The 55635-nt window shown below is 41.9% G+C and carries 69 protein-coding genes, 2 tRNA genes, 1 other RNA gene and 1 riboswitch (1 of these 73 only partly in view); of the genes, 41 read left to right on the top strand and 31 right to left on the bottom strand.

Annotated features, from left to right (window positions below; genetic code table 11):
• Both C5469_RS17235 and C5469_RS23705 read right to left on the bottom strand, forming a co-directional pair.
• On the bottom strand, positions 1–313 hold the beginning of the coding sequence (locus C5469_RS17235; RefSeq protein WP_166309334.1) for a phage tail protein. Its footprint begins 986 nt before the window's first position; 313 of the gene's 1299 nt are visible here — the first part of the coding sequence; it begins with the start codon at positions 311–313; the stop codon falls past the left edge of the window.
• Positions 314–615: 302 nt separating this feature from the next.
• Positions 616–687 carry a tail fiber assembly protein gene (locus C5469_RS23705; protein ID WP_278249772.1) on the bottom strand — a complete coding sequence of 24 codons (72 nt, stop codon included), beginning with the start codon at positions 685–687 and terminating at the stop codon, positions 616–618.
• A gap of 798 nt (positions 688–1485) precedes the next feature.
• Here C5469_RS23705 and cydA point away from each other — a divergent pair.
• The 14 genes from cydA to C5469_RS17160 all read left to right on the top strand — a co-directional run bounded on the left by cydA (position 1486) and on the right by C5469_RS17160 (position 10825).
• Positions 1486–3054 carry a cytochrome ubiquinol oxidase subunit I gene (gene cydA, locus C5469_RS17225; protein WP_166309331.1) on the top strand — a complete coding sequence of 523 codons (1569 nt, stop codon included), beginning with the start codon at positions 1486–1488 and terminating at the stop codon, positions 3052–3054.
• A gap of 15 nt (positions 3055–3069) precedes the next feature.
• Complete coding sequence (gene cydB, locus C5469_RS17220) at positions 3070–4209, top strand: cytochrome d ubiquinol oxidase subunit II (RefSeq protein ID WP_166309328.1); 1140 nt, start codon at positions 3070–3072, stop codon at positions 4207–4209.
• A 12-nt stretch (positions 4210–4221) separates the two neighbouring features.
• Complete coding sequence (gene cydX / locus C5469_RS17215; RefSeq protein ID WP_166309325.1) at positions 4222–4338, top strand: cytochrome bd-I oxidase subunit CydX; 117 nt, start codon at positions 4222–4224, stop codon at positions 4336–4338.
• A complete protein-coding gene (gene ybgE, locus C5469_RS17210; protein ID WP_166309322.1) occupies positions 4338–4649 on the top strand; it encodes a cyd operon protein YbgE in 312 nt (103 codons plus the stop codon). The genes cydX and ybgE overlap by 1 nt, the downstream gene beginning before the upstream one ends.
• 194 nt (positions 4650–4843) lie before the next feature.
• Positions 4844–5248, top strand: a complete 405-nt coding sequence (ybgC, locus tag C5469_RS17205; RefSeq protein WP_166309319.1) for a tol-pal system-associated acyl-CoA thioesterase — start codon at positions 4844–4846, stop codon at positions 5246–5248.
• Positions 5245–5940 carry a Tol-Pal system protein TolQ gene (gene tolQ / locus C5469_RS17200; protein WP_054481037.1) on the top strand — a complete coding sequence of 232 codons (696 nt, stop codon included), beginning with the start codon at positions 5245–5247 and terminating at the stop codon, positions 5938–5940. Before ybgC ends, tolQ begins: the two co-directional genes overlap by 4 nt.
• A 14-nt stretch (positions 5941–5954) precedes the next feature.
• Positions 5955–6380, top strand: a complete 426-nt coding sequence (gene tolR, locus C5469_RS17195) for a colicin uptake protein TolR (RefSeq protein WP_015835089.1) — start codon at positions 5955–5957, stop codon at positions 6378–6380.
• A 46-nt stretch (positions 6381–6426) separates the two neighbouring features.
• Positions 6427–7443 (top strand): cell envelope integrity protein TolA, encoded by a 1017-nt coding sequence (gene tolA, locus C5469_RS17190; protein WP_166309316.1) that lies wholly within the window; start codon positions 6427–6429, stop codon positions 7441–7443.
• Positions 7444–7700: 257 nt separating this feature from the next.
• Positions 7701–8993, top strand: a complete 1293-nt coding sequence (gene tolB / locus C5469_RS17185) for a Tol-Pal system beta propeller repeat protein TolB (RefSeq protein WP_166309313.1) — start codon at positions 7701–7703, stop codon at positions 8991–8993.
• Between the two features lie 42 nt (positions 8994–9035).
• Positions 9036–9536 carry a peptidoglycan-associated lipoprotein Pal gene (gene pal / locus C5469_RS17180; RefSeq protein WP_036774414.1) on the top strand — a complete coding sequence of 167 codons (501 nt, stop codon included), beginning with the start codon at positions 9036–9038 and terminating at the stop codon, positions 9534–9536.
• Positions 9537–9545: 9 nt separating this feature from the next.
• Positions 9546–10313, top strand: coding sequence for a cell division protein CpoB (gene cpoB, locus C5469_RS17175; RefSeq protein WP_166309310.1), 768 nt, complete (start codon positions 9546–9548; stop codon positions 10311–10313).
• Between the two features lie 147 nt (positions 10314–10460).
• Positions 10461–10536, top strand: a tRNA-Lys gene (locus tag C5469_RS17170).
• 36 nt (positions 10537–10572) lie between these two features.
• Positions 10573–10648 (top strand) — tRNA-Lys (locus C5469_RS17165).
• Positions 10649–10691: 43 nt separating this feature from the next.
• A non-coding RNA gene (locus C5469_RS17160) (RtT sRNA) lies at positions 10692–10825 on the top strand.
• 153 nt (positions 10826–10978) lie between these two features.
• Here the strand turns inward: C5469_RS17160 and C5469_RS17155 are convergent.
• Positions 10979–11830: an aminoglycoside 6-adenylyltransferase gene (locus C5469_RS17155; RefSeq protein WP_166309306.1), complete on the bottom strand. Its 852-nt coding sequence runs from the start codon at positions 11828–11830 to the stop codon at positions 10979–10981.
• 410 nt (positions 11831–12240) lie between these two features.
• On the opposite strand from C5469_RS17155, the gene C5469_RS17145 reads away from it, so the two are divergent.
• The 6 genes from C5469_RS17145 to aroG all read left to right on the top strand — a co-directional run bounded on the left by C5469_RS17145 (position 12241) and on the right by aroG (position 19163).
• The gene (locus tag C5469_RS17145) at positions 12241–12387 is read left to right on the top strand and encodes a hypothetical protein (RefSeq protein WP_166309303.1); all 147 of its coding nucleotides are present in this window, start codon (positions 12241–12243) and stop codon (positions 12385–12387) included.
• A 248-nt stretch (positions 12388–12635) separates the two neighbouring features.
• Positions 12636–13592, top strand: a complete 957-nt coding sequence (locus tag C5469_RS17140) for a phage tail protein (protein WP_166309300.1) — start codon at positions 12636–12638, stop codon at positions 13590–13592.
• Positions 13593–14205: 613 nt separating this feature from the next.
• Entirely contained in the window at positions 14206–15120 is a 915-nt protein-coding gene (locus C5469_RS17135) for a phage tail protein (RefSeq protein ID WP_166309297.1), read from the top strand.
• Between the two features lie 783 nt (positions 15121–15903).
• Entirely contained in the window at positions 15904–16944 is a 1041-nt protein-coding gene (nadA, locus tag C5469_RS17130; RefSeq protein WP_166309294.1) for a quinolinate synthase NadA, read from the top strand.
• 180 nt (positions 16945–17124) lie between these two features.
• Complete coding sequence (gene pnuC, locus C5469_RS17125) at positions 17125–17850, top strand: nicotinamide riboside transporter PnuC (protein ID WP_166309291.1); 726 nt, start codon at positions 17125–17127, stop codon at positions 17848–17850.
• A gap of 260 nt (positions 17851–18110) precedes the next feature.
• Positions 18111–19163, top strand: coding sequence for a 3-deoxy-7-phosphoheptulonate synthase AroG (gene aroG / locus C5469_RS17120; RefSeq protein WP_166309288.1), 1053 nt, complete (start codon positions 18111–18113; stop codon positions 19161–19163).
• 95 nt (positions 19164–19258) lie between these two features.
• Here the strand turns inward: aroG and gpmA are convergent, their stop codons facing one another.
• The 4 genes from gpmA to modE all read right to left on the bottom strand — a co-directional run bounded on the left by gpmA (position 19259) and on the right by modE (position 23554).
• Positions 19259–20011 (bottom strand): 2,3-diphosphoglycerate-dependent phosphoglycerate mutase, encoded by a 753-nt coding sequence (gpmA, locus tag C5469_RS17115; RefSeq protein WP_166309285.1) that lies wholly within the window; start codon positions 20009–20011, stop codon positions 19259–19261.
• 173 nt (positions 20012–20184) lie between these two features.
• Entirely contained in the window at positions 20185–21012 is an 828-nt protein-coding gene (locus tag C5469_RS17110; RefSeq protein WP_166309282.1) for a CPBP family intramembrane glutamic endopeptidase, read from the bottom strand.
• Positions 21013–21184: 172 nt separating this feature from the next.
• On the bottom strand, positions 21185–22675 hold the full coding sequence (modF, locus tag C5469_RS17105; protein WP_166309279.1) for a molybdate ABC transporter ATP-binding protein ModF: 1491 nt from the start codon (positions 22673–22675) through the stop codon (positions 21185–21187).
• A gap of 87 nt (positions 22676–22762) precedes the next feature.
• The gene (modE, locus tag C5469_RS17100) at positions 22763–23554 is read right to left on the bottom strand and encodes a molybdenum-dependent transcriptional regulator (RefSeq protein ID WP_166309276.1); all 792 of its coding nucleotides are present in this window, start codon (positions 23552–23554) and stop codon (positions 22763–22765) included.
• 183 nt (positions 23555–23737) lie between these two features.
• On the opposite strand from modE, the gene C5469_RS17095 reads away from it, so the two are divergent.
• From C5469_RS17095 to modC, 4 genes are all read left to right on the top strand, one after another.
• A complete protein-coding gene (locus tag C5469_RS17095; protein WP_072161774.1) occupies positions 23738–23872 on the top strand; it encodes an AcrZ family multidrug efflux pump-associated protein in 135 nt (44 codons plus the stop codon).
• A gap of 248 nt (positions 23873–24120) precedes the next feature.
• Entirely contained in the window at positions 24121–24891 is a 771-nt protein-coding gene (gene modA, locus C5469_RS17090; protein WP_166309273.1) for a molybdate ABC transporter substrate-binding protein, read from the top strand.
• Between the two features lie 17 nt (positions 24892–24908).
• Positions 24909–25601: a molybdate ABC transporter permease subunit gene (modB, locus tag C5469_RS17085; protein ID WP_166309270.1), complete on the top strand. Its 693-nt coding sequence runs from the start codon at positions 24909–24911 to the stop codon at positions 25599–25601.
• Positions 25595–26659 (top strand): molybdenum ABC transporter ATP-binding protein ModC, encoded by a 1065-nt coding sequence (gene modC, locus C5469_RS17080; protein WP_166309267.1) that lies wholly within the window; start codon positions 25595–25597, stop codon positions 26657–26659. Before modB ends, modC begins: the two co-directional genes overlap by 7 nt.
• A gap of 158 nt (positions 26660–26817) precedes the next feature.
• Here the strand turns inward: modC and C5469_RS17075 are convergent, their stop codons facing one another.
• The gene (locus C5469_RS17075; protein WP_166309264.1) at positions 26818–27636 is read right to left on the bottom strand and encodes a pyridoxal phosphatase; all 819 of its coding nucleotides are present in this window, start codon (positions 27634–27636) and stop codon (positions 26818–26820) included.
• Between the two features lie 150 nt (positions 27637–27786).
• On the opposite strand from C5469_RS17075, the gene pgl reads away from it, so the two are divergent.
• The gene (gene pgl / locus C5469_RS17070) at positions 27787–28782 is read left to right on the top strand and encodes a 6-phosphogluconolactonase (RefSeq protein ID WP_166309261.1); all 996 of its coding nucleotides are present in this window, start codon (positions 27787–27789) and stop codon (positions 28780–28782) included.
• 114 nt (positions 28783–28896) lie between these two features.
• Here pgl and bioA read toward each other — a convergent pair whose 3' ends face one another.
• Positions 28897–30168 carry an adenosylmethionine--8-amino-7-oxononanoate transaminase gene (bioA, locus tag C5469_RS17065; protein WP_166309258.1) on the bottom strand — a complete coding sequence of 424 codons (1272 nt, stop codon included), beginning with the start codon at positions 30166–30168 and terminating at the stop codon, positions 28897–28899.
• Positions 30169–30263: 95 nt separating this feature from the next.
• Here bioA and bioB point away from each other — a divergent pair, with 95 nt between their 5' ends.
• Genes bioB through bioD form a run of 4 tightly spaced genes read left to right on the top strand, consistent with a single transcriptional unit; the run spans position 30264 to position 33873 of the window.
• Positions 30264–31298 (top strand): biotin synthase BioB, encoded by a 1035-nt coding sequence (bioB, locus tag C5469_RS17060; protein WP_166309255.1) that lies wholly within the window; start codon positions 30264–30266, stop codon positions 31296–31298.
• Positions 31298–32449 (top strand): 8-amino-7-oxononanoate synthase, encoded by a 1152-nt coding sequence (gene bioF / locus C5469_RS17055; protein WP_166309252.1) that lies wholly within the window; start codon positions 31298–31300, stop codon positions 32447–32449. The genes bioB and bioF overlap by 1 nt, the downstream gene beginning before the upstream one ends.
• The gene (gene bioC / locus C5469_RS17050) at positions 32433–33200 is read left to right on the top strand and encodes a malonyl-ACP O-methyltransferase BioC (protein WP_166309249.1); all 768 of its coding nucleotides are present in this window, start codon (positions 32433–32435) and stop codon (positions 33198–33200) included. Before bioF ends, bioC begins: the two co-directional genes overlap by 17 nt.
• Positions 33193–33873 (top strand): dethiobiotin synthase, encoded by a 681-nt coding sequence (bioD, locus tag C5469_RS17045; protein ID WP_166309246.1) that lies wholly within the window; start codon positions 33193–33195, stop codon positions 33871–33873. Before bioC ends, bioD begins: the two co-directional genes overlap by 8 nt.
• A gap of 98 nt (positions 33874–33971) precedes the next feature.
• Here the strand turns inward: bioD and C5469_RS17040 are convergent, their stop codons facing one another.
• Both C5469_RS17040 and C5469_RS17035 read right to left on the bottom strand, forming a co-directional pair.
• A complete protein-coding gene (locus C5469_RS17040) occupies positions 33972–34865 on the bottom strand; it encodes a queuosine precursor transporter (RefSeq protein WP_166309243.1) in 894 nt (297 codons plus the stop codon).
• Positions 34866–35480 (bottom strand): helix-turn-helix domain-containing protein, encoded by a 615-nt coding sequence (locus C5469_RS17035; RefSeq protein WP_166309240.1) that lies wholly within the window; start codon positions 35478–35480, stop codon positions 34866–34868. It abuts the gene before it with no gap.
• Between the two features lie 1758 nt (positions 35481–37238).
• Between C5469_RS17035 and uvrB the strand changes: the two genes are divergently transcribed.
• Positions 37239–39248 (top strand): excinuclease ABC subunit UvrB, encoded by a 2010-nt coding sequence (gene uvrB / locus C5469_RS17030; RefSeq protein ID WP_166309237.1) that lies wholly within the window; start codon positions 37239–37241, stop codon positions 39246–39248.
• 21 nt (positions 39249–39269) lie between these two features.
• On the opposite strand, the gene yvcK is transcribed toward uvrB, so the two are convergent.
• Positions 39270–40178 carry a uridine diphosphate-N-acetylglucosamine-binding protein YvcK gene (yvcK, locus tag C5469_RS17025; protein ID WP_166309234.1) on the bottom strand — a complete coding sequence of 303 codons (909 nt, stop codon included), beginning with the start codon at positions 40176–40178 and terminating at the stop codon, positions 39270–39272.
• Between the two features lie 268 nt (positions 40179–40446).
• Positions 40447–40591: riboswitch (molybdenum cofactor riboswitch) on the top strand.
• Between yvcK and moaA the strand changes: the two genes are divergently transcribed.
• The 3 genes from moaA (at position 40578) to C5469_RS17010 (ending at position 43543) form a co-directional block, all read left to right on the top strand.
• Positions 40578–41561 carry a GTP 3',8-cyclase MoaA gene (moaA, locus tag C5469_RS17020; RefSeq protein ID WP_339414568.1) on the top strand — a complete coding sequence of 328 codons (984 nt, stop codon included), beginning with the start codon at positions 40578–40580 and terminating at the stop codon, positions 41559–41561. (Overlaps the previous riboswitch by 14 nt.)
• A gap of 38 nt (positions 41562–41599) precedes the next feature.
• On the top strand, positions 41600–42076 hold the full coding sequence (gene moaC, locus C5469_RS17015; protein WP_166309228.1) for a cyclic pyranopterin monophosphate synthase MoaC: 477 nt from the start codon (positions 41600–41602) through the stop codon (positions 42074–42076).
• 204 nt (positions 42077–42280) lie between these two features.
• On the top strand, positions 42281–43543 hold the full coding sequence (locus tag C5469_RS17010) for a tyrosine-type recombinase/integrase (protein ID WP_166309225.1): 1263 nt from the start codon (positions 42281–42283) through the stop codon (positions 43541–43543).
• Between the two features lie 135 nt (positions 43544–43678).
• Here the strand turns inward: C5469_RS17010 and C5469_RS17005 are convergent, their stop codons facing one another.
• The 19 genes from C5469_RS17005 to C5469_RS16915 form a co-directional block, all read right to left on the bottom strand.
• Positions 43679–44002, bottom strand: coding sequence for a hypothetical protein (locus C5469_RS17005; RefSeq protein ID WP_166309222.1), 324 nt, complete (start codon positions 44000–44002; stop codon positions 43679–43681).
• Positions 43999–44184: a hypothetical protein gene (locus C5469_RS17000; RefSeq protein WP_166309219.1), complete on the bottom strand. Its 186-nt coding sequence runs from the start codon at positions 44182–44184 to the stop codon at positions 43999–44001. Before C5469_RS17000 ends, C5469_RS17005 begins: the two co-directional genes overlap by 4 nt.
• The gene (locus C5469_RS16995) at positions 44162–44383 is read right to left on the bottom strand and encodes a hypothetical protein (RefSeq protein WP_166309216.1); all 222 of its coding nucleotides are present in this window, start codon (positions 44381–44383) and stop codon (positions 44162–44164) included. The genes C5469_RS17000 and C5469_RS16995 overlap by 23 nt, the downstream gene beginning before the upstream one ends.
• Entirely contained in the window at positions 44380–44769 is a 390-nt protein-coding gene (locus C5469_RS16990) for a hypothetical protein (protein ID WP_166309213.1), read from the bottom strand. The genes C5469_RS16995 and C5469_RS16990 overlap by 4 nt, the downstream gene beginning before the upstream one ends.
• Before the next feature lie 16 nt (positions 44770–44785).
• Positions 44786–45052: a hypothetical protein gene (locus C5469_RS16985; protein WP_166309210.1), complete on the bottom strand. Its 267-nt coding sequence runs from the start codon at positions 45050–45052 to the stop codon at positions 44786–44788.
• Entirely contained in the window at positions 45045–45290 is a 246-nt protein-coding gene (locus C5469_RS16980; RefSeq protein WP_166309207.1) for a hypothetical protein, read from the bottom strand. The genes C5469_RS16985 and C5469_RS16980 overlap by 8 nt, the downstream gene beginning before the upstream one ends.
• Before the next feature lie 2 nt (positions 45291–45292).
• Positions 45293–45508: a hypothetical protein gene (locus C5469_RS16975; RefSeq protein ID WP_166309204.1), complete on the bottom strand. Its 216-nt coding sequence runs from the start codon at positions 45506–45508 to the stop codon at positions 45293–45295.
• A 9-nt stretch (positions 45509–45517) separates the two neighbouring features.
• Positions 45518–46048, bottom strand: coding sequence for a beta clamp domain-containing protein (locus tag C5469_RS16970; protein ID WP_166309201.1), 531 nt, complete (start codon positions 46046–46048; stop codon positions 45518–45520).
• Positions 46045–46785 carry a Rha family transcriptional regulator gene (locus C5469_RS16965; RefSeq protein WP_166309198.1) on the bottom strand — a complete coding sequence of 247 codons (741 nt, stop codon included), beginning with the start codon at positions 46783–46785 and terminating at the stop codon, positions 46045–46047. The genes C5469_RS16970 and C5469_RS16965 overlap by 4 nt, the downstream gene beginning before the upstream one ends.
• A 2-nt stretch (positions 46786–46787) precedes the next feature.
• Positions 46788–47072: a hypothetical protein gene (locus C5469_RS16960; RefSeq protein ID WP_166309195.1), complete on the bottom strand. Its 285-nt coding sequence runs from the start codon at positions 47070–47072 to the stop codon at positions 46788–46790.
• On the bottom strand, positions 47072–47263 hold the full coding sequence (locus tag C5469_RS16955; RefSeq protein ID WP_166309192.1) for a PerC family transcriptional regulator: 192 nt from the start codon (positions 47261–47263) through the stop codon (positions 47072–47074). The genes C5469_RS16960 and C5469_RS16955 overlap by 1 nt, the downstream gene beginning before the upstream one ends.
• Positions 47260–47550, bottom strand: coding sequence for an ANR family transcriptional regulator (locus tag C5469_RS16950; RefSeq protein WP_166309189.1), 291 nt, complete (start codon positions 47548–47550; stop codon positions 47260–47262). Before C5469_RS16950 ends, C5469_RS16955 begins: the two co-directional genes overlap by 4 nt.
• A gap of 13 nt (positions 47551–47563) precedes the next feature.
• Positions 47564–47926 (bottom strand): hypothetical protein, encoded by a 363-nt coding sequence (locus C5469_RS16945; protein ID WP_166309186.1) that lies wholly within the window; start codon positions 47924–47926, stop codon positions 47564–47566.
• A 67-nt stretch (positions 47927–47993) separates the two neighbouring features.
• On the bottom strand, positions 47994–48308 hold the full coding sequence (locus C5469_RS16940; RefSeq protein WP_166309183.1) for a hypothetical protein: 315 nt from the start codon (positions 48306–48308) through the stop codon (positions 47994–47996).
• Positions 48296–48607 (bottom strand): hypothetical protein, encoded by a 312-nt coding sequence (locus tag C5469_RS16935; protein WP_166309180.1) that lies wholly within the window; start codon positions 48605–48607, stop codon positions 48296–48298. Before C5469_RS16935 ends, C5469_RS16940 begins: the two co-directional genes overlap by 13 nt.
• Complete coding sequence (locus C5469_RS16930; RefSeq protein WP_166309177.1) at positions 48600–48800, bottom strand: hypothetical protein; 201 nt, start codon at positions 48798–48800, stop codon at positions 48600–48602. Before C5469_RS16930 ends, C5469_RS16935 begins: the two co-directional genes overlap by 8 nt.
• The gene (locus C5469_RS16925; RefSeq protein WP_166309174.1) at positions 48793–48993 is read right to left on the bottom strand and encodes a hypothetical protein; all 201 of its coding nucleotides are present in this window, start codon (positions 48991–48993) and stop codon (positions 48793–48795) included. The genes C5469_RS16930 and C5469_RS16925 overlap by 8 nt, the downstream gene beginning before the upstream one ends.
• 206 nt (positions 48994–49199) lie before the next feature.
• Positions 49200–49472, bottom strand: a complete 273-nt coding sequence (locus C5469_RS16920; protein ID WP_166309171.1) for a hypothetical protein — start codon at positions 49470–49472, stop codon at positions 49200–49202.
• 178 nt (positions 49473–49650) lie between these two features.
• Positions 49651–50076 (bottom strand): transcriptional regulator, encoded by a 426-nt coding sequence (locus C5469_RS16915; protein WP_166309168.1) that lies wholly within the window; start codon positions 50074–50076, stop codon positions 49651–49653.
• A gap of 116 nt (positions 50077–50192) precedes the next feature.
• Here C5469_RS16915 and C5469_RS16910 point away from each other — a divergent pair, with 116 nt between their 5' ends.
• From C5469_RS16910 to C5469_RS16875, 8 genes are all read left to right on the top strand, one after another.
• The gene (locus C5469_RS16910; RefSeq protein ID WP_166309165.1) at positions 50193–50426 is read left to right on the top strand and encodes a helix-turn-helix domain-containing protein; all 234 of its coding nucleotides are present in this window, start codon (positions 50193–50195) and stop codon (positions 50424–50426) included.
• Between the two features lie 34 nt (positions 50427–50460).
• The gene (locus tag C5469_RS16905; RefSeq protein ID WP_339414567.1) at positions 50461–50754 is read left to right on the top strand and encodes a hypothetical protein; all 294 of its coding nucleotides are present in this window, start codon (positions 50461–50463) and stop codon (positions 50752–50754) included.
• Between the two features lie 257 nt (positions 50755–51011).
• Complete coding sequence (locus tag C5469_RS16900; protein WP_166309160.1) at positions 51012–51323, top strand: hypothetical protein; 312 nt, start codon at positions 51012–51014, stop codon at positions 51321–51323.
• Entirely contained in the window at positions 51317–52864 is a 1548-nt protein-coding gene (locus C5469_RS16895; protein WP_166309157.1) for a DEAD/DEAH box helicase, read from the top strand. The genes C5469_RS16900 and C5469_RS16895 overlap by 7 nt, the downstream gene beginning before the upstream one ends.
• Positions 52861–53835: a DUF7146 domain-containing protein gene (locus C5469_RS16890; protein WP_166309154.1), complete on the top strand. Its 975-nt coding sequence runs from the start codon at positions 52861–52863 to the stop codon at positions 53833–53835. The genes C5469_RS16895 and C5469_RS16890 overlap by 4 nt, the downstream gene beginning before the upstream one ends.
• A complete protein-coding gene (locus tag C5469_RS16885; RefSeq protein WP_166309151.1) occupies positions 53835–54599 on the top strand; it encodes an antitermination protein Q in 765 nt (254 codons plus the stop codon). Before C5469_RS16890 ends, C5469_RS16885 begins: the two co-directional genes overlap by 1 nt.
• Positions 54600–54835: 236 nt before the next feature.
• Complete coding sequence (locus tag C5469_RS16880; RefSeq protein WP_166309148.1) at positions 54836–55012, top strand: type II toxin-antitoxin system HicA family toxin; 177 nt, start codon at positions 54836–54838, stop codon at positions 55010–55012.
• 52 nt (positions 55013–55064) lie between these two features.
• Positions 55065–55472 (top strand): type II toxin-antitoxin system HicB family antitoxin, encoded by a 408-nt coding sequence (locus C5469_RS16875; RefSeq protein ID WP_166309145.1) that lies wholly within the window; start codon positions 55065–55067, stop codon positions 55470–55472.
• The last annotated feature ends 163 nt before the right edge of the window (positions 55473–55635 follow it).

Below are 55635 nucleotides of genomic sequence, written 5' to 3'. Positions count from 1 at the left end.
TTTGTGTTAATGAGGCATTGGGAATTTTTGCTGTGGTGACTTTTTCTAACGCTTTATTTAACTGCACGGTGAGTTTATCTCTATCGCCATCATCCAGAACATCTTCACTAGATTGTGTCGCAATAAAATCAGCTACCACAGATGATATGGTTGACGACTGACGTAATACCTTATTTAACAAGTGAATGTGAGGGATAATGTCACCTTGTGGAATCCCATCTTGTAAATTTTCATTAATTTCATAATTTACTTGGCTCAACGCATTAGCATTCTTGCCGAAAGAAAAAGCTTTAAAATCATTTTTTTGATTCATAAATAATCCTTAAGTAAAATAACATTCTTTTATAATCAACATATTGAATTATTGAAAAAATACTTCAATAATTCACATCAATTACAGTCTAGTTCAGTTGATTAATAATTAAATGTTCTTATAACTTAAAGGATTAACTATTTTTAGTTAATTGGTAAAACTGAAAAATTCAATATTATAAAACTATTGTTTTCTCTCTCAACTTCTTATTGTAAGCCATCCTCAATAATATCCGTGTTATCTAATAATTAATTTACAGTGAAAAATTTGATTTTGTATTACATGACCAGAAAAATAATTACTCATTTAATGTTTGATGCCAAAGAAACATCAGCCCGACTTAGTAATACCAAATACCTTTTCCAGTCCAGCAACGTTTTTTCAGCTTCCTACTGCATCTCAGTTATGGTGGTGACTAGCGTGAGCCTGGAAAAGCCAGTCTGCGGGAGCCGGAAGAAAGGCATTTTGGTCATTACCTGCTGGTACGCGCAGTTTTTCTGTTGTGTAAAATATTTTTACACAATTATTGTTGGGCTATGTAACTTAAGATACTAAGTCGTTTCACTCAGTTTGAAGAGATCTATTGTAAGAGGGAAGTTTAGTTCTCGAGCTGCGTGTCATTATGTTATCTGAGTGACAGCCAAACAGTGGCGCTTTCACTGCCAATGTAACGCTAATAATAATATTTTCTTAAGGATGAAAATAGAAAGTTAATTTTAAAAGTCATTTCACAGCAATATAGAAATCAATATTTATCTAAATAAACAAATTATTAACAATATGCCAACCAAAATGAAATAATAGACAAAGTAGTTAACACTAACCAGAAATAAGTGACTAAAATCAGGTTATTACCTATAGCATTATTTTTTAAATTTGCTTAAATTGATCTTGATCAAATTCTTTTCCATTAAGCAATAACCGAAATTGTTGATCCATATTCGGAATTCTAATTTGAATCACGTAAAACCTATTTATTGTATGGGAATATAAGCGTACTATACTATTAGTCTAATTATGTTTTTAATTCACTTGGTAATGAGTTGTTATTTTAGAGGCATTTATTGCTGGTAGTTATAAGGCTTTTGTCTTAGCGCCTTGAAATTAAGGTTCTTATTACAAAGCCTGGTTGCTGCAAGTCGATGCCTTTCTGCTAGGAGCAAGGAGTCAAGATGTTTGATATTGTCGAACTGTCACGATTACAGTTTGCCTTAACTGCAATGTATCACTTCCTGTTCGTTCCACTAACGCTCGGTATGGCGTTTTTGCTGGCGATTATGGAAACGGTATATGTGCTTTCCGGTAAACAAATTTACAAAGATATGACAAAATTCTGGGGCAAGTTATTTGGTATTAACTTTGCTCTGGGTGTTGCAACAGGGTTGACCATGGAGTTTCAGTTTGGAACTAACTGGTCATACTTCTCTCATTACGTCGGTGACATTTTTGGTGCCCCTCTGGCAATCGAAGGTCTGATGGCGTTCTTTCTGGAATCCACATTCGTAGGTTTGTTCTTCTTCGGTTGGGATCGTCTCAGTAAAAAGCAGCACTTGGCAGTAACCTGGTTGGTTGCATTAGGATCTAACTTTTCCGCACTTTGGATTCTGGTGGCTAACGGTTGGATGCAAAACCCGATTGCTTCTGATTTCAACTTTGAAACCATGCGTATGGAAATGGTGAGTTTCTCTGAACTGGTACTGAACCCGGTTGCTCAGGTGAAATTTGTGCATACCGTTGCGGCAGGTTATGTGACGGGAGCTATCTTTGTTCTTGGTGTCAGCTCTTACTACTTGCTTAAAGGCCGTGATATTCCATTCGCTAAACGTTCATTTGCAATTGCCGCAAGTTTTGGTATTGCCGCTGTGCTGTCCGTTATTGTGCTGGGTGACGAATCTGGTTACGAAATGGGGGACGTACAGAAAACTAAGCTGGCGGCAATTGAAGCCGAATGGGAAACTCAGCCCCCGCCAGCTGCCTTTACACTGATAGGTATCCCGGATCAGGACAAAATGGAAAATAAATATGCAATCCAGATCCCTTATCTTATGGGGTTGATTGCTACCCGTTCCGTTGATACCCCGGTAATTGGTTTGCGTGATCTCATGGATCAGCATGAGCTGCGGATTCGTAATGGTATAAAAGCTTATGCATTGTTAGAAGAATTGCGTGAAGGTAATACAGACCCGACGGTTCGTACTGCATTCAATGAAAACAAACAAGACCTTGGGTATGGCATGTTGCTGAAACGCTATACCAGCAAAGTGACTGATGCCAGCGAAGAGCAAATCAAAGCTGCTGCGAAAGATTCCATTCCTCGCGTTGCTCCACTGTATTTTGCATTCCGCATTATGGTTGCAGCCGGTTTCCTGATGTTACTGTTGATTGGTCTGGCATTCTGGAGTGTTATCCGTGGCCGTATTGGTAAGCAAAAATGGTTACTGCGCGTAGCGCTGTACAGTATCCCACTGCCATGGATCGCCATAGAGGCTGGTTGGTTTGTTGCTGAATATGGCCGTCAGCCTTGGGCAATTGGCGAGGTTTTGCCAACTGCTGTAGCGAGTTCTAACCTGGCAGCCAGCGATATCCTATTCTCGATGGCACTGATTTGTGGTCTTTACACCTTGTTCCTGATCGCAGAAATGTTTTTGATGTTCAAATTCGCACGTCGTGGTCCAAGCAGTCTGAATACTGGCCGTTACCACTTTGAACAGAAAACAACTTCAGCATATGATGCTCAGTAAAACGGGAGTCCACTTATGTTTGATTATGAAGTATTACGATTTATATGGTGGCTGCTGATTGGTGTGTTGCTAATCGGTTTTGCAGTAACTGATGGTTTTGACATGGGGGTAGGCATCCTGTTACGGATCATTGGTAAAAATGATACTGAGCGCCGCATCATGATTAACTCAGTGGCACCACACTGGGATGGTAATCAGGTTTGGCTAATTACTGCCGGTGGAGCACTGTTTGCAGCATGGCCAATGGTTTATGCCGCTGCGTTTTCAGGCTTCTATGTTGCCATGATTCTGGTGTTATCCGCATTATTCTTTCGCCCGGTTGGTTTTGATTACCGTTCAAAACTGGAAAGTCGCAAGTGGCGTAACATGTGGGATTGGGCAATATTTGTTGGCAGTTTTGTGCCGCCATTGGTTATCGGTGTCGCATTCGGGAACCTGTTGCAAGGCGTGCCGTTTAACGTTGATTCCCAGTTACGTTTGTTCTATGCCGGCTCCTTTTTTGGATTGCTGAACCCGTATGGCCTATTGGCGGGGGTGATCAGCCTGATGATGATTGTGACTCAGGGCGCAACTTATCTGCAAATGCGTACTACCGGTGAGCTGCGTCTACGCTCTCGTGTGGCAACATATATATGTGCGCTGGTGACTATGGTGGCTTTCCTGTTAGCAGGTGTATGGCTGATTTATGGTATCGATGGTTATGTTGTGACGGGTGGTCTGGATACTATGGCTCAGTCTAATCCGTTACATAAAGAAGTTTCCCATCAGGCTGGTGCCTGGTTGACTAACTTCAATAATTATTCGTGGTTGTGGGCTTTACCAGCCTTGGGTGTTGTCTCTCCTTTGCTGACTATGCTGATGACCCGTATGAATAAAGCGGGATGGGCTTTCCTGTTCTCTTCACTGACAGTTGCTTGCATCATTTTGACCTGCGGCGTGACGATGTTCCCATTTGTGATGCCATCAATCATCGATCCTAATGTCAGCCTGACAATGTGGGACGCGACTTCAAGCTTGATGACACTGCGCGTTATGTTTGTGGTTGCATTGATTTTTGTGCCAATCATTCTGGGGTATACCATTTGGTGTTACTACAAAATGTTCGGGCGGTTGGACAAAAGTTTTATTGAAAATAATAAACACTCACTGTACTAAGGAGCATAGAGCATGTGGTATTTTGCTTGGATTCTCGGAACACTCTTGGCTTGTAGTTTCGCTATAATTGCTGCTTTAGCACTTGAACATAGTGAAGCAGAAAAAACTGCTGAAAATGGCGAAAAGTAATGTTGATGGATAAAGGCTCTGTAAAGGGCCTTATCCTTATTCTGGCATTAGTGCTTGCTTCTTGTGTATTTTGGGGGCCAGCATGTTTTGCAGCCAATACTAGCTCATTGCACATTTGGCAAGGTATTTTGCTGATATGGGCTGTATGCACAGGTGTTACTTTCGGGATAGGTTTTCGTCCAAGAAGTATCGTCTGGCGTATCTTTTTCTGCCCTCTGCCGGCATTTTTAATTTTGATTTGGGGCTTATACCCAATAGATTTCAAGATGCATCGCGACGGCCAGGGAGCGAATCCCCGGGAGCATAGATAACTCTGTGACCGGGGTGAGTGAGTGCCGCCAACAAAGAGGCAACTTGAAAGATAACAGGTATATCAACTCTTCTGTTAGCCAGCTCTGCATATTATGGGTTATTTAGCCCATAAAATTTTTATTGGCACATTATTCCAAAGCCGCATTGTCTTGAGTATAGTGGCAGCGTTAATTCGCCTTATATAGGATTGAAAGTGAGTAATACGTTATTCCGTTGGCCCGTCCGTGTTTATTACGAAGATACAGATGCTGGTGGGGTAGTTTATAACGCCCGTTATGTTGCCTTTTATGAAAGAGCACGTACAGAGATGCTACGCCAGCATGGCATTCATCAACTGCATTTACTTGATGAACAAATTGCATTTGTTGTTCGGCGGATAGTGGTTGATTACCATGCTCCGGCCCGGCTTGATGATCTGTTGGAGGTTCAGAGTGAAATTACGGATATTCGTAGAGCATCTTTGACATTTATTCAACGGATTGTTGATAGTAACGGAAAAGTTCTTAACAGCGCAGAAGTGTTAGTTGCTTGCGTGAATACCTCTCAAATGAAGCCGATTGCGTTTCCAAAGTCTATTGTCTCGGAGTTTAAGCAGTGACTGACATGAATATTCTTGATTTATTCCTGAAGGCGGGCCTTTTGGTACAGCTGATCATGCTTATTTTGATCTGCTTTTCCATTGCTTCATGGGCAATCATTATTCAAAGGACCAAAATTCTCAATGCTGCAACTCGTGAAGCGGAAGCATTTGAGGACAAATTCTGGTCGGGTATTGAATTATCACGCTTGTATAAGGAAAGTCAGTCGCGTCGAGATTCATTAGGTGGAACGGAACAAATCTTTTATTCTGGTTTCAAAGAATTTGCCCGTTTGCACCATGCAAATAATCATGTACCAGAAGCGGTGGTAACAGGGGCTTCACGTGCAATGCGTATTTCTATGAACCGTGAATTAGAAACGTTGGAAAGCCATATTCCATTCTTGGGTACGGTTGGCTCAATAAGCCCATATATCGGTTTGTTTGGTACGGTTTGGGGAATTATGCATGCATTTATCGCGTTAGGTGCGGTAAAACAGGCCACTCTTCAGATGGTAGCACCGGGTATTGCGGAAGCGTTGATTGCAACGGCGATTGGTCTGTTTGCGGCGATTCCGGCAGTTATGGCATACAACCGCCTGAATCAACGTGTTAATAAGCTGGAGCAAAATTACGATAACTTTATGGAAGAGTTTCTGGCTATTTTGCATCGTCAAGCTTTCGCTGTTGAAAATAAAGCTGAGAACAAATAGTAAGGGGAGAGGCTATGGCGCGTACTCGTAGTCGCAAGCGTGAGCTGAAATCCGAAATCAATATCGTTCCCTTACTGGACGTGTTGCTGGTTCTATTGCTTATTTTTATGGCAACAGCACCGATTATCACTCAAAGCGTAGAAGTTGATCTACCCGATGCGGTAGATTCCAAAACGGTTTCCAGTTCGGACAACCCACCGGTAATAGTGGAAGTTTCTGGTGTTGGTCAGTACACCATGGTGGTTAACCATGAACGATTGGAATTATTACCTGAGCCGCAGATTATTGCAGAAGCACAGGCGCGGATAAAAGAGAACCCGAAGACCGTTTTTTTGATTGGTGGTTCAAAAGAGGTGCCTTACGATGAGATTATTAAGGCATTGAATATGTTGCATCGGGCAGGTGTGAAATCCGTTGGCTTAATGACTCAGCCTATCTGAGTTTGGCCGGAATTATTGCTGTCATTTAAAGTTTTGGATATCGAGCGTGGGAAAGACAAGCGAACAAAACAATAAGCTAAATCGCGCCGTTATCGTTTCGGTTGTATTACATATCATTTTGATAGGGTTGCTTATTTGGGGTTCCCTGACGCAAAAAACCGAAATGGGCGGCGGCGGACAGGATGGTTCTGTTATTGATGCTGTTATGGTCGATCCGAATGCGGTAGTACAACAGTACAATCAGCAACAGCAACAACAGGCTGATGCTAAACGTGCAGAAGAGTTACGCAAGAAGAAAGCGGAGCAGCAAGCAACTGAATTAAGAGAAAAACAGGCGGAAGAGCAGGAGCGTCTGAAAGCGGTAGAAGAAGAACGAATTAAAGCGCAACAGGCTGCGGCAGAACAGAAAAAGCAAGCTGAGGAAGCAGCGAAAAAAGCCCGTGAAGAGCAAAAACTGGCAGAAGAAGCGGCGGCCAAAGCTAAAGCTGAAAAAGAAAGGCTGATTAAAGAGCAGTCTGAAATGCAGGAGAAAGCCGAGGCTGAAGCTAAAAAAGAAGCTGAAGCGGCTGTGGCTAAACAAAAAGCGGCAGAAGAAGCAAAAGCTAAGGCGGAAGCAGATGCAAAGGCTAAAGTCAAGGCCGAAGCTGACGCCAAGAAAAAAGCGGCTGCGCAAGCCGCTAAACAGACAAGTGAAGTTGATGACTTACTGGGTGGCTTAACTTCCAATGCACCGAAACAGCAAGGAGGGGCTTCTGCTGCAGGTAAAGGTGGCGGCAAGAAAAGTGGCGCTTCAAATGCCGACATTAATAACTATCTGGGGCAGATCCAGATAGCGATACAGAATAAGTTTTACGATCCAAGCATGTATCGTGGGCGTACCTGTACATTACGGATTAAACTTGCTCCTGATGGCTTGTTAATTGATGTAAAGTCAGAGGGGGGTGATCAGGCGTTGTGTCAAGCGGCGGTAGCGGCGGCTAAACAAGCGAAAATTCCGAAACCGCCAAGCAAAGAGGTTTACGAAGCGTTTAAAAACGCGCCGCTTGATTTCAAACCTCAATAAGGTTGTTATTGAGAGATTATTAATAACAAACAAAACCATTCAATGTGATTAAGCTATACCCTATGGATTTCAAGATGCTTCGCGACGGCAAGGGAGTGAATCCCCGGGAGCATAGCTAACTATGTGGCCGGGGTGAACGAGTGCAGCCAACAAAGAGGCAACTTGAAAGATAACGGGTATATCTAGTTTTGTTTGTTGACGTTTGTTAATATTCTGCGAATTATTGCGACTATTCCATCGTGATAAGGGAGAGATTAATGAGGCAGGCTTTTAAAGTAGTACTAGGCATTTTAATGTTGTGGGCCACGGTTGCTTACGCAGAAGTTCGTATCGAGATCACCCAAGGTGTCGATTCTGCACGTCCTATTGGCGTTGTACCCTTTAAATGGACTGGAGCGGGTAATGCACCGGAAGAGATTGGGGTGATCGTTGGGGCCGATCTTCGCAACAGCGGTAAATTTAACCCTATTGATGCTAGCCGTATGCCACAGCAACCAACGACGGCATCTGAGGTGACACCTGCTGCGTGGTCGGCGTTGGGGATTGATGCTGTTGTTGTTGGGCAGATCCAACCAAGTGCGGATGGTGGTTTTTTAATCTCTTATCAATTGGTTGATACTGCGAGTGCTCCGGGTACGGTGCTTGCTCAGGATCAATTTAAAGTGACCAAACAGTGGTTGCGTTATGCGGCGCATACAGCCAGTGATCAAGTATTTGAAAAACTGACGGGCATCAAAGGCGCATTCCGTACTCGTCTGGCTTACATTGTAAAGACTAATGGCGGTAAATATCCGTATGAACTGCGTGTATCTGATTACGATGGTTACAACCAGTTCACTGTTCACCGTTCGCCAGAACCGTTGATGTCACCGGCATGGTCTCCTGATGGCGCTAAACTGGCTTATGTGACATTTGAAAGTGGACGTTCTGCCTTGGTTATCCAGACCTTGGCGAGTGGTGAGGTACGTCAGATTGCTTCATTCCCGCGTCATAATGGAGCACCTGCATTTTCGCCTGATGGCAGCAAACTGGCCTTTGCTCTGTCTAAATCGGGTAGTTTGAATCTTTACGTGATGGATTTGGGTTCAGCTCAGATCCGTCAGGTTACGGATGGTCGCAGTAACAATACTGAGCCAAGTTGGATGCCGGATAACCAGACATTGGTTTATACCTCTGATCAGGGTGGCCGTCCGCAGTTATATAAAGTCAATATTAATGGCGGTGCTCCGCAGCGCCTCACTTGGGAAGGCACACAAAACCAGGATGCTGATGTTAGTGCAGATGGTAGTTTTGTGTTGATGGTCAGCTCAGAGAGTGGTAAGCAGCACATTGCTAAACAAGATCTGGCAACGGGGTCCGTTCAAATTTTGACGGATACGTTCCTGGATGAAACGCCGAGTATCGCACCTAACGGCACTATGGTGATTTATAGCTCCACCCAAGGGTTGGGGACTGTATTGCAGCTAGTTTCGACTGACGGGCGTTTCAAAGCGCGTCTTCCGGCAACCGATGGACAGGTAAAATTCCCTGCCTGGTCGCCGTATCTGTGATGCATAATAATATGTATGGCAAACTTTAAAAGGATCAAAGAGATGCAACTGAACAAAGTGCTAAAAGGGCTGATGTTAGCTTTACCAGTTATGGCCGTAGCAGCGTGTAGTTCTAACAAGAATGCTGATAACGATCAGACTGGTGTAGGCACTGTTAACGAAACTAATGCGGGTCTGTCAGCAGAGGAATTAGCTCGTCAGCAAATGCAAGAGCTGCAAAACAACAACATCGTATATTTTGGTTTTGACAAATACGACATCAGCTCAGATTTTTCTCAGCTGTTAGACGCTCACGCAGCATTCCTGCGCAGCAACCCATCTTATAAAGTTGTTGTAGAAGGCCATGCTGACGAACGTGGTACTCCAGAGTACAACATCGCATTAGGTGAACGCCGTGCTAATGCAGTAAAAATGTACCTGCAAGGTAAAGGCGTTTCCGGTGAGCAAATCTCTATCGTCTCTTACGGTAAAGAAAAACCTGCTGTACTGGGTCACGACGAAGCAGCTTATGCTAAAAACCGTCGCGCAGTACTGGCATATTAAGAGTAGTTCATGAACAGTAACTTCAGACATCATTTTTTGGGTCTGTCGTTACTGGTTGGCGTAGCGGTTCCTTGGGCCGCTATTGCCCAAGCGCCAATCAGTAATGTCGGCTCAGGTTCTACCGATGAGCGCCTTACCCAATTAGAGCGTATTTCCAACGCTCACAGCCAACTGTTAACTCAGCTTCAGCAACAACTCGCCGATTCTCAGCGTGATATTGACATGCTCCGTGGTCAGATTCAGGAGAACCAGTATCAGCTTAATCAAGTTATAGAGCGGCAGAAAGATATTTATCAGCAACTAGAAGGCGTTACTGGTTCCTCAGACAGTAAACCTACGGCGGCCCCTCCTTCTTCAACTGCAAGTAATAGTAGCAATCGAGCATCTTCATCTGTCAGCACTGGCAGCGAGAAAGGCGATTATGATGCAGCTGTTCACTTGGCAGTGAATACCAAAGAATATGATAAAGCGATTGTTTCTTTTCAGAGCTTTGTAAAGAATTACCCGAAGTCGAGTTATATACCTAATGCTAATTATTGGTTAGGTCAACTTCACTATAACAAGGGTAAGAAAGACGAAGCTGCTTACTACTTTGCTACGGTAGTAAAAGAGCATCCGAAGTCACAGAAGAGTGGTGAATCGCTTTACAAAGTTGGTTTAATCATGCAGGACAAGGGACAGAAGGATAAAGCGAGATCTGTTTACCAGCAGGTTATGAAGCAATATCCTGGTTCGAACGCAGCTAAATTGGCTGAAAAAAAGCTTTCTACGCTGTAATTATTGGCCCCGGAAGGGCGTATTAACACGTTTTCGGGGTTGATTGAGTGTTTAGTAAGCATTTAAACGTAATTTGAAAAAATAATCGTTGCGTTGTTCTGAGAAATCAGTAATATATGCCGCCGTTGCCGAGAGAAGTCACAAGATGGGTCGTTAGCTCAGTCGGTAGAGCAGTTGACTTTTAATCAATTGGTCGCAGGTTCGAATCCTGCACGACCCACCATCTCGAAGCTCCATTCAAAAACAAATTTCCCCAGATGGGTCGTTAGCTCAGTCGGTAGAGCAGTTGACTTTTAATCAATTGGTCGCAGGTTCGAATCCTGCACGACCCACCATCTTAAAGCTTCATTCAAAAACAGATTCCCCTGAATAGATTGTTAGCACAGCTGGTAGAGTAGTTGACTTTTAATCAATGGGTCGCAGGTTCGAGCCGAGCGAAGCGAGACAACAGCGCGTAAAGCGCTGGCCCGAAGGGCGAGGCCATAGGCCGAGTCATCCTGCACGACCCACCATCTTAAAGCTTCGGTCAAAAACAAATTCTCCTAGATGGGTCGTTAGTTCAGTCGGTAGAGCAGTTGATTTTTAATTAATGGTCGCAGGCTCGAGCCGAGCGAAGCGAGACAACAACGCGCTCAGTAGTTTTATACTCCTTACTACCTTAAAGCTTACTTCCCAATAACTTGCATAATATGCTTCCTGACTTTACTGGGTAACTCACTATCGAACTCAAACCCCTTCATTTCTGCCACTTCAGTAGAAATCTCCGTATAAAGCTCTGTGGTTTCCAGCAATGCTCGTATCGCTTCTTCTTTGCCATAACTGCCAAAAATCCCTTGAATACGCTTGCTGAACTTCTCAGGTAACCACTCATGCAAATGATGGCCGTTGTACCAGACATTCGTTTTTCCATCACTTTTTATCGAGACGTACCACTCCATCATTGCCAGCAATGATTCTTTCATCTCATTATCCCTCATTCTTGCAGGCCATAAATCACCACGAGCGATATAAACAGGCACTTGTGTTGCCTCAAACCAGAACTCGCGCAGGTTTTCATTAAATTCTGCTGATGATGGAATATGTGGTTTAGTCAATTGGTGAGTGATTTCAGGAAGCCCGTTTGTAAGGCCAGTCTTATCAAGGAGGACCTTATAGCCGCGTTGATAGAGTTCATCCAAGCCTCTCTGTTTCATATCTTTCAGGCGTTTGACACTTGCCAGGGTGAAATCCACCTTACGACCGCCACTAAAAACGACCAGACAAGTTGGCCAATCTGGTTCACCCTCTTTTTCATTAGCCAGATGCAATGCAACCATAACGTCACCTAACGGTTTAAACCATAAATCGTTGCCTGTTAATTCATCTGTTCCCGAACCAATCAGTTCTATATCTAGATCTGAGAATTTATCTACACGTGTGTTTCTGGCACGGGAACCAGTTTGGATAACTGTATCAATACGGGGATCGTTATGGGCAAAAGTCAGGATTTTTTCCAGAAGGATTATTGGGTCTTCCATTATATGAAGTTCCTATTTCACTTTAGTGATGATTGATGAGTAAGCTTAATCTCATCAATTAGCAGGTAATGTAATAACTTATAACAGGTAAAATACTCCGCGACAAATTGTTATAAATTGGTTATTTTGTTTAGTATATAAAACAAAATTGCGTGGATTTTTTGATAAGCAGCCGGTTCCATGAGGCGTTTTTTGCCTCATCAAACCAAGCCCTTGGTGGTTGTTTTGCATCTGGGTGTTTTTCTCAGAATGTTTTCAATGATGCAATGGATATTATTTTCATCACAGTCACCTTAATCCCGTCATGGGACTGTGGCAAGTATTATATCGCTTAACTGCGGTTGTTTTATGGGTGGAATATATCAACTGTAATATCACAAGCTATAGAGTAGGTATGGAATGAGGTGTGTATGATGGTATCTCAGCACTCTCATTTACCGACACGTTTTCAGAACTGGCAACTTAAGGGTATCGATAATAACAATGCGCGTGTTTTCTACAAAGATAGGGAATCCTATGATATTCCTGAGCATTGCCGCTTAGATGTTTTTGTCTAAATGCCAGAATATTCAGTTTGGAATTTAAAATAGAAAAAGTTACAGGATGAAATATAAAGAGTGAAATAAAAATAATTTCCAGATGTTAAATATAAATTTTTAGGGTATTTTTTTTGATTCAAAAATATTGAAAAAAATTCTTTTTCTGGACTAGACTTTGATTAGTGTGAATTGCAATGAAGACTATTTTTATAATAGTTTAATATATTGATTATAAGATAACATTGTTTAATTTAAGGAGAAAGTGCATGAGTCACAAGAATGATTTTAAAGCTTTTTCTATTAGTGATAATGCGAATATAATTAGTCAAGAAATATATGAAGAAAGTAAGGGTTTACTGACTGGATTTCCACCAAATACTATTTCAATCGATTTATTAAATAAAGTTCTTCGCCAGTCATCAATTATATCATCTGTGGTAGCTGATTTCATCGCTACACAATCTAGCGATAATATTCTAGATGATGGTGATATAATTAAACTCACAGCCCAATTAAACAGAGCGTTAGAACAAAAAATCACAGCAGAAGTTCCAAATGCTTCATTAACACAGAAAGGTATTGTTCAGCTTACAGATGTAGTGGGCAATAGTGATACATTGGTTGTCACTCAAAAGCTAGCCCAGGAAATAATAAATTCATTGCGTGAAAATATTAATGATAGAGTGCCCAATAGCCGAAAGGTGAATGGGAAAACATTGTCAACTGACATTAGTCTAGAGGCTGGGGATATAGATGCATATACCAAGGCAGAAGTTAATAATCTGATCAATGCAGTTAATAATATTCCTGTGGGAGTTCCTATTCCCTGGCCTACAGCTATACCACCAGCTGGGTGGCTGCAATGTAACGGAGCAGAGTTCGATAAAACAGCTTACCCTCAATTAGCGGCAGCGTATCCTACAGGAAAATTACCTGACCTGCGCGGAGAATTTATTCGTGGTTGGGATGATAGCCGAGGTGTTGATAGTGGTCGTATTATTTTAAGCGCACAGACTGACAACACAAAAAGAATACAACTTTCTCAAGGGAATGAGAGAGGAAAATACCTTTCTAATTATCAAGGACCTCTAGATGGATACCAATACCCGCTCGGTAGGGATGTTACAGGCTACGCAACTGTTACATCAATTGCTAACAATACAAGCGGTCATGAAACCCGTCCCCGCAATGTCGCATTTAATTACATAGTGAGGGCTGCGTAATAGCTGAACAGAAATACTCTTTGAAAGCTAGAAATAGAAAAAGCCGCTTTGTTTGAATGGAAAAAAATATCGGGTATTACTGAGCAGAGCAGATATTTTACAAGCTTCCGGTATTGAATGGCTGGATAAACTGAGGCAGTAACAAAGCCGGTTAACCCGGCTTTATCTTTTTAGATTTTGAGGTGTGCTGGCTAGGGAAACTTGTTAGGATTACGATAGGTTAAGACCCACACATAAAGTTATTTACGAGCTTGTTCTTTGAATTGCTTGCGAAATTTTTCTATGAGATAACAGGAATAAGAGAAAAATAATTTACAGATATTAAATATAAATTAAGGATGTATTTTAGATTCTCAAATGTTTAACTATTTATACCCAATAGATTTCAAGTTGCAGTGCGGTGGCAAGTGAACGTAGCCAACAAAGCAGCAGCTTGAAAGATGAAGGGTATATTACTGCCAATGATACAAAAACGGTTAACCTTATAAGTAATAAGAACACTCTATTGTTATTTTTCTGAACTAGACTGTGATTGATATGAATTATTGAAGTGTTTTTTCAATATTTCAATATGTTGATTATAAAAGAGTGTTATTTAATTTAAGGAGTGTATATGAGTTCTAAAAATGATTTTAAGGCTTTTTCTATTAGTGATAATGCGAATGTAGTCAGTCAAGAAAAATATGAAGGAAACCAGAGCTTGCAGACTGGATTTCCTCCAGATAATATTTCCACACACTTGTTAAATAAGGTGTTACGTCAGTCATCAACCATATCCTCTGTTGTCGCTGATTTTATCGCGACACGATCTGGCAATGATGTTATTGATGATGGAAATATAGCCAAGCTGACCGCTCAATTAAATAAAGCATTAGAACAAAAAATTACAACAGATATTCCCAGTGCTTCATTAACCCAAAAAGGTGTTGTTCAGCTGACAAATGTGATGGGTAATAGTGACACATTGGCAGTGACGCAACAGCTCGTTCAGAAAGAAATAAATTCATTACGTGAGTATACTTATCCCCGTGAAGAGATAGATAACCGGATTAAATCTACCAGTGAAATTCCTGCTGGTTCCCCTATTCCGTGGCCGTTGTCCTATCCACCTATTGGTTATTTCATTTGTAATGGTTCACCTTTTAATAAATTACAATATCCGAAGTTGGCGGAGGCTTATCCTAGCGGTAGATTACCTGATTTAAGAGGAGAATTTATCCGCGGATGGGATGATAATCGAGGCGTTGATAGTGGTCGTGGGCTTTTGTCTTGGCAGGGAGATGCAATCAGAAATATTACAGGGACAACTCAAGCTGTACATGCTCAGATGGCTGGCCTTCCCCAGACGCCTATTGTGAATGGGGTCATGGCATCGTTGCGATATGGTACGCGAGAAACACGTTCAGCAAATAGCGGTAGTAGTACTGATCTTACATTTTTTGACATTGATGCATCAAGACAAGTCCCAACTGCTCACGAAAATAGGCCCCGTAATATCGCGTTTAACTACGTTGTAAGGGCGGCATAATTTTAGTGGCCAAAGCAACTTGAAGTAAGAATAAAGCTGGTTAGTCCGGCTTTATTTTTTTATTCTGAAAACAGAGAAAGGGTAATGTGCCATTATATGCCATGTTTAGCTTTGTGAATACTAAGTCGTATTCTATTAAATCATTTGTTTGAAGATCTAATTGTTTTATGAAAAAATTTAAAACGTTATTAGAGCCAGTTATTTTTGAAAATAAATTTTCTGATTAACTTATTTATATTTTTATTTGTTTTTATGTATGGAACATAAGTATTAATAAAATTGATTTTTGTTTGTTATTTTTTTACTGATGGTTTTATAATGGGTATATTTAAAACTATTATGAAAAGTCATTTTTTAACTTCTGAATTTAATTGATATAAATTTTTAACCGTTATTTTTACCACTTTTTTCGTCTGCATTTTATTAAACTTAATCATCATCATGCCATATTAACTGTTTTATCCATTTTTTTATTGTGCTATTTTTTATGGTTTGCTTCGTAAAATAACAGCGAGAAAACTCTAAAATATTGTGCTTTTCAAAGAATATTATTTTTTATATCGATTTGTTTTCAACTCTTTGGCAATGGTTAATGAGTTTCGATTGCGTGTAATTATAAAAAGTGCATTTGTTGAGTTAAATCTGCTACAAATAAAATATTTTGCGATAAATGACTATAAATCGGTCATTTTGTTTAGTATATTAAACAAAATTGAGAGTATTTTCGGACTAAAAACCAAAGTTATCGATTTTGAAACCATATACTAAACAGAGGCTAAAGTAATGAGTGAGTATATTGATTTTAATTCAACCATTTATCCATTCCCACCGAAGCCCGCTTTTCTCAGTACTGAAGAAAAGAAATACTGCCGTGAGAAAATCAAGCAACTTTTAAGACAGCAGGATGCAGTTATGGTTGCGCACTATTACACCGATCCAGAGATTCAGGCTTTGGCTGAAGAAACCGGAGGATGTGTAGCAGATTCGCTGGAAATGGCACGTTTTGGTAATAACCATCCAGCTTCTACGTTATTAGTGGCCGGTGTCCGATTTATGGGAGAAACCGCCAAAATTCTTAATCCTGAAAAGCGTGTTTTAATGCCAACGTTGGAAGCTGAATGTTCGCTGGATCTGGGTTGCCCTGAAAAAGAGTTTTCCGAGTTTTGTGATAACAATCCTGATCGTACCGTGGTGGTTTATGCAAATACATCAGCTGCAGTTAAGGCACGGGCTGATTGGGTTGTGACTTCAAGTATTGCTGTTGAGCTGATAGATCATTTAGACAGTCAGGGCGAAAAAATAATTTGGGCGCCGGATCGACATTTGGGAAATTATGTCCGTAAGCAAACAGGAGCGGATATTCTTTGTTGGCAGGGGGCATGTATTGTTCATGATGAATTTAAAACTCAGGCTTTGATCAGGATGCAAGGTCTGCATCCCGATGCGGCGGTATTGGTTCATCCTGAATCACCGCAAGCTGTTATTGAGCTGGCTGATGCTGTTGGTTCAACCAGCCAGTTAATTAAATCAGCGCAATCTCTGCCGCATCAGAAACTGATTGTGGCAACAGATAAAGGTATTTTCTATAAAATGCAGCAGGCATGCCCTGAGAAGCAATTATTTGCAGCGCCTACCGCTGGAGAAGGGGCAAGTTGCCGTAGTTGTGCTCATTGCCCGTGGATGGCAATGAATGGCTTACAGTCTATTGTTCGGGGATTGGAGCAGGGGAGAAGTCAGCATGAAATATTTGTTGAAGAAGGATTACGCGAAAAGGCGCTTATTCCTTTAAACAGGATGCTTGATTTTGCAACTCAGTTAAAATGAAAAATCAAATAATGGGTATATACCCAATAGATTTCAATTTGCAGCGCGGCGGCAAGTGAACGCATCCCCAGGAGCATAGATAACGATGTGATTGGGGTAAGTGAAAGCAGCCAACAAAGCAGCAACTTGAAGGATGAAGGATATAATACTTTTCTAAAGATAATAATTGGGACATAACAGATGGATTTCTTCAGTATTAACAATATATTAGTCAATATACCAATAGGTAAGAATGGTTATGATTTATCATGGATTGAAGCAATAGGCACGATTGCTGGTTTGTTATGTATTTGGTTTGCTAGTCAGGAAAAGATAATTAACTATCTGTTTGGATTGATTAATGTTACGTTATTTGCCGTGATTTTTTTCCAGATTCAACTATATGCTAGCTTATTGCTGCAATTGTTTTTCTTTTCTGCAAATATTTATGGTTGGTATGCTTGGAGCCGGATTAATGATCAACAGCAGATTGAACTTAAAATACGCTGGTTAAGCCTAAATAAGACGATAATAATTGGTCTTATTTCTGTGCTATTGATTGCCATTATGACTTTTAATATCGATCAGATATTTGGTTATTTGACTCAGGTTACTATTACGATTATGCAAGGGTTTGGCTTTAATGTTCAAATGCCTGTATTAGAACCTGATGCGTTCCCGTTTTGGGATTCGGTAATGACGGTACTGTCTATTGTGGCAATGATTCTGATGACCCGTAAATATGTTGAAAACTGGCTGGTATGGGTTGTGATCAACGTGATAAGTGTTGTTATCTATTTCCATCAGGGAGTTTTGGCGATGTCGTTGCAGTATGTGGTTCTCACCGGTATTGCCCTGAATGGTTCTCGTTTGTGGATTCAGACAGCGAAGAAAAACCATTCGCAGCCATTATCTCGCGTGGAATAAATTTTTTAAATATGCCAGAGAACTGTTTTATCGATCTCTGGCATATTTTTAGATATTTACTTTGATAATCATCATTTCTGAAGATATTTTAACTAATTAAAATAGGTATAACCATATTTGGCTATATTTTTCTATATCCTATGTTGGATACCGATTTATTTATTCTCCACAAAGAATATTTACAGTTTGGCTTCTAACAGTTAGATTGAAATCACAAGATTGTTTTAGATAAATATACAGCGATATTGGATGAGAGGGTTATGAATTATCAGAATGACGATATAAGGATTAGAGAAATAAAAGAATTATTACCTCCTGTGGCACTACTTGAAAAATTTCCAGCAACTGAAAAGGCTGCATCTACAGTACGTAAGGCCCGCAAAACTATTCATCAGATTCTGGTTGGTGAAGATGATCGTCTGTTAGTTGTGATTGGGCCATGCTCTATTCATGATCCTAAAGCGGCAATGGAATATGCTGAACGACTGAATAAATTGCGTGAAGAACTAAAAGATGATTTGGAAATTGTCATGCGGGTTTATTTTGAAAAACCACGTACGACGATTGGTTGGAAAGGGTTAATTAATGACCCTCATATGAATCATAGTTTTGATATTAATGATGGTTTGCGTTTGGCTCGTCAGCTGTTGCGGGATATCAATGACATGGGGCTACCGGCTGCGGGTGAATATCTGGATATGATTTCTCCACAGTATTTGGCAGATCTGATGAGCTGGGGAGCAATCGGCGCGCGTACAACGGAATCTCAGGTTCATCGTGAGCTGGCTTCAGGTCTTTCTTGCCCGGTCGGTTTTAAAAATGGCACTGATGGTGCAATCAAAGTTGCAATTGATGCTATCAATGCAGCGAGTACACCTCACTGTTTCCTCTCTGTAACTAAGTGGGGACATTCTGCGATTGTGAATACCAGTGGAAACTGCGATTGCCATATTATCCTGCGTGGTGGTAGAGAACCGAACTATAGTTCTGAACATGTTGCTGCGGTGAAGCAAGGTTTGGAAAAAGTAGGTTTGCCAGCAAGAATTATGATTGATTTCAGTCATGCTAATAGTTGCAAACAATTTAAAAAGCAGATGGATGTGAGTTCAAATGTCAGTGAGCAGATCGCAGCAGGAGAGAAAGCGATTATTGGTGTCATGGTGGAAAGCCATTTGGAGGAAGGAAATCAGGACCCAGAGAGTGATCAACCATTGGTATACGGTAAAAGCATTACTGATGCTTGCATTGGCTGGGCTGATACGGAAATTTTATTACGTCAATTGTCGTTGGCGGTGAAAGCGCGTCGTGGCTGATAGTGTTTTTCGAATGTAAAAAAACCGGAATCGACAACTCCGGTTTTTACATTTGCAGAACAAAATACGGCGTCAGCAATTTTATAGGAAATGAATTATTTCGCCTTGCCCTGGTTTGCTACAGCGGCTGCTTTCGCTGCAATTTCATCAGCGTTACCCAGATAGTAATGTTTGATTGGTTTCATGTTTTCATCGAATTCATAAACCAAGGGTACGGCTGTTGGGATGTTCAGCTCAAGAATGGCTTCTTCACTCATGTTGTCCAGATATTTAACCAAAGCACGCAAAGAGTTACCGTGAGCAGCGATAATCACTTTCTCACCTTTAGCAACACGAGGTTTGATGACTTCTTCCCAGTAAGGAATGACACGTTCAATAGTGGTTGCCAGGCTTTCAGTCACGGGTAATTCTTCTGGAGTCAGATTTGAGTAACGTGGGTCGTGACCTGGAAAACGTTCATCATCTTTAGTTAAATCTGGAGGAGTGATAGCAAAACCACGACGCCACAATTTAACTTGATCATCGCCATACTTAGCGGCAGTTTCTGATTTGTCCAGACCTTGCAGGGCACCATAATGACGTTCATTTAGTTTCCAGCTTTTTTCAACAGGTAACCATTGTTGATCAACCTGATCCAAAATGTTCCATAAAGTGTGGATAGCCCGTTTCAGAACAGAGGTGTATGCAAAATCAAAAACGAAACCTTCTTCTTTCAACAGTTGGCCAGCTTGCTGAGCTTCAGCCCGACCTTTTTCAGATAAAGCAACGTCAGTCCAGCCAGTAAAACGGTTTTCTTTATTCCACTCGCTTTCGCCATGTCTTACCAGAACCAGTTTAGTTACAGCCATTAGCTTAAACTCCTATCAATACTTTTTAAAAACCGAACTTAAATGATAACTGAGCGCATTATATTGCCCTATACACTACAACAGCAATCAATAGTCTTGTTCGATAACTTTATTTGCCTGAAAACCTTAATTTTTTACAGATTGGTGAATATATATCGGGTAAATTTGATGTGTTACAACGCTGTCACTAGTTTGATTGGGTAAGTGAACAACAACAAATGAACTAAATTAAGTGTGAAATGGAACCCAACAGCTACCCACAAGCGACCACTCCACATCCAGGCCAGCCCGTATATTAATCCTGCGAGTGTAGCGAAAATCATTAACAATGGACCACCAGCGAAGTGAGCGCCCCCGAAAATTAAGGCAGTGATAATCAGTGCAAAATAGGGATGAATCCACTGACTCAGCCTCTGTTGGATATAACCACGGAATAGCGTTTCTTCTGCCAGAGAAACGAAGAAAATATTTGCCAGAATAAATGCTGGTAACCATTGTGGCATATGCAGTTCAACCGCAAGTCCTCCGAGAGCCGTTGCTACGCTTAATAGTACAGGAATAGCAATAGCTAAGATTATCCATGCATAAGGCCGAACTTTTGCCAGAGGTTTTGTTGTGAATAATCCAGGCATGCAACATAACAGCAGGAAAGGAATGAGTGCCTTATCAAAGTTGAAATACATTGAAAATGGCGCACTATGAGGACCTGCCTGAACTTTATCGAGATATTTCAGGTTATTAAAGCCTGGAATCAGATGCAGGAATAATGCGACACCAAAAGCGAGTAATAGCAGCTCAGTGGTTATTTTGATGACGCTATTTTGCTGAAAATAGATACGTAGTGCACCTAACACAAAAATAATGGCAATAGTGGCAATCGCCGGATAAATCACAGTTTGCGTGACAAATCCGGTAATAACAGCGGCGAGTAGAACAATAAATGCAGCCGTGCGGTGTGTAGCTAATAACGCCAGTGATATGGCAAGTAAACCCCAAATCATATGTTTCCCTTTATTTTCAATATGTTAAAAGAAGAGATCGGAAAGGCAGATCAAAAACTGATAATAGATGTTATTAGTGAGCAAAAAATAATAATGTATGACGGTTAAATTGCGATGCTTTTTTCACTGGTCGGATAAGTATTCCCGTTGATAACAACGGGTAATTCAGGAATCAATCAGAGGTTTTCTCGGTTTTGTAGCGGTATATATCACCATCGGGAATAAATATCAGCCGGTGAGTAATACATTGTGGGGCATCTTCCTGATGATGAGAAACAAACAGGAGTTGAGTATCTCCGTCAGCGATCATGATATCGATGAAACGTAATACTAGCTGACGGTTTAGTGGATCAAGCCCTTGAAGAGGTTCGTCAAGGATCAATAAAGCAGGATGTTTAACCAACGCGCGAGCTATCAGAACCAGCCGTTGTTGTCCCCATGAAAGGCTATGAAAGGGACCGTTAGCAATCTGACCCGATAGCCCCAGTAAGGCTAGCCATTCATTAGCAAGTTGTTGCTGACGATCTGATACTGCCTGATAAAGACCAATTGAATCGAAGAAGCCGGACAGGATTACATTACGAACACTAATGCTAATACGGTATTCTAAATGCATGCTGTTACTGATATAGCCAATATGGCGTTTGATATCCCAAATGGTTTCACCACTACCACGTTGACGGCCAAAAATAATCAGTTCATTACTGTAACCTTGAGGGTGATCGCCTGTAATCAGGCTGAGGAGTGTTGATTTTCCGGCTCCGTTTTGACCAATAATTTGCCAGTGTTCGCCCGGATTTACCTGCCAGTTTAGTCCATATAAAATGGGCTGGTCATTATACTGAACTACACCATTACGTAGAATAATCAAAGGTTGATCAGGTGTTAATCGATCATCAATCCGGAGTTCATCCACTTCTGGCAAATGTATCCCATCAAGTTTTTCACTGTGTACGAGTTGAGCAACCAGTGAGTCTGCCATCACTTTTTCTTTTGTGCCAATAGATGTCAGATGGCAATCTGCTAGTACACCAATCTGATTAACAAAATCGGGAATTTCACTGAATCGGTTAAGAATGAGTACTAAAACGATTCCTTTTGATGACAATATTTCCAGTAATTCAGCAAATTGACCACGGGCAAATGCATCAAGACCATCAAAAGGTTCATCAAGGATGAGTAAATCAGGTGAAGCCATCAGCGCCTGGCAAAGCACTGTTTTTCGGGTTTCACCGGTAGAGAGATATTTAAAACGACGGGAAAGTAAATCCATAATGCCGAACTGTTTTGCCAGTTCCAGACAGAGTTCATTATCTTTATGATGAAGCTGAATAATTTCTGCCGCAGTATGACCGGTATCATCTTCATCGTCACTCAACAGATCAGTGTTGTTGCGTTGCCATTCTTCTTTAATCAGTTTTTGTAATTGTTCAGAAGAGACTCGGATACATGTGTGAAATGAGCAGTTTCGTTCATCAGAAAGTCGTTCACCAGAAAGTTGTACTAATTCATTTGAAAGCGCTCGGGCTAATGATGATTTTCCGCTGCCGTTGGCACCAACAAAAGCCCAGCTTTCGCCGGAGGTAATTTTCAGTGATGGCAATTGTAAGGTACGGGTATCACTTAAACGGAAACAGCCTTGCGTTATTTGCAATTCAGACATCTTTTATTCCTTTTTAAGCAACGCAAATATGTTCTCACAAATAAGCGGAATGACGCTGAATGTCAATATTAACTTTTGATTAACATCTTAGCAAAGAGTTGCAATAATCACTTGATCGGCATTAAAAAGCGCCGTGATTTTATCTTTAGGGTGCAGTTTCAAGTTGTCAGCTTCTTGATTGGACAGAATAGAGCAAAGAGTTTCTCCTCCATCAAGAACGATGATGACTTCTGTATTTTCTTCTCCGGTTTCGATTTGGCTGATTTGGCCTGTCAGAGCATTATCAAAATGGCTGGCAGGGGATTGCTCTTTGGTTAACTTCACCCAAGGCGCTTTAATCAGTGCCAGTACTTCCTTACCTTTTACCAGACTAAGGCGATTGGCACTTTGCTCCGTCAGTGCAGCATTCAGTGATGTTTGACCATCTGCTAGTAATATACAGACATGTTGCTGTACCCGATTGTGGGCACGGTCAGTAATTGTGCCAAAAAATTGATTACGGGCACTGGTTTGCAGAGAAAAACGGGAAATCGCAGCTAATAGGCTATCGAGAGGCAGTTTGTCATCTTTCAGTGCATCAAAGGCTTGCTGTTGAATTTGTACCAATAAATCATAGAGTTGTAGCAGTCTCTCACCATAATCAGTCAGGTTTGCCCCGCCGCCGCCTTTGCCACCAGTAGCTCGGTTTACTAGTATTTCATCTGCTAACTGATTCATTTCATTGATGGCATCCCAGGCGCTTTTATAACTGATACCAGCCAGTTTTGCGCCCTGACTGATAGAACCTGTTGTTTTAATCTGTTTTAGTAATAATATTCGCCGCGGATCGGCGAATAACCGTTGTTGTAATTTCAGTGTTAATAGAATTTCTGCTTGCATAGTCGTTTTTTTCAGGAAATAAAATCGTAAATTTTTATTGGCTAACTCGCAAAAGCGCACATTTAGCCGGTTATAGTTGTTTGTCTTTGTTTAGAATGATATCAATTATAGCGGTATTACTTGCTATGGTTAAAAATGTGTTATGTTGTTGGCTCGTTTTATGAGCCATTATGTGAGGCTATTATGTTTGAATTGATTAAAAGTATGGCTTTCGCCCTGGTCATGGTACCGGTAATGACGGCCGGAATTTTAGGTTTAATTTATGGCTTTGGGGAACTGTTTAATATCATTTCCCGCATTGGTCATTCTGAAAAGTAAAACTAATATTTCTTTGTACACCAGATACGGTTTTAACTGCCCGACGGTTCGTCGGGTAATTTGTTTTAGCTCACCATAATAAGTTCATTTCTATTCGCCTGATTTTGTTATTATAGTATTTTGCTTCAAATTAAATCAGATAGTGAAAGTTGCTCACAATCTGCCGATTAATATTGGGATAGCCTTCCATTTAACGCTATATCTTGTTATATACAACGAACAAATTGGTAATAGCAGGTGGAAAACAAATGAAAAAGAGTTTTGGCAAGCTGTTGATAGGAATCGTTTTTTCTTTTGCTTTAGCATGGCAGGCATGGGCTACGGAAAAAGTAACAGTATTCGCTGCTGCCTCGCTGACCAATGCACTTGATGGTGTTTTGATACAATATAAGCAACAGAAAAAGGGTGAAGTGGTGGCTTCTTATGCATCATCTTCTACTTTGGCTCGTCAGATTGTACAAGGCGCTCCGGCAGATATTTTTATTTCCGCAGATCAACAGTGGATGGATTATGTTTCTGGGAAGGAACTGATTATTAATAAAACCCGTTTTACTATTCTGGGAAATCAATTGGTTCTGATTGCACCGAAAGATAGCAAACTCGATCAAGTTGAAATTAATAAAGAGACAAAATGGAAATCCTTACTAAACGGAGGTCGCCTTGCGGTCGGTGATCCGGATCATGTTCCGGTTGGTATCTATGCTAAAGAATCATTGCAATATTTGAGGGCATGGGAGACGGTTAATCCTCTGCTAGCTCGTACCAGTAATGTGCGCAGTGGTATGGCGTTGGTGGAACGTGCTGAAGCTCCATTGGGTATTGTTTATGGTTCAGATGCAGCTGCTAGTAATAAAGTCAAAGTTGTGGGGATTTTCCCGGAAGAGAGCCACAAACCGATTGAATACCCAATGGCGATTATCAAAGATCATCATAATCCAGTTGTTCTCCGTTTTTATGAATATTTGAAAACCCCTGAAGCCGCGGCAATTTTCAAACGTTACGGTTTTCGTCCACTTTAGGAATAGATCTTTTGGAGATGTTGAGTGAATACGAATGGCAAGCCATTATCCTGAGTCTGAAAGTTTCAGGTGTGGCGGTGTTATTCAGCCTGCCATTTGGGATTTTGATGGCGTGGATTTTGGTTCGTTTCCGGTTTCCCGGTAAATCCTTACTTGACAGCCTCATCCACTTGCCGCTGGTGTTGCCGCCAGTGGTCGTGGGATATTTACTGCTGATCAGTATGGGGCGTCGTGGATTTATTGGTGAATGGTTATATGATTGGTTTGGGATCAGTTTTGTATTTAGTTGGCATGGTGCTGTGCTGGCTTCTGCTGTTGTTGCTTTTCCGCTGATGGTCAGGGCAATACGTCTGGCGTTGGAAAGTATTGACCGACGTTTTGAACAAGCAGCCCGTACTCTGGGGGCGAATCCGTTTAGAGTATTTTTTACCATCACACTTCCTCTTTCTTTGCCTGGTATTATTGTTGGTGCCATTCTGGCATTTGCTCGTTCATTGGGTGAGTTTGGGGCAACTATCACTTTTGTATCTAATATTCCAGGTGAAACGAGAACAATCCCTTTGGCAATGTATACCCTGATTGAAACGCCTGGAGCAGAAATTGCTGCGGCTCGTTTATGTGTAATTGCGATTATTCTTGCGTTGGTGTCACTGATGGTTTCTGAATGGTTAACTCGTTGGGGCAGGAAACGTCTGGGGGCAACATGTTAGAACTGGATTTTGAAAAGCAGCTTGGTGATTTGCATTTACAGGTTAATACTCAGTTGCCAACAGAAGGTATCACGGCTGTTTTTGGCCTTTCAGGTGCAGGAAAAACTTCACTGATAAATGTTATTGCTGGCTTGATACATCCACAAAAAGGGCGGGTTATCCTCAATGATCATACATTGGTGGATATTGAAAAAGGTATCTGTTTGCCATCAGAGCAGCGCCGTATAGGTTATGTCTTTCAGGATGCTCGGCTTTTTCCGCATTATCGGGTAAAAGGTAATCTTCGATACGGTATGTCTCCAGTGATGAAGCCGGAATTTGATAGCATTATTAGTTTGTTGGGGATTGAGCACTTATTATCTCGTTTTCCTATGACACTGTCCGGCGGTGAAAAACAGCGGGTTGCTATCGGTCGGGCTTTGTTGACTGCCCCTGAGCTGCTTTTAATGGATGAGCCGCTAGCATCGTTAGATCTTCCCCGTAAACGAGAATTGTTGCCTTATCTTGAAAGGCTTTCTGACGATGTCAAAATTCCGATCTTGTATGTCAGCCACAATCTGGATGAAATTCTTCGTCTGGCTGAAAATGTAATTGTAATGGATAACGGGAAAGTCAGGGCTGTCGGGAAATTGGAAGAAGTTTGGTCCAGCAATGCACTACGCCTTTGGTTACAAAAAGAGACTCTCAGTAGCATTCTGAATGTTTCAATGGTGGAACATCATACTCGTTATGAAATGACTGCGGTAGCGCTAGCTGACCAGGTTTTATGGCTGCCTAAAATTGATGTTCAACCGGGAACTGATTTGCGTATCAGAATAGATGCTTCAGATGTTTCATTAGTGTTGGAGTTGCCGCGTGGTAGCAGTATCCGTAATGTTTTGGCGGCAAAAGTGGTTGAATTTTTTGATGATGATGGGCAGGTAGATGTTAAATTGACGTTGAGTGGCCATTACTTATGGGCAAGGATTACTCCATGGGCAAGGGATGAACTTAATTTGCGGCAAGGGCAGTGGCTTTATGCCCAAATAAAAAGCGTTTCTCTTAATCGGCAGCTATAAGAATTGTAAGATTTGTTCTTGAGAGGCAAATCTACCATCTGTTTCTCCAAAAGGGGACACCCACTATATTGTCACTTGATTGTCACTTGTCACTCATGGGGTTCCCATTGAGAACGCCCCTGAGTGTCGTTTTGTGGGTATTGTTATCAGAGAAGCAATTAAAGAATATACTTGCGGATCACTTCGGCAATACCTGGCTGAGTATTATCCAGAGTTACCAGATCAGCGCGCTCTTTGACAGCATCCACGCTATTACCCATGGCAACACCAAGCCCGGCGGTTTCCAGCATACTCAGGTCATTGAAATTATCACCAAAAGCGATAACATCTTTCATGCTCATTCCCTGCGATTCGACCCATTGTTTCAGACGCATTCCTTTACTGTTGCCTTTTTTGGCGATATCTACTTGATCAAACCATGACCATTCACATTCCAAACCTATATTATTTTCGATCTGTTCAGTAATTTCTCGCAGTTTTGCTAAATCAGGAGAACAGGTTGCAAATTTCCAGATAGACTGTACTTCACCAATAGCATGCTGAAAACTACTGACATGCTGCATATTTGGGCGTTGAGATTCAGGCAGGGTATTGGACCATGCTATAGTGCGGGCAATTGTGTCATGCAGTTCTTCATATAGCATGGCATCATCCACATACATCAGACGGTGAATATCTGTGCCTTGCAAGTATGTGAGAACTTTTATGGCTTCCTGAGATGATAGCGGATTTGAGGCTAATACTTTCTTTTCATGGTAATCATACAGATAAGCACCATTACAGCAGATAGCAGGAGTATCTAGTTGTAAAGCCTGATAAAAGGGGTGAATAGCGACATGATGTCGGCCAGTAACAATCAGCACCTTAACACCCGCTTTACGGGCTTCATTCACGGCAACGAGTGATTCTGGCAAGATATTCTTTTGAGGAGCCAGTAATGTACCATCCAGATCCAGTGCAATAACGCGATATGACATAATAGATTAGCCTCATAACTATATATAATGTAAAAGATATTACACTGTAACTGAATAAAGTTAAGCCAATTGTGCGATGAGTTTAACCGATAAAATCAATAAAGAGTCGTTACAGGTTAATAAATGGTAACGGATAATTGAGGAGTGAAGATGAAACAAGTGGTTTATATAGCGAGTCCAAACAGTCGTCAAATTCATGTTTGGAGCCTGAATAGTGCGGGCGAGCTATCGTTGATTCAGGTAGTTGATGTACCGGGAGAAGTACAACCCATGGTGGTTAGTCCGGATCGTAAGCACCTTTATGTTGGGGTTCGCCCACAATTTAGTATTGTTACTTACCAGATTGGCGCTAATGGAGAGTTAGTGCAGCAAGGGATTTCACCAATACCAGGCAGTCCGACGCATATTTCTACTGATAAGCAAGGCCGCTTTTTGTTCTCTGCTTCCTATAGTTATAACAATCTGAGTGTCAACCCAATTGATGACCAAGGCATTGTCGGTGCACCTGTTCAGGTCATTGAAGGCTTACAGGCTCCGCATTCAGCCAATATTGATTGGGATAATAAACAGTTATTGGTTCCTTGTCTGAAAGAAGATCATATTCGCATTTTTGAGATGGCAGAAGAGGGTTTTCTGGTCGAGAAGCGTGCGGAGGAAGTGATTACAGCAATGGGTGCTGGTCCTCGTCATATGGCATTCCACCCGAATCAGCAGGTGATTTATTGTATTAATGAATTGGACGCTACTGTTGATGTTTATCGCAAGTGGGAGAAATACCGGATTGTTCAGACTATCGATTCATTGCCGAAGGATTTTGCTGGTGTGCGGTGGTCCGCGGATATTCATATTACACTTACACCGGATGGTCGTCACCTTTATACCAGCGAACGGACCTCAAGTCTGATTAGCCATTTTATTATTTCACCAGACGGTTTCAATCTGACTCTGGCAGGACATTATAAAACTGAAACTCAGCCACGCGGTTTTGCTATCGATCACAGTGGGAAATACCTGATTGCATCCGGACAGAAGTCTGACCATATCTCAGTTTCATCTATTGATAAATATACCGGTAAATTGACTGAATTAACACGTTATCCAGTCGGTAAAGGTCCAATGTGGGTAACAGTGCTGGCGATAAATTAGTGTGTTAATGGTGATAATGGACAGATAGCAGATGCTTGCTCTTTTGTTCCATTATCACCGGCTGAACTTATGCGTTATCTGTAACTTCAGGAAATTTGTTTAATAACAGGAAAATCATAAATTGATTGCACTGGAAATCGCCTTTGTCAGGCGTGAAAGTTGCTCTGGCTGAATAATATAAGGTGGCATCAAATAAATCAGCTTGCCAAATGGCCTAATCCAGACACCTTTAGCAACAAAATGGTGTTGTAACGCAGCCATATTCACCGGCTGTTTCATTTCTACCACGCCAATGGCACCTAATACCCGGACATCAGCGACTTTTTCATGGGATTTTAGTGGCATCAGCTCAGTGCTTAATTGGTTTTCAATTGATTTAATTCGCTGTTGCCAGGGGCTTTGTAATAACAATTTCAAATTGGCTTCTGCCACAGCACACGCTAATGGATTTCCCATGAATGTTGGACCATGCATAAAACAGCCTGCTTCACCATTACTGATAGTATCGGCTACCTTACGTGTTGTCAGCGTTGCTGATAGCGTCATATAGCCGCCCGTCAGCGCTTTTCCTACACATAAAATGTCCGGCTCAATTTCAGCGTGTTCACAGGCAAACAATTTTCCTGTGCGACCAAAACCGGTGGCAATTTCATCTGCAATTAGCAGAATTTGATACTGATCACAGAGCGTTCTGACTTGACGTAGATATTCAGGATGATAAATCCGCATTCCCCCAGCACCTTGTACAACAGGTTCCAGGATCACCGCAGCAATCTCATGGGAATACTGTTCCAGCAAAGTGCGGAATGGGATGATATCTTGTTCATTCCATTGAGAATCAAATCCGCACTGAGGTGATGCGGCAAACAGATGTGGTGGTAGATAGCCTTTGTAGAGATTATGTATTGAATTGTCGGGATCACAGACAGACATAGCGCCGAACGTGTCACCATGATAACCATGACGTAATGTCAAAATGCGCTGACGTTTTTCACCTTTTGCTTGCCAGTATTGCAATGCCATTTTCAGCGCTACTTCCACCGCAACAGAACCTGAATCAGCCAGAAATACACATTCGAGCGTTGGTGCCGAGATCGCTACTAACTGCCTACACAGTGCGACCGCAGATGGGTGAGTTATTCCACCAAACATCACATGAGACATCTTATCAATCTGAGCCTTAGCTGCCTGATTCAGTACCGGATGGTTATATCCATGAATGGCAGACCACCATGAAGACATACCATCTATCAGCTTACGACCATCAGCCAGTTCCAGCTCCACCCCAGAAGCGCTAACAACAGGGTAAACCGGGAGTGGCTTGGTCATGGAGGTATAAGGATGCCAGATATGGCGTAGATCAAATTCAATATCGGAAGAAATCATAATGGATACATGTAAACTAATTTATTTGAAATTGGTTGACAGTATAGCGACATTATTTAAACTGACGAGACTTTTTTCACACTGGAGATGTCATTGTGATTGAATGCAAGCAATGGACAATTAAACAGGCGCAAGAACTGTTTGGTAAGCCTTTTTTTGAATTATTATTTCAAGCACAACAGATTCACCGCATGTATTTTGACCCACAGCAGGTACAGGTCAGTACATTACTTTCCATCAAAACGGGCGCTTGTCCGGAAGATTGCAAATATTGCCCGCAAAGTTCCCGTTATAAAACAGGTCTTGAGAAAGAACGGTTGATGGAAGTGGAGCAGGTGATTGATTCTGCCCGTAAAGCTAAAAATGCAGGTTCTACTCGTTTCTGTATGGGGGCGGCGTGGAAAAATCCTCATGAGCGGGATATGCCTTATCTGGAGAAAATGGTTAAAGAAGTCAAAGCGTTAGGGATGGAAACTTGCATGACGCTCGGCATGCTCAATGGTTCACAAGCTCAGCGGTTGGCGGATGCGGGATTAGATTACTACAACCACAATCTTGATACCTCGCCAGAATTTTATGGCAACATTATTACTACCCGGACCTATCAGGACAGATTAGATACTCTCGATAAGGTGAGGGATGCGGGAATAAAAGTCTGCTCTGGTGGTATTGTCGGCTTGGGTGAAGAGATTCGCGATCGAGCCGCTTTGCTGGTGCAACTGGCGAATTTGCCGAAACCACCGGAGAGTGTACCAATCAATATGCTGGTAAAAGTCAAAGGCACTCCACTGGCTGATAACGAAGATGTAGACCCTTTTGATTTTATCCGCACGATTGCCGTTGCCAGGATCATGATGCCGGCTTCTCATGTCCGGTTATCCGCAGGCCGTGAACAGATGAATGAGCAGACGCAGGCAATGTGTTTTATGGCTGGCGCCAATTCTATTTTTTATGGCTGTAAATTATTGACTACGCCTAATCCAGCTGAAGATAAGGATTTACAACTATTCCGCAAATTGGGTATTAATCCTCAGCAGACGCAGACGGCATTCGGTGATAATCAGCAGCAACAGTATTTGACTGAAGCCATCATTAATGCAGATGATCAATTTTATAATGCGGCATTGTGATGAATTGGTCAGCTTATCTTTCCCGACAATTGTCTGAGCGCCGGGGTTCTTCTTTATGGCGGCAGCGACAGGTTAATCAGAAATCAGACGGACGATTTTTATATACCACTGAGGGTAAACATCTCAATTTTTCCAGTAATGATTATCTTGGGTTAAGTACAAATCCCGCAGTCATTTCCGCATGGCAGCAGGGAGCGGAGCAATATGGTGTTGGAAGTGGCGGTTCAGGTCATATTACCGGTTATACAAAAGCTCATCAGGTGCTGGAGCAACAATTAGCTGATTGGTTGGGTTACCCAAAAGCATTACTGTTCATTTCAGGATATTCCGCTAATCAGGGAGTGATTGCCGCGTTAATGACGAAGCAGGATCGAATTATTGCAGATCGTCTGAGTCATGCCTCATTAATGGAAGCCGCTATGCATTCCCCCGCTCAGCTACGGCGTTTTCTGCATAATCAACCTGAATCACTTAAGGATTTACTGGTAAAACCTTGTGTTGGGAAAACGTTGGTAGTGACGGAAGGGGTGTTCAGTATGGATGGTGACAGGGCGCCATTGTCTGATGTTTATCAGCAAACCAATGCTTCTGGAAACTGGTTAATGGTAGATGATGCTCATGGTATTGGTGTTTGTGGTGAACAGGGTAGGGGAAGCTGCTGGCAACAGAAAGTAAAACCAGAAATCCTGATTGTGACTTTTGGCAAAGCATTTGGGTTGAGTGGTGCTGCGGTGCTTTGTGATGAGCAGACAGCTGAATATCTGATTCAATACTCACGTCATCTTATCTACAGCACTTCTATGCCTCCGGCACAAGCGCAGGCTATTTCGGAAGCGGTCCGGCAGATACAATCTGGTGATGAATTGCGTCAACAATTACAGCAGAATATTGATTACTTCCGTCAGCGAGCACAGAAATTGCCATTTACCCTGACAAATTCAGCCACGGCGATCCAGCCATTGATTGTTGGCAATAATGAGCTAAGTGTGTCTTTATCCCAATATCTGCAACAAAAAGGTATTTGGGTCAAAGCTATTCGCCCACCAACCGTACCACCGGGTAGTGCCAGACTACGTATCACACTGACTGCTAGTCATAAGCAACAGGATATTGATATGTTGATGGAGGCGTTGTATGAGTTCCGTAGCTGAATCTGTCAATAAACGGGCGATTGCTGGAGCATTTGGACGAGCTGCGGCCAATTATGATGTTGTGGCAAAATTGCAACAGCAAACGGGTGAATTCCTCATGCAACAAGTGGATGGACATCCTGGAAGATTAGTATTAGATGCCGGCTGTGGTACCGGTTTTTTCAGTCACCGTTGGCGGCAACAGGGGAAGCAGGTGATTGCACTAGATTTGGCATCGGGTATGTTGGTTCATGCCCGTAAGCAACAAGTCGCTGACTACTACCTGCAAGGGGATATTGAATGTTTAGGGCTTGCTGATGGCAGCGTTGATATCTGTTTTAGTAATCTGGCTGTTCAATGGTGTGATAATTTATCCTGCGCTTTAGAAGAACTTTACCGAGTAACCCGCCCTGGCGGACTGATTCTGTTTTCCACGTTGGCGCAAGGTTCGTTATATGAATTGAAGCAAGCCTGGAGTGCGGTTGATAATTATCAGCATATTAATCATTTTCTGCCACAACAGACGATTAAAGATGCCTGCCAGGGTTTCCGGCATTGCCTGATTAGTCAGGTCTATCGTCAGCAATATCCTAATCTCCTTCCTTTATTGGCCTCCTTGAAAGGGATTGGTGCGACTCATCTTCATGGTGGGCGCCAGCAGGGCCTGATGACCCGTGGACGATTGACTGCTCTGGAACAGGCTTATCCACGAGAAAATAAACATTTACCTCTCAGTTATCAGATTATTTTTGGAGTTATTTATCGTGATTAAGAGCTGGTTTTTAACGGGTACAGATACTGAAGTGGGTAAAACAGTTGTAAGTTGTGCTTTGCTACAGGCTGCGAATAAATCGGGATATAAGACAGCGGGTTATAAGCCGGTGGCTTCGGGGAGTGAAATAACGCCGGGAGGCATTCGTAATTCGGATGCATTGGCATTAATGGCAAATAGTTCTGTACCTTTGCAATATGATGAAGTTAATCCATTGGTATTTGTTGAAGCAACATCACCCCATATTATTAGTGCTGATTTAAGGCGACCTATTGATTTTTCTATTATGTCTGAAGGATTACGCTGGTTAGAAAATAAAGCGGATTGGGTTTTGATAGAAGGTGCTGGCGGTTGGTATACCCCTTTATCAGAATCGGCGACTTTTGCTGACTGGGTAGTTAAAGAGCAATTACCCGTTATTCTGACAGTTGGTGTAAAACTAGGTTGTATTAATCACGCGATACTCACAGCAGAAGCGATTAAATGTTCAGGATTACACCTTGCAGGCTGGATAGCTAATGAGGTTGAACCTGTGGGTAAACGCCAGAAAGAATATCTGGCGACATTAAAACATATGTTACCTGCTCCTTTATTAGGCGTTATTCCTCATTTGAAGGGAGAATGTTTTAACCATTTAGGTGAGCATATAGATTTGAAATTACTCATTAATTGAATTATTATTTATGGCTAATATGCCGGAAGAGCCTTCCGGCATAAAAAATTATATTTTTCAGTAATTTTTCTATAGTTTGACAAAGATATCTCCTCTATTTATATTTCGGCAACTTTTTTATTGGTTGGGTTATCTATTGGTCGGTTTATATAATTACGGAATATTTTTCGTACCAGATAAATAGGACCTACACCCAAGATAGAATAGGTAACTTTAATTAAGAACTGTGCGATAATCATTTCTTTTATGGTATCTATGCTGAGAACATCATAAAAAGCAATTGAGCAGAATATTATACTGTCGAATGCTGAAGCGATTACAGTACTGGTTATTACTCTCAGGAAAAGATATTTTGAATTCGTGAGAGACTTTATTTTACAGAGAAGATATGAGTTTATATTCTCAGAGATAAAATAGGCAAGGGATGATGCTAATAATACGGCTACGATACTATTAATTATTCCACTGTAAGTGTCACCGAATTCCCATTCCGGAACGCCGGGTATTAATGCGGTTCCCCAAAGCCCCAACACAAAAAGTAAGTTTGCGGCAAATGAGATAATAATGGTCCTTCTTGCCAGACGTAATCCGTAGAATTCGTTAAGAATATCGACCAGCAAGAAAGTTATTGGATAAATAAAAACACCAGGAGGAGTGACTATATTAATAAAAGGGACATGAATGGGTTTCACACCACATATTGTCGAGAAAATATAAATGGTACTGAGTGCAACACTGATGAGTAAATACGCTTGCCATGAACGTTCATGACGATCACCAAGTTCATAAGCTGTCACAATGTTACTGTGGCTGTATAATTTGCGATATAGTGTACTGAGTTCATGCCTGCTCAGATCTTCTGAAATATCACTGTCGACCAATTCTTTCAACCCCATAGTAATGGTCTTACCCGTTGCCAGCACCATGATATTTGCTGATAATTTACCGTATCTTGTAAATCCCAATAACTTAAATTTCTGATTTGCTGGCATTTACAGTCTTTCTCCCACAATGTAGCCCAAAAATTGAGTAGATTTTGCGTGTTTTCTATCTATGCTGTCATGAGCTTTCTCTTGCCGGATAAAAAAACCGATTTTATTAGAGTAATACAGTAATGGGGTATTGGTTACTAATGCGGGAGGTCGTTTTATTATGATCACCTCACCGGGTATAAAGATATCTTCTATTTCCGATTCGACTTTGATAGCTAGCATATTTGATTCGTCACCAAAGAAATAGGTAAGTGGGTACTCGGTAACAAGCTGGCCTATTTTTTTCTCAGAGACGGATAAGAATTCAGATTGTGGAATGATCGGTATGGCTGAAGGGTTTTTATTTCCTTCTGTTGAAAGAGTTTCATTGAGGCGTTCTAATTGTTCAAGGTCGTAATTTTCTATTTCTTCACAGGAAACACCGAAAAAATCAGAAATCCGGAGAATAGTAGATTGTTGTACGTTATTGACCTGTCCATCCAGAATTTTATAAATTGTGGTGCGTGTTAATCCTGTTCGATTAGAGAATGAGCTCTTTGTTTCACCTCGGGTACGTATCAGGTATTCTATATTCTTAATGATATTTGTTTTTCGCTGTGCGTTAGACGTTTTCATGAGAATCCTTTATGTAAAAATTGCTGTATCACTATATATTGCATACCGATATTGTCCAGTGTGAAAAAAAACACTCATTGTGATAATTTATTGATTTTACTTTAATATCCTATATATCAGATTGCTGATATTAGCATATCTTGTGTTAAAAAAAGCTCATGAATTTAAGTTTATATTTTAAAAATAAAAGTTAAATCATAGTATTAAGTAAAATTCATTATAAAGTTTACACTAAAATGAACTTTATGTTTATTTTTATGTTGACTTTACTGGTTCTATTACAATAATGTTAAGTTGTGTTGATGTGTTTTTTAGTAGTTGAATAGCATCAAACAAAACATTATTCCAATTATAAGTCTCTCGGGGGAGAGCTATTTTACCCTTCGAGTTTGAAAACTGGTTATTCCTTTTAGCACTAGGGAACCACTATAGAATAGAGGAAGTGAAATAAACATCTTGATTTAAATTAATAAATTGACTAAATGGTAACGCCATAAAAACAGCCAGGGAGTGGCAATATAGATACTTTGGAACAGCAAGAGATTGAAACTGTGGATGATAGGTACAAAGGTGAACCGGTTTTAATGGTCTTTGATCGAAAATAGCCAGCGGAATATTAGGTGTATTGTTAAGGCAATGTAGATCCTATATTTTTGTATCTATCATTTTTTTGAAAACTCACTCTGGAATCCGTCTTATAGAACAGTTGGGGTGCTGATGTGAATTTATCAAGGGTATACATTATATCCTTGATAAAGATGTAATGTTACGCGTATCAATAAGGTAATTTTTGTTTTCTTGATGATGTTATCAACATTGCCAAAATATTCTCTTTGACGGCTCCCTTCTTGAAGCAAAGGCTTCATAATAATGAAATTGAATCTGTTGTTACCGGAAACATAGAAAATAATAATTATTCCCATTATTGAAATGAAAATGATCATTTTATTCCGAATAGGTGAAAGCCATGACTATCTCCTCTTTTATAAACAGGTTTCGTACAAGAAAACTGCTTGCTGGTTTTTTTATTGAATAAAAATTCTGCCCTGAAATCAGCATCGTTTGCTGTTTGAGACAGTAAGGCCAGTTTGTCTCGACAGATACCCTTGTGTGGGTCGCATTGAACAGATTTAGTAAAAATTGCCGTAAACCTTGGTCCAATGCGAGGGTGTTGCAAAAGCCAATTCGGTCGTGTGAGAGCAGTCACTTCATTTTATGCCTAATTTCAATAAGAAAATTCTTATTTTTTCAGGAGAATTATGTCTTTTCCTGATAGTGAATAACTAGAATTATAAGGTTAAAAAAATAGTAAAAATTTTTACTGTTGGGGGTTACCTCTTTTGTGGGACGATGTTGCAACTTCGTATTGTTAATAGGGTTTGTAGAGTTATCCACTATTCCTGTGGATAACCTTGTGCATTAGGCTTAGAAAAGGTGCGTAACGCAAGAAAATACGCGGCTTTAGTTAAGGTTGATGTTATTCTCGTCTTAGTTTTAATTATTTTTAATATCAATAAGTTAATTAAAATCAAGCCCTGAATGTTCGGGGATGATGCCTTGTGTTGTCACCTTTCAGTCGATCATATAAAAAATGAAAAAATCAAGATGATTTTGGGGATAAAGTAATATTTATTTTGATATTAATGGGTCAATTAATGTAGAGGTTACCTGAATTAAGTATGTTTTTGTAAAACTGGCTTGAAGCTGGTTTTTTATCCAGTATTATAGATAAACTAGTTTTGGGAAAGTGAGATACCTATGAGTAAGGTGTTCAAATTACATTCTGACTTCGAGCCTGGTGGTGATCAACCAGAGGCAATTCGCCAATTGCAGGAAGGGCTGGAGGACGGACTTGCCCATCAGACTCTGCTAGGAGTAACGGGGTCAGGTAAAACATTCACTATTGCTAATGTAATAGCTAATTTAAACCGGCCAACTATGGTACTTGCTCCGAACAAGACATTGGCGGCTCAGCTTTACAGTGAAATGAAAGATTTCTTTCCAGAGAATGCGGTAGAATATTTTGTGTCCTACTACGATTATTACCAGCCTGAAGCTTATGTCCCGAGTTCTGATACTTTTATAGAAAAAGATGCCTCAGTAAACGAGCATATCGAACAAATGCGCTTATCTGCAACGAAGGCTTTGCTGGAGCGGCGGGATGTGATAGTGGTTGCATCTGTATCGGCTATCTATGGCTTGGGTGATCCGGACAGTTACTTGAAAATGATGCTCCACCTGACCAATGGTATGATCATCGATCAGCGCTCAATTCTGCGACGTTTGGCCGAACTGCAATATACCCGTAATGATCAGGCATTTCAGCGGGGGACATTCAGAGTACGTGGTGAGGTGATTGATATCTTCCCGGCTGAATCTGATGAACACGCTTTGCGTGTTGAACTGTTTGATGATGAGGTAGAACGGTTGTCACTGTTTGATCCGTTGACAGGACAGGTTCAGTACAATGTTCCACGGTATACTGTTTATCCGAAAACTCACTATGTTACCCCGCGAGAGCGTATTGTTCAGGCAATGGAAGAGATTAAGGTTGAGCTTGAGCAGCGGCGCAAGGTATTGCTGGCAAATGGTAAATTGCTGGAAGAGCAGCGTGTTACTCAGCGTACCCAATTCGATTTGGAAATGATGAATGAACTAGGCTATTGCTCCGGCATTGAAAACTATTCCCGTTACCTTTCTGGTCGTGCCGAAGGAGAGCCACCTCCAACATTGTTTGATTACCTCTCTGCTGATGGTTTGCTGGTGGTGGATGAATCACACGTTACAATCCCGCAAATTGGGGGTATGTACCGAGGAGATCGTTCTCGTAAAGAAACGTTGGTGGAATACGGTTTCCGTATGCCTTCCGCGTTGGATAACCGCCCATTGCGATTTGAAGAATTTGAAGCACTAGCTCCGCAGACAATTTATGTTTCTGCAACACCAGGCAAATATGAACTAGAAAAATCTGCTGGTGATATCGTAGAACAAGTGGTGCGTCCTACCGGTTTGCTTGATCCTGAAGTGGAAGTTCGTTCGGTAACAACTCAGGTTGATGATCTATTATCTGAGATCCGCATTCGGGCGGTGAAAAATGAGCGGGTGCTGGTGACTACTCTGACTAAGAGAATGGCGGAGGATTTAACTGAGTATTTGGAAGAACACGGTGAGCGGGTTCGTTATTTGCACTCAGACATCGATACCATTGAACGGGTGGAAATTATCCGGGACCTTCGTTTAGGTGAGTTTGATGTATTGGTAGGTATTAACTTGCTACGGGAAGGGTTGGATATGCCAGAAGTTTCTCTGGTAGCAATCCTTGATGCTGATAAAGAAGGTTTCCTGCGTTCTGAACGTTCATTAATTCAAACTATTGGACGTGCAGCCCGTAACTTGCATGGTAAAGCGATTCTTTATGGCGATAAAATTACAGATTCAATGGCGAAAGCGATTGGTGAAACAGAGCGCCGTCGTGCCAGGCAGCAAATATTTAATGAAGAACATGGTATTGTTCCAAAAGGTCTGAATAAGAGGATCGGTGATATTCTGCAAATTGGCCAGCCTACTGGTGGTAAGGGGAAAACCAGAGGCAAAACGGTTGTTACAACAGAAGCATTCAGCAAGCTATCCGCCAAAGAGTTGGAAAACAAAATCCGCGAGCTGGAAGCGAAAATGTACCAGCATGCGCAGGATCTTGAATTCGAACAGGCGGCTAATGTTCGGGATCAGGTTCACACATTGCGTGAGCAGTTTATTGTTAATTCCTGATTGATAGGGTTTTGATTAACCTTAGCCGAGGTTTTGTAGGGTATTCTCTAACGCCTGATGCAGTAATTCACGGTCGTGACGGTAGGGGATATCCTGGGCTTCCAGTATTTGCTGAGTGACAATGCGGTCACTGAGCCCACTGATATCTGTACAGGGGCCGACAATAACTGCGTCGATTATCCGATGCCCAATTTTGCTTTCCATCATTTCTAGCTTATCTTTCAGTGTCAGCTCTGCTGCGGCAACACTTAATTCTTTCCCAAGATTACCAATATAAATCATATTGGCGTTGCTACGACGCAGTGCTTGGGTTAAATCTTCAAGTAACAGTAATGGCATCAGACTGGTAAAAAAACTGCCAGGGCCGATAACAATAAGATCGGCCTGAGTGATAGCATCCAGTGCCTCTTTTGTCGCCGTAGCTGGAGGGTATAGCATCAATTCCTGTGGAATGCAGTTCAACTGATCAATATTGACTTCGCCATAAATGGTGTTGCCTTGATCGTCTATTGCCATCAGGTCAACTGGCTGCTCGGACATTGGAATCAGATGAGAATTAACTTTCAGCAAGCTACGGATTAAATTAATCGCCTCAAGAGGTCTGACACTTAAATGATCCAACGCCTTAAGCATCAGATTACCCAGGTTATGACCTGCTAGCTCCCCATTACCACCAAAACGGTACTCAAACATTGCTGATGCAACGCTGGGTTCGGTAATAAGCTGATTTAAACAATTGCGGGTATCTCCCCAGGCAATACCGCCTTCAGAACGTCGGATTCTTCCAGTTGAGCCTCCATTATCTGTCGTGGTGACAATGCCTGTCAGGCGGGAGCCTAGTGATGAAAGAGAGGACATGACACGCCCAAGGCCATGACCTCCGCCTAGAGCAACTACCCGATCTAAATCGGCTAATGTGCGGTTTCGCATAGAATTCCTGTTGCTGACTGAACTTATATTTACCGAATAATTTTAGCGTAATTTATTATAAAACACGATTAACCGGATAAGTGTTGTGATTTAGCACAATGTTTTTACCAAAATGTTTTTACCAATAAGCATATGATTGTCTGTTATTTGTTCTGGCGTTTGCTAAGTCATTGTATAATAAATTATATAACGAAAGTGGATATTCGCATTTTTCTTTTTTAAGCGCTAGAATTTATATTGAGAATGTCGTTTTACACTAAATCATAGGTGTTGAAATTAACTCCTAGCTTCTGCATCTAAGTCACCGTTTTGTACAGCGATATGATGCTTTGGCCGTGACCACTGAGTCACCAGGGTGTGGTGCAGAAATGCCCGCATCTCCCATATTTGGAAGGTGTTATTGTGGAACAACTCACAGATGCTTTTGCCCGCAAGTTTTATTACTTGAGGCTCTCAATCACTGATGTATGTAATTTTCGGTGCACTTATTGCCTGCCGGATGGTTATAAACCTCGCGGGCACCATTCCTTTTTGACATTATCCGAAATCCGTTATATTGGTCGAGCGTTTGCTGATCTTGGTACAGAGAAAATACGTTTGACAGGTGGCGAACCAACTATGCGCCGTGATTTCACTGACATCATTTCCTCTATTCGTGAAAATAAATTAATTAAAACCCTTGCTGTGACTACAAATGGTTATCGGATGGAACGTGATGTTGCCAGATGGAAAGAGGCTGGTTTAACCGCGGTGAATGTCAGTATGGATTCGCTAGATCCCCGCCAGTTTCATGCGATTACCGGACAGGACAAATTTTTTCAGGTGATGGGGGGGATTGATGCGGCATTTGAAGCGGGATTCAGTAAAGTGAAGGTTAATGTGGTGCTGATGAAAGACGTTAATGATATCAGTCTGCCAGCTTTCCTGCATTGGATAAAAGATCGTCCGATTCAATTGCGATTTATTGAATTAATGGAGACCGGTGACGGTGGTGAAATGTTTCGCAAATATCACATTCCCGGTGAGACTATTCGTGAACACTTGTTACGCAATGGTTGGAATCAACTTCAACGCTCACGTAGTGATGGTCCGGCTCAGGTTTTCAGTCATCCTGATTATCAGGGAGAAATTGGTCTGATTATGCCTTATGAAAAAGATTTCTGTCGGAGCTGTAATCGTCTGCGTGTTTCCGCAATAGGTAATCTTCACTTATGCCTATTTGGTGAACAGGGGATACCACTGCGAGATTTGTTATCGAATGAAGAACAACTGGATGATCTGAAATTGCGTATTCAGGGAGGGTTACGTCATAAACGGGAAACCCATTTCCTTCATCAAGGTGACAGCGGTATCACCCCAAATCTTTCTGTTATCGGCGGTTAATTTGACTGTCTTGATATTGTTTTTTTCAGGAGCCAGGAATGTCCCAATTGACTCACATTAATTCTACCGGTGAAGCCCATATGGTTGATGTTTCTGCGAAAGCCGACACATCACGTGAGGCACGGGCAGAAGCTTTTGTTGAAATGAAGCCAGAAACATTGGTAATGATTATTGATGGTAGTCATCACAAAGGTGATGTGTTTGCAACCGCCCGGATTGCGGGTATTCAGGCAGCAAAGCGTACATGGGAGCTAATCCCGCTTTGTCATCCATTATTGCTGACTAAAGTAGAAATTCTGCTAGAAGCCCAGACAGAATATAACCGGGTGAGAATTGAATCTTGTTGCCGTCTGACAGGGAGAACCGGCGTTGAAATGGAGGCACTGACAGCGGCATCAGTCGCGGCTTTGACAATTTACGATATGTGTAAAGCAGTACAGAAAGATATGGTCATTGGGCCAGTTCGTTTACTGGAGAAGATAGGTGGGAAATTAGGCCATTTTAAGGTGGAATAATGCTGATTGCTCATGCATCATCATATGTGAACATAAATAGTCATGGGATTTTGTTTAATATTTTGATTTTAAATGAAAATTTATTTTTAACGGGTTCGTCTTAGTCAGTGATAATCATAAATATTCATATTGTGTCATGAAAATTATGTACATGCTGGTGTACATAAATTACATTAAGAGCCATATTATTTTGAGGAAATTAATATGGCTATTACTGATTCATGGCTGCGTTCAGTCAGCGGCAAACCACAAGAAAAAATGATTACCAAGTCCGATAGAGATGGCTTATCCGTTCGCGTTACTCCCAAAGGGAAGGTTATCTTTCAGTTCAGGTATCGGTGGGATGGGAAAGGGGATCGAATTGATATCGGCACTTATCCGGCGACGAGCTTAAAAGATGCTCGTGACTCGGTGATCTCTTATCGCGGGGAACTGGAACAACACCGAAATCCTAAGATAGTTAAACAGGTTCGAAAAGAATCTGCATTGAGTGCGGTCACTGTGGAAGGACTTATGCGGGGATGGTGGAAAACGACAATGGAAGGCTCTAAAGTTAAAGCTGATGAAATCTTACGCTCTTTCGAAATTCATGTTTTCCCGAGAATTGGTAAACTGCCTCACGATGCCGTGACGCTGCATGTCTGGCTTGCTTTAATCGAAGACGTAGCTAAACAGCTTCCATCAATTGGGGCGCGAATATTGAGATATTCTAAAACGGCACATAGATGGGCGGTTCGGAGAGGAATGACAAATATTACCCCGTTATCTGATGTTGTATCCAATGATTTAAAAGGGAGGGAACCGAATACTGATATTGACATTGATACTGATATGGGAGGGAGGACATTAAGTGAGGGGGAATTAATGGTTCTTTTTCGTATTATTAATGCCCCTAAATATAACCCACGTAATGCACTGATAGTAAAGCTGTGTCTGTTATTTGGGTGCCGAATTGGTGAATTATTAAAGGCAAAAGTCACTGATTTTGATTATGAGAAAAATATGTGGGTTGTTCCTCCTGCAAATCATAAAACGGGGAGGAGATCCAAAAAACCTATTGTCAGACCGATTATCTCAGAAGCTAAAGAACTAATTGAACAGGCAAAAACATTAAATCGTGGTAGTGAATATCTATTTGTTGTATCCAGTGGGAAACCTTTTGCTGAATCGTCACACACGAGAATGATAGAATATCTCAGTAAAAAAATGTCTAAGTATTTTGATGATTCTTATGCGCCTTGGTCAATTCACGATTTACGTAGAACGATGCGTACTGGGGTTGCTGAATTAACGCCACCCCATGTGGCTGAAACTATGATCGGTCATAAGCTGCCGGGCGTATGGCAGGTGTACGATAAGCACACCTACCTGAATGAACAAAAGGAAGCATATGAACGCTGGTGGGATAAACTGACTAAAATTGTTTCCCGTTCTCCCAGTCAAGAATATCTTGCCACAGGAAATTAAGTTGATCGGATTTAAACTTGGGTTTTGGGAAGCCCTCCCTTTTTTGCTTCCCATTACTCACCCATAGCCTTATGGTGTGTGGCTTTACACTGTATCGCTCGGCTAATTCCTTTGTTTTGATATATGGCGATTGATTCATTTCTTATCCCTTTTCTGATGACCGTTCTCCAAAATTATCCTTGCCACTGTTGCCGGCGTTGTCTTGTCGTTCCAGACGAGATCATCAATTAGGAAGCTTAATTCAGCAACAAGTACATCTTCTAAATCTTTGGGCCAATACTCATATGGAATATCGCTGTAATGAGAATCCTTGATGACTTTAAGTGTCATCAATACCATCTCTTCCGGTGTTCTATCGGCTTTTCTGTAACCGGCATCCCAAACTGCATCGGTGATATTAGATGGATCACCCCATGCTGAGGCTATTACTTGGGTTAAGTGGAATGAGTTATTGATCATGACTTTCCTCCTTCCACTCGAACTTCACACCGAGCTTTCCAGCCTGCCCACGCAAAATGCAATGCGTTGCCGTCACTGATGTAGTATTGGTATTCTTCCTGAAAGAAAGCTTTTTCTAACTCTTCCTCACCCCACGGATAAGTTTCTGTGAGCCATTTTTCAAATTGTTCTTTGTTTGTCATTATCCTTTCTCCCATTCCAGGCTCTGATTGCCATTTTATTTCTCATCGGTTGTGCGATATGTACGGCGGAACGAATGGTTTTATCGATCATGTCATTCAGTTCTGTGATAGTCATTCTTATATTGTTGCCGTGCTCTTCTTGGAGTAGGTACTTGGTTATTTCCCAAAAAGTGGCAGTATCCATTAAGCTTTTGCTCATTCCATTTCCCCCAGTTTGGTATTTAGTTCCATATCCGCTCTGGCGTTGGCGGCGTGGGCGCATTCACTGAATGTTTCTGGGGAAACCCTGCTTTGCAGTTCCCGCACCAGAAATTCATTCCGATAATGCCAACGCATGCGGTTCATTTCCTTTTCTTGCTGACGCAGGATGGAAAGCCGTTCGCAGATACGTGAGCGCATCCAGAACCATGATCTGTGGGCGGTAGTCGCCTTATTGAACCAGTCGCTATCTTTGTTTGAAGATGCTTTCAACTGATGCTTAATGAGGTCCAGCGTCTGGTTAGCCAGCGACAGTGCCCGAAGGTGATCTTCTATGGTTTTGAGTGCATCAAGGTTAATTCGTCCGTTACCAAGAATGATTGTCATTGCTGATTTCCTCCTGTTACTCATTGGCTTTGCTGTGTTTTTGGTGACTAACCGTGTCGATGTCTTGCCCGCAAAAAGGGCAATAATCCACCATGACGCCACTGCCGATAAATTCACCAGAATGCAATTGAACAATATCAGTGCCCGGCTCTCCGGTTTTTATATTGAACCTCATCGGTAGAAATAGCCCCTTGCTTCGTTTTGTGGGCGAACCGAATTCAAGTGCTTTTGCTAATGCGCTACAGACCGTTAATTTGTTTCCGTTCTTCTGGCATTTATTCATTTTCTTGCCCCTTATTACGTGATTTGCGACGTTTCTTGGCCTTCTTAACTGGCGTCAACTTCACCCCGGCCACTTGCGGCGCGGGGGGTGGATGAGGGCAAATGCCCTCGTGGATGTAGTAATTTTTTCTCATGCAGTGGATGATCCGTTGTGTATAGTTCCTGCCGTCGTCGATGTGAAATAGAGTTCTGACTAGTTCATTATCGGTATCCACACGCTCGCGATCTTCCTCTGTCACTATTAGCTCTCCCTGCAAATGATTTTGTATGCCCGCAATATGTGCGCTGTTTTGCCAGTGATGGTGGTTTTCTTTAACAGAAAGCCGACAGACGAAGCGCGCACGGGCGTCATTACCAAAGCAGCATCGATACAACGGTTATGTTTGCGGCGTTCGGTTATAAAGCCGGTCACAATGATTTTTGATACCGCGCCTTCGTCGAGATATTTAATTCTCATTACTCCCCCTTATGCCCGGCATGGCATAACGACAAATTGAGGATTGCCGTAACGCAGATTGATGTTGTCGCTAAACTTCATTAAGCAGCTGCTTGTCATGCCTGACGGTTGCATGGAAACGGTGATAAGTATTGAATCAGCACCGAACATTTTTTGTGGGTAAGCCAGATAACAAGCTTGAAAATGAGGGATAACATTTTCCGTGTTCTCTGGCATGACGCGGTCTAAATCAGGAAAGCGACCATCCAGTATTGATAAAGCAGTGAATCCCACTCTCGCCCCGGTAATACTCCGGTGTACGGCATAAGGTTCTTTGGTAAAATACAGTTCTGTAGTTTCTGCTTTTCTGGGGATATTCCCGTGAAACTGAATGATAGCTTTGCGGCGAGTGTTAACACCGTGCTCTAACCGTAAAGCCACGTGACCATTGGTTGATTCCAGGTATTTAGGCGTAATATGCAACCCATAAAGGTAATAGCGCGGACCATCTTTAGCGACACACACCAACGCAGCGCGTAACAGACATGAACGAATAATCATTGTTTTTCCTCCCAACCGATAACCTGAAATAACCCCATGTTTGGGTGATACCATTTGGATTTACGTTGTTCCGCTTCGCTCATCATCAGACGGAATGCGCTCATAAAGTCTTCCTTAAATACAATTTTCATCGGGCGAGTTTGCCCATCTGGTGTCATGATGGTGATGCTATCCGTGGGTACGCTATAGACCTCTGCCAGGGTTCGGCACTTGGCATCAGTCATGCCACATTGGACACAGAGGAGGGAATAGCCCACCCATCCGGCAGGAATAGTGCCTTGCTTGATGCGATCAATAGTTTCGGAAACTTCTTCAACCTTTTCTTCAACCTGATTAAGACGGCGTTCTTGTTCTACTTGCGCCAGGGCGTAAGCAAGATTAAGCTCGGCCTGAGATTTTGGTTTTGTCGCGTCAGACTCTAAAGCAAACCAGCGGTCAATAATGGCGGCACGACGCTTTACATCATATCCGGTGATCAAGATTTCGGTATTCCGGCGATCAAGGAGAATTTCACTGATGAAGCCGCGCTCATCAATCGCAACAGCCATCCCTGTAGTGAGCGTAACGTGTTGATTTTTATTATTCCTCAAAAATGAGGAATCAAATTCAATGCTATAGACGACTTTCAGAACTTCCCGGATGTCACGGATCACGTTATCGTGACGTTTATCTGTTAACTCGGCAATTTCACGGCTACTCATCATGGCCGTTTGATTGCGGGTGGTTATGTTATTCATTTTTATACTCCGTGCTCTTTCATTGCCTTAAGTAAGGCTTTCTTGAATTTCTTCTCCTGACACAGGTCTAGAGACATAATCATTAGCGTTTTGTTTAACCAGATGTCATCAGTGTCAGGATCACGTCTGACGCTATCGGGATAAATCGCGAGATACTCTTTCACTGCATTCAGTGACAGAAATTCTTCCGGTGTTAACTTATGTGCCTGCCGGCGATTATGGGTTACTCTGGGTTCTCTGCTGACAGAGGTCACACCGAACGTGTGGGGTTTGTTTTGGTAGCCCATTACAATTCCCCCGATTTATGTGTTAACCGGGCTTTTCTTGAGCAACGGTTGACATCAAGAACGCAACATTCCCGCTCTTCATCTGTCGGCGCCCAGTTCATAGCTTCGCTGTGGACATTAGCAGCCCGCCTAAACAGGCCGCGTTTTTCAAGCCTTTTGGCTTCATCTCTTAACTCGTGAAAGTCTTTCATACTGATGCTTCCTCTTTATCAATATGGGTCTTGAGTGCAGTAGCAAGCTTTCTATTTTCTCGTTCTTCTTTACGGCGCTGGCTGGTGCGGGCTTTCAGTTCTTCATAACGCTTATGTAACGTATGTCGATTTGAATTCAGTTCAGCACGACATTCAGCCCATTCACGGTTAACTTGGTGTTTGGCGTGTTCAGCGACTTTCTTCCAGAGAATTGCCGCAATTTCATATTTTTCATCTTTCTCACTTTGAATGGCTCTCTGTGAGAAATTAAAATGGGTAATATTCACTATGAGTCCTTATTTATTGAAAGGTATATTCTGGTGAAAATCCGCCGTGTTTAGCTCTTTCTGCAATTAATTTAACGAGGGCACACATGAAATCATCACCTTCCTTTGTTAACCCGCCGTATTTAGACAGATAATCACTGTAGCTATTTAAAATATATTTATCGGCTTTCTCTCGTTTGTGTTCGTTATAAATAAGGGCTTCAAAAAACACATACAAAGCCTTCTTTAATATCTCTTCGGATAATTCAACAGTACACATAGAGCCATCGTGAAGACTGACGGGAATACAATGGCTATTAGTCTTTCCCATCATTGCATCGAGTTTTGCCGATATTAAACGATTTCTGTATCGTTCAATTAAGGTTTGATTACTCATAGATACCTCTATTTTAGGCTGAGACAATCCTCAGCTATTAGGCTGTAATTAATATTTAATTAGATTGCTATTTGGTGGCGTCAATGAACTCTTTTCTTAATCGCTTTGCCTTACTGAGAGCGTCAATATAATTTTTGCTACATACATTTATTTCAGGTTTCTTTTGGCCTTTAATCTTTTTTATCTCTTTCCCCAATGTTTCTATTTCTTTTAGCAGTCTAAAAACCATGTCTTGTATTGCACCGATGGCATAAGAGTCCTCACAGTCTTTTGTATATGATTCTTGCCATATTTGGAGAAGTGCGTTTATCTGCTTTGTCTTTATTTCCGTGCATGAAAAAGCCGTTTCTAAATCAAACATGGCGGTCTCTAAATCAAACATAATTCCCTCTCTTTTCTTGACGCTTCGTTTATTACAGCCACATTCGCAATGTCAATTAAATGAGTCATTTGTTTAATGACCTCTAAGAGTAAAAGGCCGTCCGGTTTTCCTCTTTTTTTTGATAATGCACAAAACTCATTGTGGGTATCATTAAATTTAGTGAACTCAATGAAAAAACTGTCATTGCAAGCCAGTAGTTCTTTATGATTTTCAAGAACTGCGGATAATTCATTGCTGAGTTCAATGTAACACTCCAAAATAGTGTTAGAGAGGGAGGAAGATAATATTGTATTAAGCATGTTTCACCTCATCAGTTAAGGCCGCTTCAAGGGAACGATAAACCTCCGAATTAACATCACAAGCAAGTGCGATCAGATCTGCCAGAGTACTTGAGCATTCTTCTTTATTAGCAATATCTATGATGACCTCATAGAGTGAACGAGCTAAACCGGAGCGGTATCTTGCATTATCTAAAGTAATTGGTTTACGCATTATGCACCTCGTTATTATTAACTTGACCCATCCATACAATGGAATATCCAACTAATAATTCTGATAGCTCATTTTTGGCTTGTTGATAATTTCTGGCGACACACCTAACCTTAACTAATAATTTGCGCTCAAAGTCAGCGTGTTTTGTCACTGCAAAAATAAAAATCTTTGTGGTATGATCCGCGTTGAACATAGTAATCGTCCCTCAGCGTTTATTGTGTTCGGCTCTGGTATTTGATTGGCGTCGGTACCAGAGCCATTTTTATAAAGTTGAATTCTGCTTACTCTTTGGTACTTGTCATTAACGTTTGTCCTTTCTTGTTGAGTTTCATCTTTTACCCCGTAATCGGCTTGAGGTTATATTGATAGTTCTTTTAGCTGTGTATCTTTAGTCGCTACCTATTCTTTATTTTGATAAATAAGATTTGCTAATAATGACTTTGGTATGGTTTTAATGTTTTTGTTTGCACGTGTATTGTAGGGAATGCTTTCATTATCAATTTCAAGCTTGACATGTATTTCATTGCTTATGTTCAATGCAGAACCAATTATGTTATTTAGGTCTCTCTTTGACACGCCACCGGTTCGAACAAGGCGTTGCAAACCAACTAAAATTGAACTAAGCATTTCTACTTTTTCGCTAATTTCCTGATTCTCTCGATTTACGGTCATGCTAATCACCTCTTAAGTGTGGTACCGGATGATTTGAATATAGCTATATGGTAATCCTTTATCAATAGCAAATTGCTAATTTTTTTGGAATTAATTATAACCTATTGTTTATTAATAATATTAATTTAAAAATAAACTATACAATGAAGCGCCAATTTAACGGCGCCGTTAGAATCATTTATCTCAGTGTGCGCTTTCTCCTTTCCAGTAACTCGTTAATGATCCGTTCGTAATCATCCGCCTTTTCCTTTAATTCGTTGATTATTCTTGATTGTTCCCTTTCTGGCATTTGTCTAAAAAGGTCTATAAGATGCTCTTCTTGTGGGGTTAATTTTTTATCTCTTTCAATTAAGCTTGGTGGTGACTCTATTAATTCATTTGAATTGATTATTTCATCATGTGGAACATCCAGCCAACCGCGTTTTATGCTTAGCTTTTCTTCTATCTTTCTAGATAGGGAATCACCTAAATTCCTGTATCCATTGATTAATTGGCTTATCATGGATGGCGATAAATCGCAGCGCATAGCAAATGATGCTTGGGATAGGTCACTTGATTCCATAAGTGATTTTAAATTTTTACGCCTAATATCTTTGGTTTCCATTTTGAAAATACCTCATTAATTAGCTAAATGCTATTTACAGTATTGCTAATCTTTCGCTCTGTTTGTATAGTTAGCATATTGCTAATGATGAATTATATCAACAGAAGAGGTGATAAATGGATCGAGAGTTACTAAATCTTCGCCAAAAACTTACGTCCGCCCAATGGAGCCAGATTGCCAAAATGTCTGGAACAACCACAGCCTATTTAAATCAAATCGCGCATGGTTTTCGCCGCCCATCTGTATCTCTCTCTCAGAGGATTGAAGATGCAACTGTAGCGATTTGCCCTGATATAGCCGTTCGAAAAGAAAGTCTTGCTTTTGCCCCAATGCGAAGAGTGGCGAAATGAATTTGTTAAAAATTTTATCTCAATAGTTATAACTATGTTCATTAATCCTCATGCTCAGGTATCGATGCCCTCTCGGTATTTTCCTGATGACGGCAAGTGGATACAGGAAATGTTACTGAAGCTTGGTCCGGCTACTCGCGGAAAAATTACGGTACGTTATTCAGAAGTGTATGAAGCGGCTTGGGATGAGGAACCGATTTCGTATCGAAAGGGCAATGCAGCCAGACGAGCGGCAAATATCCGGCTCAGGGAATATATCGGGAAGTATGTCAGGGCGAGCCAGGGTTACACAGAGAAGCCGCAGCGAGTACAAGAGAGGGGAGCATGAAAAGTTATTGGGATGTTTGGACGTCTAAACGTCTGGATGGGTTGGGGAAGAGGGGAAAACTTTCTAGGGGGGTAAGGGGGGTGATCTTTGAAAGGGGTGTTAGGGAAGGCTTAGCCAAAGGAAAACAACTCAGATCTTATAGAAGATCACTATAGGGTTTCAAAAAAAAGCCGAAATACATCCAGACGTCTAAATGGCTAAATTGATATCCGTCAGGGCGGTGTGCCTGGCAAAGTGAAATAACAGAGGACAGTGTAATGGAAAACAGCGAGAAACTTATTTTGGAATTAGAGCGGCTCATTAACGGGAATCCCGGTCTAACTCAATGGGAATATGACTTTATCAACGGACTCAGCCGTTATTTTCGGCGTGGAAAATATCTAACAGGCAGACAGAAGAATCTAGCTCGCGGACTGATAAAAAAATATTCAGAAGGGAGCAAGAAACCGGTGGACACTTTTGCGAGGAATGCACCGGTTCTTGCGGCAGGTACAACAAAGCATCGGGTACCCACAGGCGATTATGCCACTGAATCCGCCTTAAGGGAACGGGGAGGTGAAACATGCTGACGATAACCCCAAATACGACTCAAAGCCGCGCCTTGTCCATGTTGCGTCAGAACTGGAAACAACACAGTACCTTTATGGTATATGCGCCTACCGGGAGCGGTAAAACAGGTTTATCAGCTTTCATCACAGCCGGTTTCGTTTCTCGTGGGATGCGGGTGATGTTTGTCGCCCCTTACCTCACTCTTGTGCGTCAGACGGCCACCCGGTTCATTCAGTACGGACTGCCAGAGGAGGAAATTGGTTATGTGTGGCGGGATTACCAGCCTCACGACCCAAGCCGGCTGATTCAAATCGCCTCAGCTGACACGCTGATTCGTCGTGACTTTCCTGACAACATCGATCTGTTGATCATTGATGAAGCCCACTTACGCCGTAAGAAGTTGCTTGAAGTGATTCAGCATTTGGCAGAGAACACGGGGGTAAAAGTGATCGGCCTGTCTGGAACGCCGTTTTCCTCGTTTCTTGGAGGCTACTATCAGCAACTTTTAAAGCCCACCACGATGAAAGAGCTTATCGCTAAAGGTGAACTCAGCACTTATGAATTTTATGCCCCGACAAAGCCGGACCTGAAAGGCGTAAAAATGACTTCCAGTGATGATTTTGGGCGGGATTATAAAGAGGACCAGCTAGCCGAGATCATGGGTGATTCAACGCTGGTGGGCGATATCGTCAAGAACTGGCTGGTGAATGGTCATGATGAGCCGACGATTTGTTTCTGTGTCAATGTGGCCCACGCCAATTTTATTACCGTTGAATTTAATAAAGCGGGTGTCAATGCCGAGGTCATCATTGCTGAGACGCCACCGGAGGAAAGGCAGATCATCATTCACCGGTTTGAACAAGGCGCAACCAAAATATTAGTTAGCGTGGGAACGCTGATAGCGGGGTTTGACAGTGACGTGAGGTGCATCATTTACGCCCGGCCTACAAAATCAGAGATCCGCTGGGTCCAATGTCTCGGTCGCGGATTGCGTACCGCGCCCGGTAAAGAAACCTGCATGATATTTGATCACAGCGGTTCGGTTCATCGTCTTGGCTATCCCGATGATATTGAGTATGACGCATTGCCCTCTAAAAGCGACGGCATGAAAGACAGTTCCCGCAGCATTGATAGCGACAAAGCTGAAAGACTGCCGACAGAGTGCCCCAGTTGCCACTTTATGAAGCCAGCGGGCGTTTATGCCTGCCCGAAATGCGGATTTAAGCCCTTAAGCGGTGAAGATGTGGAAGTGGATCGTTCTCGCGGGCTGAAAAAACTCAGCGGCAAGGACCATACTTACAGTAAGAAAGAAAAACAAAGCTGGTGGTCACAAATCAAATATTACCAGCGCCAGCGGGCCAACCAGGGGAAGCCTATCTCTGATGGTTGGTGTGCCCATACCTTCAGAAGCAAATTCAGTGAGTACCCCCATGGTTTAAATGACCATCCGGTCGAGATCACCCCGGAAGTCAATAATTTTATCAAATGGAAACTGATTTCGTGGATAAAAAGCCAGGAGAAAAAACAACGCAGTTCAGCCACGCAGGGAGGTAGCTTATGAAAACAACAGATGCGGTAATTGGGCAGTGGTCGAAAGTTTTTGAGTATTATGGTCTCCCTCCGGTCACCGGGAAAAAACATTACAAAGGGAAGTGCCCTATTTGCAGTCAAAAGGGTAAGTATCGTTGTGATGATGAAGAGGGGCGCGGAACTTTTATTTGCGTCTGCAATACCGGGGATGGCTGGAAATTACTTTCACTGACGCAAAAAAAAGACTTCGGAACGCTGGCGAATGAAGTCGATAAAATTATTGGTAATACTTATGAACACGGGAATAATTATAAAGAAACTGCAAGAGATAATGACCGGTTAACATTTCGCAATAACGTAATTAAAAAATATTCAACATTAATCAATCTGCGTGGAACCCCGGCAGAGCGCTATTTGCGCAATCGGGGGATTAATAGCTTACCTGCCGAGCAAGTTGTTAAGTATTGCGACAGTCAGAGATCTCAACTGGGGAATTTTCAGGCCATTTGGTCACTGGTTACGGATGCCCGCGGGAACCTGTGTTATTTGCACCGAACATTTCTTGATGGCGATAAAAAGGCCCCCGTCAATGTTCAAAAGCAGAGTAAAGCGACGCAGGAAGATGTTTATCTTAAGCACGCTGAATCTGTCGCTATCCGCCTGTTTCCGGTTTCGTCAACGCTGGGAATAGCGGAAGGAATAGAAACGGCGCTTTCATGTAAACAAATCTATGGCTGTAACACATGGTCAACGATGAATGCGGGATTTATGGAGAAATTCCGGGCGCCCCGCGGTGTTAAACACTTAATTATTTTTGCTGATATGGACTTGCATTCAGCCACCGGGCACGCGGCGGCGTTTGAGTGTGCCCGGGGCAATCTCAGTACTAAAAATGATGTGGAATTAGTGAGCATTCGTTGGCCGGATCATGGTGATTTTAATGACGTACTGGTGAACGGCGATGAAGTGCGTGAACTGGTTTTTAAGAAGCGGGCGGAATAATGAAACTTGAATCAGCATTAAAATATTTCAGCCCAAAAGGGCTGGCAATGAGCGACTCATCAAAATGCACATCAACGGACCGGATCACCGGTACTGATGTGATGGCCGCGCTGGGGATGACTGAGTCCAAGGCTTCATTTGGGATGGCGGTATTTTTGAGTAAACACGGCGTCAGCAATAAAGAGACTATTCGAACTGTTGAGCAACTAACTTTGTATGCCAAGCGTCAGGTACCTAAACTTATTGCCAAAGCGAGTGGGAACCGGTTGGGAAAATGCCTGGTGATATTGGCAAAAATGGCGTTTGAAGAATATTCCCGGTCGGCAGCTACAACCGGCACATGCACCCAGTGCAATGGGCGCGGGTTAATCTCCATTCAACGTGATGTAATTAAGTACGCGGGATATAAGGATGTGATAGCGCAACGGATAGAAACTGAGTGCGTGCATGAACTTTGCTCACCTTGCAATGGCAAAGGGATTATATCCAACCGCTGTCGCTGTAACGGCACAGGTAAAGTGGTTGACCGTGAAGCGACGAAAGCCACTGGCGCACCGGTAATTAAAATCTGTGAGCGTTGTACGGGCCGAGGTTATAGTCGGGTACCGTCATCAGTGGCATATACAGCAATTAAGGCTCTCTTGCCCGATTTAAACGAAAGGACATGGAGAAGGAATTGGAAGCCATTCTATGAAAAGCTGGTGGCGAAATGCGATATTGAAGAAAGCCGGGCCGCCTCCGAATTCAGCAAAGTGACACAATAAAAAGCACATCGACAATTTGCATTTTGTCCGCAATTGGTTTATTGTCTGTCAATAGTGGGGAATTGTAGCTATGCTCACTAAAGAACATTCAGACCCGCCGATGCGCGGGTTTTTCTTTTTCTACTATCTTGTATCCCCTCCCGCGACAATATAAGCAAAAATGTTTATATTTCTCTTGTTTTTATAAACAAAAATGTTTATACTTGTTTCAAGTTAAACAAACAGGAGAGGAGGTAGTGAAGCAAAGCGAATTTCGGCGGTGGCTTAAAACCCAGGGGGCAGAATTTAAAGATGGGAGCAATCATCTAAAAATCTTCCTGAATGGCAAGCAAACAACGATGCCGAGACACCCCAGTAAAGAGATCCCCGAACCATTGCGGAAATTGATACTGAAACAACTTGGCATTAAATAATAAAGCTGGCTCAGAAATGAGCCAGTTATTCGCCGCGCTTCACTAAATACATATGCGGTATCCGGTGAAATTTGAACACGATGAAACGGGGTGGGCGGTTATGTTTCCCGATATTCCCGAAGCGTTGACGGGGGGTGAAACAAGAGAGGAGGCGTTAGAAATGGCGCAAGATGCTCTTGTCACTGCATTTGATTTTTATTTTGATGATCAACGTGAGGTGCCAATACCCTCTAATGAGGGTGAGGCATTTGTTGACGTTCCGGCGAGTGTTACAGCTAAAGTATTGTTGTTAAATACCATGCTGCAAACAAAAACAAGCAATGCAGAGTTAGCGAGAAAACTCGGCACGCGCCCGCAGGACGTGCAACGTATAGTTTCATTGCGTCATAGTACGAAGATTGACACAGTAGAAAGCGCGTTGAACGCACTCGGTAAGAGATTGGATCTCGCGATTAATTGACAACGCACTACATACAATTCCAAGGCCGCGAATAATCGTGGCCTTTTTTGTATGTATGTCATAGTAATTTTTCATTAAAGGTGGTAATCATGCTGGTTCGTAATCAGGAATCTATGGAGAAAGGCATGTCAATTACTTATTCTGATATTCGCTCTCAACACAA

This window comes from Photorhabdus cinerea, from assembly GCF_011189575.1.
Taxonomy (GTDB): Bacteria; Pseudomonadota; Gammaproteobacteria; order Enterobacterales; family Enterobacteriaceae; genus Photorhabdus; species Photorhabdus cinerea.
The sequence above is the reverse complement of the archived record's forward strand: the minus strand, read 5'-3'. Positions and strand labels throughout refer to the sequence as shown.

What these genes read in the sequence shown, in the direction of transcription:
- C5469_RS17035 (WP_166309240.1), bottom strand. Translation starts at nt 35,480, where the DNA reads ATGAAAACGTCTAACGCACAGCGAAAAACAAATATCATTAAGAATATA.
- C5469_RS16885 (WP_166309151.1), top strand. Translation starts at nt 53,835, where the DNA reads ATGAAACTTGAATCAGCATTAAAATATTTCAGCCCAAAAGGGCTGGCA.
- modE (WP_166309276.1), bottom strand. Translation starts at nt 23,554, where the DNA reads ATGCAAGCAGAAATTCTATTAACACTGAAATTACAACAACGGTTATTC.
- C5469_RS16915 (WP_166309168.1), bottom strand. Translation starts at nt 50,076, where the DNA reads ATGGAAACCAAAGATATTAGGCGTAAAAATTTAAAATCACTTATGGAA.
- C5469_RS16895 (WP_166309157.1), top strand. Translation starts at nt 51,317, where the DNA reads ATGCTGACGATAACCCCAAATACGACTCAAAGCCGCGCCTTGTCCATG.
- tolB (WP_166309313.1), top strand. Translation starts at nt 7,701, where the DNA reads ATGAGGCAGGCTTTTAAAGTAGTACTAGGCATTTTAATGTTGTGGGCC.
- modF (WP_166309279.1), bottom strand. Translation starts at nt 22,675, where the DNA reads ATGTCTGAATTGCAAATAACGCAAGGCTGTTTCCGTTTAAGTGATACC.
- cpoB (WP_166309310.1), top strand. Translation starts at nt 9,546, where the DNA reads ATGAACAGTAACTTCAGACATCATTTTTTGGGTCTGTCGTTACTGGTT.
- yvcK (WP_166309234.1), bottom strand. Translation starts at nt 40,178, where the DNA reads ATGCGAAACCGCACATTAGCCGATTTAGATCGGGTAGTTGCTCTAGGC.
- C5469_RS17010 (WP_166309225.1), top strand. Translation starts at nt 42,281, where the DNA reads ATGGCTATTACTGATTCATGGCTGCGTTCAGTCAGCGGCAAACCACAA.
- aroG (WP_166309288.1), top strand. Translation starts at nt 18,111, where the DNA reads ATGAATTATCAGAATGACGATATAAGGATTAGAGAAATAAAAGAATTA.
- C5469_RS17145 (WP_166309303.1), top strand. Translation starts at nt 12,241, where the DNA reads ATGATGGTATCTCAGCACTCTCATTTACCGACACGTTTTCAGAACTGG.
- C5469_RS16945 (WP_166309186.1), bottom strand. Translation starts at nt 47,926, where the DNA reads ATGAGTAATCAAACCTTAATTGAACGATACAGAAATCGTTTAATATCG.
- modA (WP_166309273.1), top strand. Translation starts at nt 24,121, where the DNA reads ATGAAAAAGAGTTTTGGCAAGCTGTTGATAGGAATCGTTTTTTCTTTT.
- C5469_RS16890 (WP_166309154.1), top strand. Translation starts at nt 52,861, where the DNA reads ATGAAAACAACAGATGCGGTAATTGGGCAGTGGTCGAAAGTTTTTGAG.
- uvrB (WP_166309237.1), top strand. Translation starts at nt 37,239, where the DNA reads ATGAGTAAGGTGTTCAAATTACATTCTGACTTCGAGCCTGGTGGTGAT.
- C5469_RS16930 (WP_166309177.1), bottom strand. Translation starts at nt 48,800, where the DNA reads ATGCGTAAACCAATTACTTTAGATAATGCAAGATACCGCTCCGGTTTA.
- gpmA (WP_166309285.1), bottom strand. Translation starts at nt 20,011, where the DNA reads ATGGCTGTAACTAAACTGGTTCTGGTAAGACATGGCGAAAGCGAGTGG.
- bioF (WP_166309252.1), top strand. Translation starts at nt 31,298, where the DNA reads ATGAATTGGTCAGCTTATCTTTCCCGACAATTGTCTGAGCGCCGGGGT.
- modC (WP_166309267.1), top strand. Translation starts at nt 25,595, where the DNA reads ATGTTAGAACTGGATTTTGAAAAGCAGCTTGGTGATTTGCATTTACAG.
- C5469_RS16875 (WP_166309145.1), top strand. Translation starts at nt 55,065, where the DNA reads ATGCGGTATCCGGTGAAATTTGAACACGATGAAACGGGGTGGGCGGTT.
- C5469_RS16920 (WP_166309171.1), bottom strand. Translation starts at nt 49,472, where the DNA reads ATGACCGTAAATCGAGAGAATCAGGAAATTAGCGAAAAAGTAGAAATG.
- cydA (WP_166309331.1), top strand. Translation starts at nt 1,486, where the DNA reads ATGTTTGATATTGTCGAACTGTCACGATTACAGTTTGCCTTAACTGCA.
- C5469_RS16910 (WP_166309165.1), top strand. Translation starts at nt 50,193, where the DNA reads ATGGATCGAGAGTTACTAAATCTTCGCCAAAAACTTACGTCCGCCCAA.
- C5469_RS16970 (WP_166309201.1), bottom strand. Translation starts at nt 46,048, where the DNA reads ATGATTATTCGTTCATGTCTGTTACGCGCTGCGTTGGTGTGTGTCGCT.
- modB (WP_166309270.1), top strand. Translation starts at nt 24,909, where the DNA reads ATGTTGAGTGAATACGAATGGCAAGCCATTATCCTGAGTCTGAAAGTT.
- C5469_RS16935 (WP_166309180.1), bottom strand. Translation starts at nt 48,607, where the DNA reads ATGCTTAATACAATATTATCTTCCTCCCTCTCTAACACTATTTTGGAG.
- C5469_RS16990 (WP_166309213.1), bottom strand. Translation starts at nt 44,769, where the DNA reads ATGACAATCATTCTTGGTAACGGACGAATTAACCTTGATGCACTCAAA.
- bioC (WP_166309249.1), top strand. Translation starts at nt 32,433, where the DNA reads ATGAGTTCCGTAGCTGAATCTGTCAATAAACGGGCGATTGCTGGAGCA.
- bioA (WP_166309258.1), bottom strand. Translation starts at nt 30,168, where the DNA reads ATGATTTCTTCCGATATTGAATTTGATCTACGCCATATCTGGCATCCT.
- C5469_RS17155 (WP_166309306.1), bottom strand. Translation starts at nt 11,830, where the DNA reads ATGGAAGACCCAATAATCCTTCTGGAAAAAATCCTGACTTTTGCCCAT.
- C5469_RS16900 (WP_166309160.1), top strand. Translation starts at nt 51,012, where the DNA reads ATGGAAAACAGCGAGAAACTTATTTTGGAATTAGAGCGGCTCATTAAC.
- C5469_RS16965 (WP_166309198.1), bottom strand. Translation starts at nt 46,785, where the DNA reads ATGAATAACATAACCACCCGCAATCAAACGGCCATGATGAGTAGCCGT.
- ybgE (WP_166309322.1), top strand. Translation starts at nt 4,338, where the DNA reads ATGTTGATGGATAAAGGCTCTGTAAAGGGCCTTATCCTTATTCTGGCA.
- C5469_RS17075 (WP_166309264.1), bottom strand. Translation starts at nt 27,636, where the DNA reads ATGTCATATCGCGTTATTGCACTGGATCTGGATGGTACATTACTGGCT.
- pal (WP_036774414.1), top strand. Translation starts at nt 9,036, where the DNA reads ATGCAACTGAACAAAGTGCTAAAAGGGCTGATGTTAGCTTTACCAGTT.
- tolR (WP_015835089.1), top strand. Translation starts at nt 5,955, where the DNA reads ATGGCGCGTACTCGTAGTCGCAAGCGTGAGCTGAAATCCGAAATCAAT.
- C5469_RS17110 (WP_166309282.1), bottom strand. Translation starts at nt 21,012, where the DNA reads ATGATTTGGGGTTTACTTGCCATATCACTGGCGTTATTAGCTACACAC.
- pnuC (WP_166309291.1), top strand. Translation starts at nt 17,125, where the DNA reads ATGGATTTCTTCAGTATTAACAATATATTAGTCAATATACCAATAGGT.
- C5469_RS17135 (WP_166309297.1), top strand. Translation starts at nt 14,206, where the DNA reads ATGAGTTCTAAAAATGATTTTAAGGCTTTTTCTATTAGTGATAATGCG.
- pgl (WP_166309261.1), top strand. Translation starts at nt 27,787, where the DNA reads ATGAAACAAGTGGTTTATATAGCGAGTCCAAACAGTCGTCAAATTCAT.
- C5469_RS16995 (WP_166309216.1), bottom strand. Translation starts at nt 44,383, where the DNA reads ATGAGCAAAAGCTTAATGGATACTGCCACTTTTTGGGAAATAACCAAG.
- C5469_RS17095 (WP_072161774.1), top strand. Translation starts at nt 23,738, where the DNA reads ATGTTTGAATTGATTAAAAGTATGGCTTTCGCCCTGGTCATGGTACCG.
- cydB (WP_166309328.1), top strand. Translation starts at nt 3,070, where the DNA reads ATGTTTGATTATGAAGTATTACGATTTATATGGTGGCTGCTGATTGGT.
- C5469_RS16925 (WP_166309174.1), bottom strand. Translation starts at nt 48,993, where the DNA reads ATGTTCAACGCGGATCATACCACAAAGATTTTTATTTTTGCAGTGACA.
- moaC (WP_166309228.1), top strand. Translation starts at nt 41,600, where the DNA reads ATGTCCCAATTGACTCACATTAATTCTACCGGTGAAGCCCATATGGTT.
- C5469_RS16955 (WP_166309192.1), bottom strand. Translation starts at nt 47,263, where the DNA reads ATGAAAGACTTTCACGAGTTAAGAGATGAAGCCAAAAGGCTTGAAAAA.
- C5469_RS17140 (WP_166309300.1), top strand. Translation starts at nt 12,636, where the DNA reads ATGAGTCACAAGAATGATTTTAAAGCTTTTTCTATTAGTGATAATGCG.
- cydX (WP_166309325.1), top strand. Translation starts at nt 4,222, where the DNA reads ATGTGGTATTTTGCTTGGATTCTCGGAACACTCTTGGCTTGTAGTTTC.
- C5469_RS17040 (WP_166309243.1), bottom strand. Translation starts at nt 34,865, where the DNA reads ATGCCAGCAAATCAGAAATTTAAGTTATTGGGATTTACAAGATACGGT.
- C5469_RS17000 (WP_166309219.1), bottom strand. Translation starts at nt 44,184, where the DNA reads ATGACAAACAAAGAACAATTTGAAAAATGGCTCACAGAAACTTATCCG.
- nadA (WP_166309294.1), top strand. Translation starts at nt 15,904, where the DNA reads ATGAGTGAGTATATTGATTTTAATTCAACCATTTATCCATTCCCACCG.
- C5469_RS16960 (WP_166309195.1), bottom strand. Translation starts at nt 47,072, where the DNA reads ATGGGCTACCAAAACAAACCCCACACGTTCGGTGTGACCTCTGTCAGC.
- C5469_RS17005 (WP_166309222.1), bottom strand. Translation starts at nt 44,002, where the DNA reads ATGATCAATAACTCATTCCACTTAACCCAAGTAATAGCCTCAGCATGG.
- C5469_RS16905 (WP_339414567.1), top strand. Translation starts at nt 50,461, where the DNA reads ATGTTCATTAATCCTCATGCTCAGGTATCGATGCCCTCTCGGTATTTT.
- C5469_RS16975 (WP_166309204.1), bottom strand. Translation starts at nt 45,508, where the DNA reads ATGAGAATTAAATATCTCGACGAAGGCGCGGTATCAAAAATCATTGTG.
- C5469_RS16940 (WP_166309183.1), bottom strand. Translation starts at nt 48,308, where the DNA reads ATGTTTGATTTAGAGACCGCCATGTTTGATTTAGAAACGGCTTTTTCA.
- C5469_RS16985 (WP_166309210.1), bottom strand. Translation starts at nt 45,052, where the DNA reads ATGAATAAATGCCAGAAGAACGGAAACAAATTAACGGTCTGTAGCGCA.